This window comes from Pedobacter sp. B4-66 (assembly GCF_018492665.1).
In the GTDB taxonomy this organism is placed as follows: domain Bacteria; phylum Bacteroidota; class Bacteroidia; order Sphingobacteriales; family Sphingobacteriaceae; genus Pedobacter.
On sequence record NZ_JAFVME010000010.1, the window covers coordinates 1 to 57,671 of the forward strand.

Below are 57,671 nucleotides of genomic sequence, written 5' to 3' on the forward strand. Positions count from 1 at the left end.
ACCAACCTCCAAACCCTTTCTCATTATTATTTCATGAAATCTGCTAACTCATTAAAAGCTAGGCAGAAAATTAAATTAGACCCTGATACCTGCGCGATTTACCTTAGGTTGGCCTGAGGTGAGCCTGAGAGATCCCCCCAGAAAAGCCTCATTATTCCCGAGCCGGCACCAAGCCGGTATACCGCCGGTACCCAATGGATACGGCCGTTTTTTATCTTAAGCTATTAGGCGTATTTATTACCAGTGTCTATTGCGGGATACCGACCTTGAAAAAGCTACGAAGCAAATTGGCATAACCAAGAGATCTCCCCTATCGTCGAGATGACCGTGTGCGCTATAGTATGATGTCATTGCCGCTTTTTTTTCATTTTTCCCAATGTTAGGCTCTCAGCATGATGATCGATCAAATAAGGACGACTTGCCCTTTTGGACACCCTCCTCAAAAAAGAACACCCAATACTTAAATCCAGACTTACACCATTATATATAGACTATTATATATACCCCTTTATTTATACATCTATATATAGTTATATATACACCTTATATATAAAGGACAGAATTTCTACAGAACCACGACAACTTCCTGTTTTCTAAAGGAACTAACAAAAGCATAGTCACAGAACAAAAACTTAAAACCTCAACCTGCTAAACATAAAAATGGATTATATTTATATACTGATATAATGCAATAACTCAATATGGATCATAACGACAAATCGTTGTCTGCATTCCTCCAGGGGAAATCACCTCACGCGCTTGAACTTTTCAATCACTTTGTTTCCTGCTACCAACAAATTGGCGATATAAAATTTCATGCTACCAAAACAATGATCGCCTTTTCCTCCAGAATCAATTTTGCCTACATTATACAGTTTGGCAAAAACTTCATTGATGTTGTTTTCCCCCTTAAACAACCATACGAAGACAACATGTGTTTCCAAAAAATTAAGCTTGTTCCGGGAAGTAACGATTACAATCACCACCTCCGCATATATTATAAAGAAGACATAAATGACGAGGTATTAATGTATATGAGTATGGCTTATAAAAATGGAAACGTTAAATTATGTTAAGCACTTGATAGGATGAATGCCTTTACATAGCTTAGCGTCCTATTATTTTTAATTGACGGTATCGTATTATTAACTTATCTTTGCAGAATGTTTAAAATTAAACACGTATTACTATTAAGTTTCACCATTATAGCCCTTACTATTGCAGGTTGTAAAAGTCAGTTTGAGAAAATCAGACTGAGCAACGACGTAGCTAAAAAGTATCAGGAGGCTATGAAGCTATACAACAAAAAGAATTATTCTAAGGCATTGATCTTATTTGAAGACTTGTCTCAAAAATACAGAGGAAGAGCTGAAGCAGAAGAATTGAACTATTATTACGCTTTAACTCTTTACAAACTAAGAGATTACACCACTGCAAGATATCAATTTAAATCATTTGCCGATAGTTATCCAACTAGTAAATACGCCGAAGAATGTAGATATATGAGCGCTTATTGCTATTATCTGGATTCTCCAAGACCTAGTTTAGATCAGGAAAATACTTATAAAGCGATTGATGCATTACAACTTTTCATCAACTTTTATCCGAAAAGTGAACGTGCTGTTGAGGCCGCAAAATACATTGGTATTCTACGTACAAAACTTGAAGATAAAGCTTACGCTAATGCTAAAATGTATTACGAAATAGGTGGTAATGGTGGTGAAGCATCTAACTACAGAGCGGCTGTTATCGCATTAAAAAATGCGCAAATCGATTATCCAGATATTAAATATGCTGAGGAAATGGATTTGTTAATGATAAAATCGCAATATGCTTTTGCAAAAAACAGCATTGAGGATCGTCAGGAAGACCGTTACAATGAAGCTATTACCTACGCTAATGAATTTGTAGAAGCTCATCCTGAAAGTAAACTCTTAAAGGAAGTAAACGGCTTAAAGAAAGACAGTGAATCCGGAATAGAAAGTGCTAAACGCTTTATAGCTGAACGCCTTGCTAATTACGAAAAATATAAATCTCAAGTAACAAAAGAAGCTAAAAGAGATAGTACTGCAACTAATACAATTAAAACCCCCAACAGATAATGAATACGAATAAACCCGCAATACCAAATACTACGGTTACTAGAAATGTTAATGATCTGGATCAAAAAACCGGAAACATCTATGAGTCTTTAGTAATTATTTCTAAAAGGGCTAATCAGATTTCTAATAACATGAAAGAAGAGCTTCACGGCAAATTAGCTGAGTTTGCATCTTCTAACGATAATCTTGAAGAGATTTTTGAGAACAGGGAGCAAATTGAAATCAGCAAGCACTATGAGCGTTTACCAAAACCTTCATTAATTGCTATTGACGAATTCCTGAACGATAAAATTTATCACAGAAATCCTGCTAAAGAGCAACAATAATATCACGCATAGGTATTAACCATGCTAAAAGATAAAAACATCATTCTAGGCGTTTGCGGCAGCATTGCGGCATACAAATCAGCAACACTGGTAAGATTACTTGTAAAAGCTGGCGCAAACGTCAAAGTAATTCTTACTGCAGACGCGGCAAATTTCATTACTCCGCTAACTCTTGCAACTTTATCAAAACATCCTGTATACACTCAATACTTCGAAGAAGAAACCGGAGTTTGGAGTAATCATGTAGAGTTAGGCCTTTGGGCCGACTATATGCTGGTTGCCCCTGCTAGTGCAAATACATTAGCCAAAATGGCTACAGGACTGTGCGACAATTTACTTACCGCAGTCTACCTTTCTGCAAAATGCCCCGTATTGGTTGCTCCGGCAATGGATCTGGACATGTGGAAACATGAAACCACCCAAACCAATATAGAAAAGCTTCTATCCTATGGCAACCTCCTTATTGCCCCAGGCAAAGGAGAACTAGCTAGTGGTTTGTATGGCGAAGGTAGAATGGCTGAGCCTGAAGAGATTGTTTCATTTCTATCAGAAACAATCCGCAAAGACCTTCCCCTATTAGGAAAAAAGGTATTGGTAACAGCCGGCCCTACTTACGAGGCTATAGATCCTGTACGCTTTATAGGCAATCATTCGTCAGGTAAAATGGGCTTTGCCATTGCAGATCGGTTTGCTAGCCTAGGAGCTGATGTAACATTAATTACCGGACCAACGGCTGAAAAAAGCACACAACAACTCAACAGAATTGATGTAGTAAGTGCTGCACAAATGCTTGCCGCTTGCGAAAAAGCTTTCTCCGATGTGCAAATCACGGTAATGAGTGCAGCGGTGGCTGATTATACTCCCGTTACCACAGCAAGTCAAAAAATAAAGAAAACAAGCAGTGAATTTAGTCTGGAGTTAAAAAAAACTGAAGATATCCTTGCTACTTTAGGTAAGTTAAAAACCAAAAATCAACTACTTGTTGGTTTTGCTTTAGAGACTGAAAATGAGGAGGAACACGCTAAAGGAAAGCTTACCAGGAAAAACCTCGATCTCATTATTCTTAACTCCTTAAATGATAAAGGTGCCGGTTTTAAAATAGATACCAATAAAATAACTATCTTTAATAAAGCATTTGAGAAAACAGTTTTTGAAATGAAATCTAAAACTGAGGTCGCCAAAGACATTTGCAGTGAAATTTTAAAGCTTATCTAAGCATGATAAAACGCTACTTACTTATTTTATTTTCCCTTTTTACTTGTCAAACCTTTGTTAATGCGCAAGAACTAAATGCAAGAGTTCAAGTTCAGGCCCCTACTGTTCCTAATATGGACAGGAGAAATCTGGAAGTACTTGAAACCACATTAAGGGAATTTTTGAACAACAATAAGTGGAGTAACGAAACCTATACACCTCAGGAACGTATTGAGTGTAATTTTGTAATCACGATAACTGACTGGGACGGTAGTTCTGCTTACAAAGCAGAAGCTCAACTTCAATCGAGCAGACCTGTTTATGCATCTGCTTACAACAGTACTTTACTTAACTTAAGCGACAAAGATTTCGATTTCAATTATGCTGAAGGGCAGTCTTTAGACTTTTCTGATCAGACCTACATTTCTAACCTTAGCTCTCTGCTAAGTTTTTATGCCTACACCATTATTGGATTAGATAAGGATAGCTTTAGCAGCCTTGGTGGCACTCCGTATTATAAAAAGGCAGCTACTATTCTAAACAATGCGCAAGTATCTCCAAATAAAGGCTGGAAAGCTTTTGATGGATTGCGAAACCGCTACTGGCTAAATGAAAACCTGTTAAATAAGTCGTTTGAAGATCTTAGGGCTTTCATCTATGATTATCATTTCAATGGGCTTGATCGCTTGCAAGACAATACAGGCAGAGGTGTTAAAAAGATGATTACCTTACTAAGCGGATTAAAACAAATGGACAAACAAAAGTTGGGTTCTATTTTCCCTAACTTTTACTTTTCTACTAAGGCCGACGAGGTGGTAAATGTGTTTTCTATCCCTACCGGAGATCCAACAGATCGTATAAAAGCCTACAACCTGCTTGTGCAAATTGATCCGGCTAACATCAATAAATACGAATCGCTTAATCAAGCGGTGGCTCCTCTTAATCAAGGGCTTAAAAAAAATCAGTAAAAAAATGTTAAATATATTTTGTTTATACGAATACATTCGTACATTTGAATACGAAACAATTCGTATAAGCAAAATATGACTACATCCACAAACCTTAAGCCTACAGAAAGCGAATTAGAAATCTTACAGATACTATGGGAAAAAGGTAATTGTACGGTAAGAGACGTTCATGAAATCTTAGAGAAAAGTAAAGATTCTGGTTATACTACTACATTAAAGCTAATGCAGATTATGCACGAAAAAGGATTAGTAGCTCGTGATACCTCTTCTAAAACTCACATCTATACTTCACTGGTAAATCAGCAAAAGACAGAACAACATCTGGTAAATAAAATGATCGATAATGTTTTTAACGGATCGGCGGCGAGATTGGTAATGCAGGCACTTGGAAACCATACTGCAAGCAAGGACGAAATTGATTCGATAAAAAAATATCTTGATGAATTAAGCAAATAATCAACCTTAAGAACCAAACTCAAAGATATGGAAGCAATAGTAAACAGCCTGATTAAAGCTACCGGATGGAGCATCTTCCACTCCTTATGGCAGGGCGCAATCATTTATGGCGTACTTATAGCCATTACAAGTGCATTTCCTAAAGTAAATGCAAGAATTAAGCACAACCTTGCTTATGGGGCATTATGCCTTATATTTCTAGGGTTCTGTATCACCTTCTTTTCAATATTTAAGCTTCCTACAAATAGCGTTGTCATTGCAACAAATCAAGCAACCAACATTGCACAGAACGAATACCTGATCCATTTACCACAGAATATGAGTAGCATAACGGAAAACTTTTTCCCTTATCTGGTAAGCATATATAGCATAGGGCTATTATTTCAACTGTTTCTTTTAGGTGTTGGCTATAAAAAACTAATTGATTTAAAATGGGCCGAACGTAATCCAGTACCTGCTGCATGGCTTCCTGTTTTTGAATCAATGGTAGCTAAACTAAATCTTCGTCAGAATATTGAATTCTATTTGTCTTCAAGAGTGAATGTCCCCTTGGTTATCGGCTACTTGAAACCTGTAGTACTGTTTCCGGTTGCCCTGGCCTCACAGCTTGATATAAAACAGGTTGAAGCAATATTAATACATGAGCTTTCGCACATACGCAGAAACGACTACCTATTAAATCTTATAAAAACCGGCATTGAAACAATATTATTCTTTAACCCATTTGTATGGTTAGGTGGCCGACTAATAAATATAGAGCGCGAACACGCCTGCGATGATCTTGTGCTAAAGTTCACCGGCAATCCGTTAACCTATGCACACGCGCTTTTAAAGCTTGAAATATTAAAAAACAAAACCACTCCCGCCCTATCTATGGCGGCAACAGGGGATAATCAACATTTGTATCAACGAATTAAAAGAATAACAGATATGAAAACGAATTATATGAATGCCAAACAACAGATTTTGGCAATAACACTAACAATAGCAACCATAATATCATTGGCTTGGATTAGTCCTGCTAAAAAAGCACCTATTGTAAATAAGGAGCGCAAAATCAGCAAAAAAATTGAAGTTGAAGGAATAGCTATAAAATCCAAAATACAAATCTTGCCAGTGGCTGTACATCCTAAAGATTGTGATGGAAATTTAGCCAAAACGGATACCACAAAGAAAAAAAACAAGTTTAAAATTGTTACGGTTGACGCTAAGGGGAATAAAGTAGAATACAATTCTCTTAAAGAAATGCCTGACAGCTTAAAACAGGAAGTAGTAAATGAGTCCTTTATAAATGATTTCAAGTTTGACTTTAAATTTGATATGGACTCAATAACAAATGCAAGTATGGCATTTATAAAATCCCCTGAGTTTAAACAACAACTAAAAGATGTGCAAAAGAATGCAGCTGAAATGGCTAAACACTTCAATTCCGCTGAATGGAAAAAACAACAAGCTGAAATTCAAAAGAATGCATCTGAAATGGCGATGAAAGTTGCTCAGGATATACGCAAACAATTTAATTCTCCTGAATGGAAAAAACAGCAGGCCGAAATTCAAAAGAATGCTTTAGAAATGAGCAAAAAAATCAACTCTGATGAGTGGAAAAAACAACAAGCTGATATCAAAAAAAGCATGGAGGACTTACATTCAAAAATGAACTCACCTGAGTTTAAAAAAGAAATGGAAGAAATAAAAGAACTAAAAAACTCAGATGAATACAAAGAGCTAAAAAGCAAATTTGAAAAAGGAGTTGATAGCATTAAAAAGAAAAAAGGGATCAAATCAGATATGCAGGTGAATTAATTGCACTTAAATATCAAGGATATTGTATCCTAATAAGCATTAAACCACACAATAAAATTAGATTGAGGGCAGAAGAGAAATCTTCTGCTTTTTTGTTTGCAAGAATAAACTACCATTGGTTAAGTTTTCATAATTTAGCAGAGTAATATGCTACAAAAACTTTCTATTCGTAACTATGCTTTAATAGATAGTGTTGATTTGGAACTTAATAAAGGTCTAAACATCATCACTGGTGAAACAGGTGCAGGTAAGTCAATCATGCTTGGTGCACTATCTCTAATATTAGGTCAACGTGCTGAAACCAAATACTTCTTTAATCAGGCTAAGAAGTGTATTATCGAAGGTCAGTTTCTGCTTAACGATACTGCACTGCAATCTATTTTTGAAGAAAACGACCTCGATTTTTACAAGGAGAATATTTTAAGAAGGGAGATATCAACAGACGGTAAGTCGAGGGCTTTTATAAACGACACCCCCGTTACACTTACCGTAATGAAACAGGTTGGTGAAAAACTCATCGACATACATTCCCAGCATGCTACATTAGAAGTAAATGATCCGGGTTTTCAGTTACTCGTTGTAGATACGTTAGCAAATCATCAACCACTGTTAGCACAATATCGCGAACAGTATAAAGTTTACAAAAAGGCACAACAACAGCTTACCGTTTTACAAGAAGCTGCTGCAGATGCACGCAGTCGCCAGGACTACGAGCAATTCCTCTTTAATGAGCTTGAAACCGCTGCTTTAAAAATTGATGAGCAGGAACAACTTGAAACGGAATTGCAAATGTTAAGCAACGCAGAAAACATTAAAAGAGGCCTCTTAACTAGTTACAACCTATTAAGTGAGCAGGAAACCGCAGTACTACCTTTATTGAAAGAAGCTATCAATCAACTTCAAAGCATTGAGAAGTTTAATGCAGACTATGCCTCTTTAAATGAGCGTTTACGTTCATCGTTGATAGAGATTAAGGATATAGCTCAGGAAGCCATCGCTTTTGAAGAAGCAATAATCTTTAACCCCTCAAGGATTGAGGATATAAATTCACGTTTGGATAGTATTTATAGTCTTCAGCAAAAACACAGGGTAAATACTATTGAAGAGCTTTTGGCTATTGAAGAACAGTTATCTAAAAACTTAAGTGAGATATTGAGTGGCGATGAGGAGATTGAGCGCCTTGCAAAAGAGATTGGCTTGATGAAGGAAGATCTGGAGAAGAAAGCCATTGAACTGTCTTCTAACCGCAGCAAATCTATAAGTAGTGCAGAAGATCAGGTAGCTAAAGTTCTTACCCAGGTTGGTATGCCCAATGCTAAAATCAAAATTGAACAAGATATACTTCCTGAATTAAATAAAGACGGAAAAGATAGTATTACATTACTATTCTCTGCCAATAGCGGGCAAGCCCCCGCGCCTGTTGGCAAGGTTGCTTCTGGAGGTGAACTTTCCAGACTAATGCTGGCCATTAAATCTATCATGGCTAAACACACTTCGCTACCTACCTTAATATTCGACGAAATAGACACCGGAATTTCAGGTGAAACAGCTGTTCGTGTTGGTAATGTTATTGGAGATTTGGAACAGAATATGCAGGTAATCTGTATCACCCACCTTCCACAGATTGCAGCAAAAGGTGAAGCGCATTATTTTGTTTATAAAAACGAAGAAACTGATCGGACTACTACAGGTATTAGAAAATTAAAAACTGAAGACCGAATAAAGGCCATTGCTGAAATGCTTAGTGGTAAGGATCCGGGAGCCTCGGCACTTAAAAATGCGCAGGAGTTACTCGGCATCAGTTAATTTATAACTGCCCCCGCATATCTTTCATATTTTTATTACTTTCGATAAATCATAAGAAGAATCAAAAATAAAAGATATGTATAATTTACTAAAAGGTAAACGCGGTATCATCACTGGAGCATTAGATCAAAACTCAATTGCATGGAAAGTTGCAGAGAAAGCGCATGAAGAAGGTGCTCAATTTGTTTTAACCAACGCTCCTATTGCAATGAGAATGGGCGAGATTAATGGTCTGGCTGAAAAAACAGGTTCTCAAATCGTTCCTGCCGATGCTACCAATGTTGATGATCTTACCAACCTATTTACACAATCGCAAGAAATACTAGGCGGTAAAATAGACTTCGTATTACATTCTATTGGTATGAGTGTAAACATCCGCAAGAAAATTCCATACACAGAATTAAACTACGATTATTATCAGAAAGGGATAGATGTGTCTGCTTTTTCATTCCATAAAATGCTTGCCGTTGCCAAAAAACTTGATGCAATAAGTGAAGGTGGTAGTGTTGTAGCACTAACCTATATGGCGGCTCAACGCACCTATCCGTTCTATACTGATATGGCCGACATTAAAGCAATGCTTGAATCTATTGCCCGTAGCTTTGGATATCATTATGGCTTGGAGAAAAAAGTACGTATCAATACCGTTTCTCAATCTCCAACTAAAACCACAGCAGGATCAGGTATTAAAGGTTTTGGTGATTTCTACGACTATGCAAATGCAATTGCACCATTAGGAAATGCCGATGCTGAATCATGTGCAGATTACTGTATCACCCTTTTCTCAGATTTAACTCGTATGGTAACAATGCAAAACCTTTTCCATGATGGAGGATATTCTTCAACCGGGGTAAGCGACATTGTTATGCAAAAAATGGGATTAGAAGAATAACTAGTTAGCTTTATATCCATGATCCGTCAATTATTATTAACCATTTCTCTGATATGTTTTTCTTTTAGTATTTACGCACAAAATTCATATTCAATTAGTGGAGTTGTTAGAGATCAGAAAGAAACTTTGCCCGGTGCGGGCATTTATATAAGTGGATATAAAATAGCTACAGCAGCAGATAATAACGGAAATTTTAAGATCAACAATCTTCAGCCAGGAAATTACGACCTCCTGGTTCAGATGGTAGGCTATCTACCCTATTCTAAAAATGTTGTTATATCTGATAAGTCTGTAGAGGTGGTATTAACTTTAAAGGAAAACACCGTACAATTAAATGAGGTTGTAATCCGCTCGGACCCTAACCGTGCCAAATACATTGAGCAGTTTAAAGAGTTCTTTATAGGGAAATCCCTGAATGCTGCTCAATGTAAAATACTAAACCCACAGGTTCTAAATATAGATTACGACCCAACCAAGAGCCTACTCACAGTAAAAACAGATGAGTTTTTGGTTATAGAGAACAAAGCTTTGGGTTATCGACTAAAATATATGCTCGATAATTTTGAGTACAATTCCCGAACTCATATAATTTATTATTCCGGACACCCATTTTTTGAAGAATTAAAAGCTTCTTCGGCCAGAAGAAAAAAGTACATCGCAAAGCGAGAAATTGCATATTACGGATCCTCTCAGCATTTCTTTAAGGCACTTTTTCAAAACAAGACCAAAGAAGAAGGCTTCATCATTAACAAAATGGTTAAAGTTCCTAATCCAAGCCGCTACCCCGACAAAGTAATAAACGATAAATTAGCCAAACTGAGAACCATACCTCCAAGAACCGGCATCTTTAAAACTGACGCTAAAATAGATACAGCCCAAGTTAGCTTTTGGTTAAAGCAACAGGATATGCCAAAATATTTGGAGAAAATGGATCGCGCAGAGGTAATTCCTGATACCTTGGTTCATTATTATAATCAAAATTTAAAGTATCTGGATTATACAGATGCACTATGCATCGTATACACAAAAGAAAGGGAGTCATTAGCTTATTCTAAAAGTGGCTTTTGGATTTTTCGTCCGCTGGATATGCCCGATCACGAAATTTCTGTGGCCAATTTAATAGGTGGGCCAATCAGATTTTATGAAAATGGAGGAATCCACGACTCAAGATCCTTTTTATATGAAGGTTTCTGGGCTTACGAAAAAATTGCAGATATGGTGCCCATGGATTACATCCCACTCAAATAGCCTAATAATATGACTAAATCGCTTCTCATAACCATATCCTTATTACTTATTGCTCTTTTTGCCAGTAGTCAAAATTCAGTCTCCATATCTGGAACTGTTAAAGATGTTAAAGGAGAAATCTTACCGGGAGCAGGCATCTATTTAAGTGGTTATAAGATTGCAGCAGTTTCAGACAATAGTGGGAAATTCACATTAGCTAATCTGAAGCCGGGCAACTACGATGTACTTATTCAAATGATGGGTTATTTACCCTTCTCAAAAAATGTGATCATCTCTGATAAGTCTGTTGTCCTTGAAGCTACCTTACATGAAAGTGTTACCCAGCTCAAAGAGGTGGTTATTAACATCGATCCTAACAGGCAAAAGTATATTGAACTATTTAAGGATCGTTTTATTGGAAAAACACCTAATGCAGAAAAATGCAAAATTCTAAACCCGGAAGTCTTAATAACAGAGTATGATAAAGCCCGAAGGATTTTAAAGGTTACTGCCGATGAATTTCTAATTGTCGAAAACCAAGCATTAGGCTATCGGATTAAATATCTGTTAAAGTACTTTGAGAATGATTTCAATTCAAACATCATATTCTTCTCAGGGCTTCCACATTTCGAAGAGCTTGATGGCTCAAAATCTAAAAAGAAAAAGTGGCTAAAAAATAGGGAGATCGCATATGCAGGTTCTACTCAGCACTTTTTTAAATCACTTTACAATAATAAAACAAAAGAAGAAGGTTTTATAATTTATAAACTTAGAGAAGTAGAGAATAAAAACAGATTAGCTGATAAGCTCATAGACTATAAGATAAAGCTTTTTACATCTCAATCCAGAACCGCATTCTTAACAGATTCAAGTAATGATTCTCTTATTTACTGGCAAAGAAAAAAGAATGAGCCAAAAACTGTTCAAGTATTAAACAGGACAGAAGTATTAACCGACACTTTGGTGAAAACAATTTACAAGGACCTAAAAACGATAAATTACAATGATGCCTTGTATATCATGTTTACAAAAGAAAGGGAAACTAAACTATATACGTCTACATCAGGTCATACTGTAGGTAGACCCGTTGACATTCCCAATTACCAGATATCCGTTATGACGATGATAGACGGCCCGGCTAACTTCTATGAAGTTGGCGCTGTACAAGATCCAAAATCATTATTGTACTCTGGATTTTGGGGATACGAAAAGGTTGCTGATATGGTCCCATTAGATTTCATCCCATCTCAAAAAAGTGAATAACTTCTTTTTAAAATTACTAATATTTTTAGTAATTTTAACTAATGATATTAGACAAAGAAACACCGGACAGTTACCACAAAGGTAGAGGGGCTCAATTTAATCCTCATAATCGCTTTGCTAAAAATGATTATGTAAAAGAGCATGATGAAGGAATTGATGAATGGGAAGAAGAAGATCATAAAACCACTTTCATTTTAGGCAAGTCAAAATCTATTGTTAATAAGGTCGACAGTCCCGATGTGGGTATGCTTTATTCTCTTAATCCCTACCAAGGATGTGAGCATGGCTGTACCTACTGCTATGCCAGAAATGCACACGAATATTGGGGTTTCAGTGCAGGTCTGGATTTTGAGCGCAAAATAATTGTAAAAACAGATGCGCCCATTCTGTTTAAGAAGTTTCTTGAACGCAAAGGCTGGGGTGCTTCTACCATTTCCTTATCCGGCAATACAGATTGCTACCAACCTGCAGAACGGAAATTCAAAATAACCCGACAACTTCTGGAAATTGCCCTGGCTTATAAGCAACCCATAGGCATGATCACCAAAAATGCCTTAATTCTTCGCGACATAGACATCTTACAAGAAATGGCTAAGCTCAACTTGGTTTTCGTTTATGTTTCTATTAATAGCTTAAATGAAAAGCTCCGTTCAAAAATGGAACCGAGAACAACAACAGCCAAACAACGCTTAAAAATAGTAGAAGACCTTAGTAAAGCGGGAATACCCATGGGAGTTATGGTTGCTCCCCTTGTCCCAGGATTAAGTGATCACGAAATACCGACTATCCTTAAAACAATTGCAGGGTGCGGCGCAATATCAGCAGGGTATACAGTTGTACGACTTAACGGAGCAATAGGAGGTATATTTGAAGATTGGCTACGTAAAAACTATCCGGACCGTTTCGAAAAAGTATGGCACATGATTCAGTCCTGCCATGGAGGTAATGTAAACGATAGTAGATTTGGAGATAGAATGAGGGGCGACGGCAATATTGCCAAATTAATAAGAGATAGCTTTAAACTTCACTGCCGCTTAAACCATCTTAACGAGAAAAAAATGGAGTTGAACTCAGGTCTTTTTAAAATTCCCCAAGCTCAACTCGATCTATTTTAAAATTAAGAAAGGAAATTATCCTCTTCTCTGTATGCTTGTATTACACGAAGTTCACCTTCTTTACCGGATTTAGAATTGCCATGTTCCATACCCATAACACCTTTGTATCCTTTTTCATGAAGATGCTTAAATAAGTTCTTATAGTTAATTTCTCCAGTTGTAGGCTCATTTCTACCTGGGTTATCACCAATTTGAACGTATGCAATCTCATCCCAGCATCTATCAATGTTAACAATCAGCTGGCCTTCTGTTTTTTGCATATGATAAATATCATAAAGGATTTTGCAAGACGGACTCTTTACCGCTTTACAAACCGCATAAGTTTCATGAGTTTGTTGTAAAAACAACTCAGGAGTATCACTTAAAGTTTCAAGCACCATGATTAAACCATGTGGTTCAAAAACCTCAGCTCCCGCTCTCATGGCATCAACAACATTAGCGAATTGATTTCCATAAGGTAGGTGACGCTCATAAAATCCAGGAACTACTGTAAGCCATTTTGCATTACATCTTTTAGCCGCCTCTACAGATTTTTTACAGGTTTCTACAAACTTATCTTTGAACTCTTTTTTACCTGTTGTTAAAGATGTTTTCCAGTTGTCACCGCCATCAACAACAAAAACGCCCATTCTCATGCCCAATTTGGCAAGCAAATCTCCAATCTTCGTTTGTTCATCAACAGATCTTCCTAAAAAGCCATTGTCCTCAATAGAACGAAAGCCCTGATCATGCATAAATTTAATCTGATCCAGAAAACTGTTACCAGCACTGTTCTTAAACATTCCCTCATGAGGTGCATAATCAAGATTAAAAGTTTTACCAGCCAAAGCTGAGCCTTGCCCTACAGAAGCTTTATCTGCAGCAATTCCATTTAATGAAGATCCAGCTACAAGCGCACCAGTGGCTACAAAGCTGTTTCTTAAAAATTCTATTCTGTTCATATTTTTGGTATTTGGTTAGGTACTTATTTTAATGATGGATTACTCTATTATCATCTTTTTAAACCCGGCAGTAAGTGTATCGGCTACGCTCCCATCCTTACGGCGATAAATAATATAAGCTTCCATGTTTTTTTTAGCTGATATAAACTCAAGCGCTTCATTAACATTCATGGCCATTACAGGACTATCATATCCATCGGCAGTAATAGCATCCTTAGCATAAATAGTTACACTAATCAATGCATTATCTAAAGGATAACCTGTTTTAGGATCTATCAGATGGGCTACCTTTTTAGCGCCCTTCTGTAAAAACTTCCGGTAATTGCCTGCAGTGGTTATTGCCCCTTCATTAATAGCTATTACATGTCGCACTACAGGTTCAGCATTTGGAGAATCGGCTGGCCCTTCAATACCTATATGCATTGCGGTACCATCAGGTTTTGGCCCTTTCATTCTTAACTCGCCGCCTATTTCTACTACAAAAGACGTAATTCCTTTCTTTATTAAATAGTCGGCAACTACATCGACGCTGTACCCCTGGGCAATTCCATTAAGATCTACGTTTACACATGACTTCTTCTTTTTAAGAAAATTACCCTTTAGGCTCAGGTTCTGCATCCCAACGCACTTAAGCAATTCCTTAATCTTAGCACTATCAGGAAACTTGTCTATTGGTTTTGCCCCAAAGCCCCATGCTTGTACCAATGGTTCTACTGTTACATCAAACTTGCCCTTTGTAGCTTTATATACCTCAAAAGATTTTGCCATTACTTTAGCAAAATGAGGATCTACAACAAAACCTTCCTTAGAAGCATTAAATTTATTGATTAAGGAATATGATTTATACAGCGACATAGACGAGTCTATAACCATCAGAATACTATCAACATTCCCTTTGGTTACAATGCTATCTCTCGCAAAATATTTGATAGAATAGTCAGTACCCTGAGCATATCCATGAATAGCATACTGTCGCAGATCTTCCTTCTTAAACAGAAGAAAAATTTGCGACAGCAGCAATAAAATAAAAGCTTTATTTATAGAAAACATTACGTTAGTAACGTTTAGATCACCTTAGTTTGTCCTGGTGTAGGAATTGGATACAATCCATTAGCATCAGGTAATAGCTTTGGTTTTGCAGTCCAGCTCAACTCATCAGGGAATAAACTGTTGTCTGCTTTTAAAGCATCATCCCATTTAATGGTCTTTCCAGAATAAGTTGCATAACGGCCAATAATTGCTGTCATACAGCTTTTAGCACCACGTTCTGCATCCCAGAATTTGTACTCTCCTTTAGCAATTGCCGCAAAAAGCTCATCATGCTCAGTTTGGTACGGATTAGGATTTACTTTTGAACTATAGTTATAGATCAATTTATTTTTTGAGTCGTATAATCTTCCCTCATTACCAGCCGATAAGAAAACACGACCTTTAGATCCGTGGAAACTTTCATCAACACGATTATCAATACCTTCAAAGTGACGGCACTGGCTATTAATTACAGATCCATCTGCATAAGTTAATTCAACAGAGTGATTGTCATAAATCTCACCGTAGTCTTTTCCGGTTCTCCATGCGCGACTACCTGTACCTTGAACTGAAACAGGGTAAGCATTTTTAACCCAGTTTGCAATATCAATATTATGTACGTGTTGTTCAACTATATGATCACCACATAACCAGTTAAAATAGTACCAGTTACGCATTTGGTATTCCATTTCAGTTTGGCTCGCCTCACGTGGTTTTACCCAAACGCCACCACTGTTCCAATATACCTGACCTCCAGTGATATCGCCTATAGCTCCATCCTGAATGCGTTTAATAACATCTCTATAGTTATTTTGATATCTACGTTGCAAACCAACAACTACATTTAATTTTTTAGTTTTTGCAATTTCAGCAGCAGCTAAAACTTTACGGATACCCGGTGAGTCAACAGCCACTGGTTTTTCCATAAATACATGTTTGCTCTGGTTAACAGCCTCTTCAAAATGACTCGGTCTGAAACCTGGAGGAGTTGCTAAAATAACAACATCAGCTAATGCAATTGCTTTTTTGTAAGCATCAAAGCCTACAAATCTACGTTCTTTAGGAACATCAACTTTAGCACCAAATTTATCAGAAATCTCTTTGTAAGCACCTTCTACTCTATCGCTAAAAGCATCAGCCATAGCAACAAGTTTAAGGTTTTGCTTAGTACTCAATGCCTGAAAAGCGGCACCGGTACCACGACCGCCGCAACCAATCAATGCAATTTTGATGGTGTCATCAACAGATGAATGTGCTCCGCCGTTAGCAAAAGCAACTCCATTCAACATAACACCTCCGGCAACAAGAGCCGAAGTTTTTAAAAATTCGCGGCGTTTGTCGCGCAGTTCTTCATTGTTCATTGTAATTTAGGTTTATATATGGTTCTTAGTATGTGTGATTGACTGTGTTTAATAATCTTTAATCGGCGCTTTGCTGTAATAAGCTTCTATCTCTTCTTTAGATGGTGGCGTTACAGGTCTAACTAGCCTCATCCCAACAAAAGGAGCTTCAGGGAACCACCAATTACTTTTCGGAATCTGAGGGTCCAACTGTTTCCAGCTTGGGTCTGATGCTAATCTAGATGCTGAACGTGCATCTTTCGCTTCATCATTATATGCGCCACCTCTTACTGCATTTGGATATAATTTCTCCGGAACAGCAACAGGATCATTTGCTTTTTCTCCTTTTACAGAAGCATAGAAATCAGGAATATATTGGTCATAAGTCCATTCTGCTACGTTTCCATACATATCGTATAATCCCCATGCATTTGGTTTTTTCTGACCAACAACATGTGTTTTACCATCACTATTACCATTAAACCAAGCATAATCACCTAGTTTAGAGCCGTCGTTACCAAAAGAATATTCTGTAACAGATCCTGCACGACAAGCGTATTCCCATTCTGCTTCAGTAGGAAGTCTGTAAAAAACTCCAGTTCTGGCATAAAGCCATTTACAATACTGAATAGCGTTGTAATGAGTCATTGCAAGAGCAGGTTGCCCTTCTTTACCCATTCCAAAAGTCATATCCAAATATGGCTTAGTAGGTCTTGTTATTGCATCAACATTTTTTGGAATTGGAGCAGTACTATGCGCTGCTTCATAATCTTTATATAAAAATGGCTCATAATTATCCCAGATCACTTCGTAAGTACTCATCCAAAAAGGAGCAACCTTTACTTTATGAACCGGCTGTTCGTCTGCATTGCCTTTTTTACTTCCCATCATAAATTCACCGCCGGGAATGGCAACCATGTCGAAAGACAACTTCGTCCCTTCCAGTTGTTGTTTATAAGATGCGGGCTTCTCCTGTGCTAAGGTAGTTTGAACTGCAAGGAATGCTAAAGGTACTAACAATGATAATTTCACTTTCATTTATAAAATTTTGATACAACAAATATTTTAACCTAACCTATTGATTCTCTAAAATAGAGTCAATAATTGATAAACCAAAATCTGCGCCCATATAATTTCATAAAATGTGTAAATTAAACACTAAGCCAACCTCAAAAAAATACCATCATAACAAAAAAAACGGCTGTTAGATGATCATCTAACAGCCGTTTCGTATTAACCGGAGGTATTTTATTCTACACTTCCTTCTTCTTTTTTCTTTTTCTTACCCGGACTTCTATTTTCAACAACAATTACGTCTCCTTCTTTGTCGTAATCAATTTCTAAAATATCTCCGTCATGAATCTCACCTTTAAGAATTTCTTCAGCAATCGGATCTTCAAGGTATTTTTGTATTGCACGTTTCAATGGTCTTGCACCAAAGGCCGAATCAAAACCTTTCTCAGCTATAAAATCTTTCGCTCTCTCAGTCAATTTAACTTCATACCCTAAGTTATGAACACGACCAAATAATGATTTCAATTCTATATCAATGATTTTGAAGATCTCTTCTTTACCTAATGAGTTGAAAACAACCACATCATCAACACGGTTAAGGAACTCAGGAGCAAAAGCACGTTTTAAAGCGCTTTCAATAACGCCTCTTGAGTGCGCATCAACCTGATTAACTTTAGCTGAAGTAGAGAAACCCACACCTTGTCCGAAATCTTTTAACTGGCGTGCGCCAATGTTAGAAGTCATGATGATAATCGTATTTCTAAAATCCACTTTACGACCTAAACTATCAGTTAACTGTCCTTCGTCAAGCACCTGCAATAGGATATTGAATACATCAGGGTGAGCTTTTTCAATCTCATCCAAAAGAATTACTGCATAAGGTTTACGTCTAACTTTTTCAGTTAACTGACCACCTTCTTCATAACCTACGTATCCTGGAGGCGCTCCCACTAAACGTGATACCGCAAATTTCTCCATGTACTCACTCATGTCAATTTGAATTAGTGAATCATCACTGTCAAACATAAAACGAGCAAGCTCTTTAGCCAATTCAGTTTTACCAACACCTGTTGGGCCTAAGAAAATAAATGAACCAATTGGTTTTTTAGGATCTTTTAAGCCGGCTCTGGTACGTTGAATAGCTTTTGTAAGTTTTTTAATGGCATCATCCTGACCAATAATTTTCTGTCCAACAGTCTCGTACATATTCAATAGCTTAACGCTATCAGTTTGTCCGACACGTTGTAAAGGAATACCAGTCATCATTGAAACAACCTCAGCTACGTTATCTTCTGTAACAGTATAACGTTTAGTTTTTGTTTCATTTTCCCATTCAGCCTTAGCACGCTCAAGCTCTTCCAAAAGATTCTTTTCAGTATCCCTTAATTTAGCTGCCTCTTCGTATTTCTGACTTTTTACAACTTTATTCTTTTCAAGTTTGATCTCTTCAATCTTGTTTTCAATGTCAATGATGTTTTCCGGAACATGAATATTGGTTAAGTGAACTCTAGAACCAGCTTCATCTAAAGCGTCAATAGCTTTATCCGGTAAAAACCTATCAGTAATGTATCTTGATGTTAAAGCCACACAAGCATGAATTGCTTCATCGGTGTAAGTAACACCATGGTGATCTTCGTATTTTTCTTTGATACGGTTTAATATCTCGATAGTTTCATCTGGTGTAGCAGGCTCAATCATTACCTTTTGGAAACGACGATCCAATGCTCCATCTTTTTCGATATACTGACGGTATTCATCAAGTGTTGTAGCACCAATACATTGAATTTCACCCCTTGCCAAAGCCGGTTTGAACATGTTAGATGCATCTAATGAACCAGAAGCACCACCTGCACCTACAATTGTATGAATCTCATCAATAAATAGGATTACATCAGTTGATTTTTCAAGCTCATTCATCACAGCTTTCATACGCTCTTCAAACTGACCACGGTATTTCGTACCTGCAACTAATGATGCAAGATCTAAAGTAACCACGCGTTTGTTAAAAAGAACTCTTGAAACTTTGCGTTGTACAATCCTTAAAGCCAAACCTTCAGCTATTGCAGATTTACCAACACCAGGCTCTCCAATTAAAATTGGGTTGTTCTTTTTACGACGAGATAAAATCTGAGACACACGCTCAATTTCTTTTTCACGACCAACAATCGGATCTAGTCTACCTTCCTCAGCTGCTTTCGTTAAATCTCTACCAAAATTATCTAAAACCGGAGTTTTAGATTTTATGTCTGAAACTTTTTTAGGGCTACTAAAGCTTTCTTCTTCACGATAATCTTCATCACCACCTGTCGATGCACTATTTTGAGTCTCGTCTTTGAATCCGTTTTTATTCACTTCAACCTCCTGCTTAAAGATTTCGTAATTTACGTTGTATTGTAATAAAATCTGAGACGCAATATTATCATCATCACGAAGGATGGACAACAATAAATGCTCTGTTCCTATCAAATCGCTTTTAAAGATTTTAGCTTCAAGATATGTTATCTTTAAAACCTTTTCAGCCTGCTTGGTTAAAGGAATATTACCCAGATTTACTGTTACACTCGAGGTACCTCTTACAGAATCCTCTATTGAACGGCGAAGTTTTGAAGTATCAACTCCTAATGATTTCAATATCTTAATGGCCATACCATCGCCTTCGCGAATAAGGCCTAACAAAAGATGTTCTGCGCCTATGTAATCGTGACCTAATCTCAGGGCTTCTTCCCTGCTAAAAGAAATCACGTCTTTTACTTGTGGAGAAAATTTAGCTTCCATATATACCTTTCTAAAATCCGGAATGCTCTAAACTATAAAAATTGTCTTAATAAAAAGCATCCCTGATTTTTTTATTTTATCAACAATTACGCCATTGACTATTAATTAGATGTTACGACTGCCGTTATTTCATAAATCTTACTAATCTTTGACTAATTTACTGATATTTGCAAGTTAAGAAGCAATTATGTCAGAAGAAAAAATAATATTTTCAATGGCGGGGGTAAATAAGATTTACCCTCCCCAGAAGCAAGTTTTAAAAAACATATACCTTTCCTTCTTCTATGGTGCCAAAATCGGCGTTATTGGTTTAAATGGATCAGGGAAATCATCGGTTTTAAAAATCATTGCCGGTATCGACAAAGCCTTTCAAGGTGAGGTTGTTTTCTCTCCAGGCTACACTGTAGGTTATCTGGCACAGGAGCCTGAACTAGATGAAAATAAAACAGTTAGAGAAGTTGTTGAAGAAGGTGTAGCTGAAATTACCGCTATCCTTAAAGAATACGAATCTATTAATGAACAGTTTGGCCTGCCAGAGATCTATGAAGATGCTGATGCCATGGATAAACTGATGACTAAACAAGGTGAACTTCAGGATAAAATCGATGCTGTTAATGCCTGGGAGCTAGATAACAAGCTAGAGCGTGCAATGGACGCCCTTCGTTGTCCAGACCCTGATGCAAAAATATCAGTATTATCAGGTGGTGAGAGAAGACGTGTGGCCATGTGCCGTTTACTACTTCAGGAGCCGGATGTTTTATTACTTGATGAGCCTACCAACCACCTTGATGCCGAGAGTATTGACTGGTTAGAGCAGTTCTTAAAAGAATATAAGGGTACTGTAATTGCAGTTACTCACGATAGGTATTTCCTTGATAATGTTGCAGGCTGGATTCTTGAACTAGACAGAGGCGAAGGTATTCCATGGAAAGGTAATTACTCATCATGGTTAGATCAGAAAGCTAAGCGTTTGGCTCAGGAAGAAAAAACTGAAAGCAAACGTCAGAAAACACTTGAAAGAGAGCTTGAATGGGTACGTATGGCACCAAAAGCGCGTCATGCTAAATCTAAAGCGCGTCTATCAAACTATGACAAGCTGGCATCCGAGGATTCAAGAGAGCGAGAAGACAAGTTGGAATTATTTATCCCGGCAGGTCCAAGGTTGGGAAATGTAGTCATCGAAGCAAACAATGTTACCAAAGCTTATGGCGACAAATTGTTATTCGAAAACTTAAGCTTCTCTTTACCTCCAGCAGGTATAGTAGGTATTATTGGCCCCAATGGAGCAGGTAAAACCACATTATTCCGCTTAATTACGCAGCAAGAAACTCCTGACACAGGAACATTCCGTGTTGGTGATACGGTTTCTCTTGGTTATGTTGATCAAATGCACAATGACCTTGATCCAACCAAAACGGTTTATGAAAATATTACTGATGGTTTAGACAATATTCAATTGGGTAACAAAGCGGTAAATGGCCGTGCATATGTTTCTAAGTTTAACTTTAATGGTGGCGATCAGCAGAAAAAAGTTGGTATTTTATCTGGTGGGGAACGTAACCGTGTACACCTGGCCATTACTTTAAAGAAAGGCGCCAACGTATTGCTACTGGATGAGCCAACCAATGATATCGACGTAAATACTTTACGTGCACTAGAGGAAGCCTTAGAAAACTTTGGCGGCTGTGCTGTTGTAATTAGTCACGATCGTTGGTTCTTAGACCGTATCTGTACTCACATTTTGGCTTTCGAAGGAAACTCGCAAGTTTACTTCTTTGAAGGTAATTACAGCGATTACGAAGAAAACCGTAAAAAACGTCTTGGCGATGTAACACCTCATCGCATCAAGTATAAAAAATTAGTATAATACTCAGTAAACAAAACAGGCCGGTAATACCGGCCTGTTTTGTTTACTTATATTGCTTTTGTATTCTTAACAACAGCTCTTTTGTTTTTTTGATTCCTGCATCTTCCGACAAGCCATCACCTTCATATTCAATCCCCACAATGCCTGTCCATTTTGCAGCACTTATAATTTTGAACATACGATCATAGTCAATATCCTTTTCATCACCTTTATCATTGAAATTGAAAGTTTTAGCACTAATTCCTTTTGCAAACGGAACCAGATCTGTTACTCCCTGATACATATCATACACCCTATCCGCACTTACTTTAAAGTTACCAAAATCAGGTAACGTACCACAAAAAGGGCTGTTAACCTGTTTCATTACATCCGACAACCATTTTCCATCAGAAGAATAGCCACCATGATTTTCTACAATAATGTTGATTTTATGTTGTTTACCATATTCAGTTAGCTTACCTAAACCATCAACAACTGCAGTTTTCACATCCTGCTCAGACCCATTACCGGCAGCATTTACACGGATCGTTTTACAGCCCAATGTTTTGGCCGCATCAACCCATTTATAATGATTTTCAACAGCTTTTAAGCGCGCTTTCTCATCCAGGTTACCTAGTTCGCCCTCCCCATCAATCATGATCAGGTGGTTTTGAATCCCCTCGCCTTGAGTTATACTTTTTAACTCCTTAAGATAAGCAGGATCAGTCTCTTTTTTATTAAAAAACGGACTTACGTATTCAACTATATCAATACCAAAATCTCTTTTGGCTTTTACAGGAAACTCAAGGTTTGTTAGCTTACCTCCAAACAATGATTTATGCAAGGACCATTGTGCCAGAGATATACTAAAAAACTCCTTTTTAGGAATTGCCAACGCGTCAAACGGAATTAGAGATGAGAGTCCGGCAGCGGCAGACAACATTCCTAAATCTTTAAGAAAACTTCTACGGTCTTTAGTGTTCATATGTTTTTTATGAGGGGTAAATATTAGGTTCAATGCTTCTAAAATAGGAATAATTTCTTCATATACTAATATAGAAATAGGATTCTTTCTTCCTCCACACGACAAAAAACACCCCACAACACACTGACAATGAATGAAATGAATAAGATACAAACAAAAAATCTCCCCGTATATTAGGTTTAATAGTAGCCATAGGGGGTAAATGAATAACTATACTAAGCTTTCAGATAATGAGCTCATAAATTTATTGAGAGGCTCAGACCATGTCGCGTTTACTGAAATTTACAGTAGATATTACTATTTATTGTTTACCCACGCCTATAAAAAACTTAGAGATGAAGATGAGGCAAAAGATCTGATTCAGGAATTATTTACCTCGCTTTGGCACAAACGTGAAAATGCGATAACAACATATAATCTTGCGGGCTACCTTTACACTGCAGTCAGAAACCGAACGCTTGATTTCTTTTCACATCAGGAAGTTACCTCTAAATACATTACCTCCTTAACCGATTATATAAATGGCGGGCACATTGCAAATACCGACTATTTAATTAGAGAGAAAGAATTTCAGGCTTATATTGATAAGGAAATAGAAGCACTCCCTCCTATGATGAAGCAAATATTTAAACTAAGTAAGGTAGATCATCTTACACACACTGAGATTGCAGAAAAACTGGGAACCAATGAAAACAACGTATCCAAACAACTTACCACCGCAGTAAAGATATTAAAGAATAAGCTTGGCTTAGCCTTTTACATTTACCTCTTCCTTAACTCTTAAACAGACCGTTTATTTTTTTTACAATTCTTACTCTTATTTCAAAGAGATAGCCGTCTTGTTATTAAATCGCCCTACAATATCTATGATGACGAGTAATAACGAGACTAAAGATTTACTAATAAAATATCTGAAAGGAGAATGTAATCCGACTGAACAAGCTTTAATCGAAAGCTGGTACTTACAATTTAATGAACATGAAATAGCCTTATCAGTAAAAAGGATTGAGGATATTAAACATGAAATTTCTAAAGAACTTCCAGATCCTAAAATCAGGAAAATTAATTGGCTATACAAAATTTCTGCTGCAGTTGCCGCTGTAATGATACTGGTTGGTATTGCAACATTATTTCTTACAAAAGGAGATAAACTACCACAAGGCTATGCAAATGATATTAACCCAGGCACCAACAGAGCAACACTAACTTTAACCGATGGCACAACTATAGTACTAAGCAATGCCAAAACCGGCGTTGTTGTTACGGCCAATGAACTAACATACAATGATGGTAGCCAAATAAAAAATTTAAATGCCAACAATAAAGACTTACAAACTGCAGCTACTCCATGCGGAGGGCAATATCAAATAACATTGCCGGATGGCACCAAAGTATGGCTAAACGCCGCTTCTACGTTAAAATTCCCCCAAACATTTTCCGGATTAGTTAATAGAAAAGTTGAGTTAAGCGGCGAAGCCTACTTTGAGGTAACAAAAGATAATGGGCATCCATTTGTAGTAGAGAGTAATAAACAGACAGTAAAAGTATTAGGAACTCAGTTCAATATAAACAGCTATTCTGATGAGCCTAATATAAAAACAACCCTAATAGAAGGAAGTGTTAATGTAAACAACAATACGACACTAAAACCCGATCAACAGTCTATTAATTCAGGAGGAACCATTATTGTCAAAGAAGTGGATACCGACTCAGCTATTGCATGGAAAAACGGGGAATTTGCTTTTAGCAATGAACCTTTAAAATCAATTATGAAGAAAATAGCCCGCTGGTATGACGTTGAAGTAATATATCAAAACGACGAAATAGGCAAAAAATCTTTTGGGGGAAGTATTTCCCGGTTTAAAAAGGTGAGCCAAATACTCTGTATGCTAGAATTAACAGGTAAAGTGAAATTTAAAATCGAAGGAAGGAGGATCACAGTAATGGAGTAAAAAAACTCCAGGAGGCGGAATAAAAAAGGCCAGGAGTGTCGAGACAACTGGCCAAAAGCTTTTCCGTAAATAATTGTACACTATCAACTTAACAAGCTAAACAAATGTATAAAATATTTACCAAACAATTGGTGATACCAAAATGGTATATCCTTAAACTCCTATTGATTATGCGCTTAACCACCGCGATCATTCTCTTAAGCATGCTTCAGGTAAGTGCGGCCAGTTTTGGCCAAAACATTACGTACATTAAGAAGGATGCTACGTTAATACAACTTTTCAAAGAAATAAAATCGCAAACCGGTTATAATGTTGTTTGGTCGGAGGAAAGCATAGACCCAACTACGCGAATAGATGTAAACTTTAGAAATACGCCGCTACAAGAAGCATTAGACAAGAGTTTCAAGAGTCTACCCCTAGCCTATGTCATTAACGACAAGACAATTGTAATAAAGGAGAAGACGCCTTCCTTTCGAGATAAAATCGTTGATTATTTTACTGCCATTGATGTTACTGGTACTGTACACGATGATAAAGGTAATCCGCTCTCCGGAGCGACGGTAAAATTGGAAGGCACCAACATTGTGGTGAGAACTAATGATAAAGGGAGCTTTACATTGAATTCAAAAGCCGATAACGGAGTGCTTATTATATCCTTTTTAGGGTACAAGACTGAAAAGGTAAGTTTTAGTCCTGGGAAGCCAGAGCCTTTCAATATTGTGTTGAAGCAAGAGGAAGGCGGATTGCAAGAAGTTGAAATTGTGAGCACTGGCTATCAGGAAATACCAAAGGAACGCGCAACAGGCAGCTTTGTTCTTGTTAACAATGATTTAATCAACCGAAGCGTTTCCACCAACATCCTTGATAGATTAGATGGGGTTGCGAGCAGTATATCATTTAACAATAAAGATCTGGGAGGGAATGCCTCAAAAATCTCAATTCACGGAAGAAGTACGCTTTTTTCTAATGCGAATCCATTAATAATATTAGATGGATTCCCATACGATAGATCTATTGATCAAATAAACCCATCAGATATTGAAAGTATTAGTGTCTTAAAAGATGCCGCTGCATCTTCAATTTGGGGAAGTAGGTCTGGGAATGGGGTCATCGTTCTAACTACAAAAAAAGGGCAGAAAAATCAAAAAATGTCTATTGAGATTTCATCAACGTTTACTGTAGGTAATAAACCAAATTTATACTACACAAAACAAATGTCTTCCGCAGAATTTATTGATTTAGAACAGTATCTTTTTAACAAGGGATTCTACACTTTTCTCTTTAGCAACCCTTATAATCCTATATCAAGTGCTGTTGATATTTTTGATCAGAAAAAAAATAATAAAATCTCTGCTGCCGACTCATCTCAAAGGATAAATTCTCTAAAAGAATATGATGTTAGATCAGACATATCCAAATATGGTTATAGGACCAAGACACAGGTACAGACACAATTTAATATTAAAGGTGGAACAAATAATCATTGGTATTATATGTCCGGTGGGTATGACAAGAATTTAGATAATAGAGTATCCGATACTTATGAACGTTTAACATTTAGCGCCAGTAATGTAGTTTCTCTTTTGAAAGATAGATTACAGATTTTAGGAGATTTTAATTTCTCGTCAAGCAAAAACGACAACAATTACAGCCCCTATGTACCTTTTAGCCCATACGATAGAATGGCCGATGAAACTGGAGTTTCTCTTCCAGTTGTTATTAATTATGACGGCTACCGTACGTCTTATGTAGATACGGCAGGTAGAGGTAAATTATTAGATTGGCATTACCGTCCTAAAGACGAACTCTATAATTTATATGAGTTTCGTAGTAATCAATACAGGATAAAAGTTGGAGTAAATGTGGATATTATTGATGGGCTTAAAGCTTCGATTAATTTTCAGTCTCTCAAAGAGAATTCAAATGGAAGATCTAATAATGATGTAAATAGCTATTACACTAGAAATCTAATAAATAAGTTTAGTTCTATTACTGATAATAATGTAAATCGAGTTATTCCTATTGGAAACATTTTAAATGAAAATATTGAAGAATTCAAATCAAAAAATTTTCGATCGCAATTGAGTTATAATAAAATTTTTCAAGAAAAACACGAGATAAATGCAATAGTGGGGTATGATGGAGATGACACTAGAATAATAGCTAGTTTGCAAGATTATTATGGATACAATGAAGAAACATTAACAAACAATAATGCTACCATTAATCCTCTCACTGAATATGGTTGGTACTATGAACCATTTGGAGCCAGTAAGATTCGTACCGATCCTATTCAAAATGGCAAAATTAACATTAATCAGTCATACTATGGAAATTTTTCATATGCATATAAAAAACGTTATATTATATCTGGTAGCGCTAGAAGAGACGAATCAAATTTGTTTGGTGTTAAAACTAATCAAAAAGGAGTGCCATTATGGTCTGCTGGGATTGCCTGGAATCTAAATCAAGAGAAATTCTATAAATTAGACTGGCTGTCAGTTCTTAAAATACGTATAAGTTACGGTTATAATGGCAACTTGGATAAAACTGTTTCTGCCTATTTAACTTCAAATGTAGATTCTGATTTAAATTCATGGGGTGGTACCTATTCCAGAATTATAAATCCTCCCAATCCTTCACTTCGATGGGAGAAAGTAAAAACCTGGAATTTTGGTATCGATTATTCCTTATCAGGCAATAATAGGATTTCTGGAAGTATTGATATCTATCAGAAAAATGCCGAAGATCTAATAGGGAATAGCCCCATAGCACCACAATCTGGAATTTCCCAATTTAAAGGAAATGCAGCCAATCTCAAGACTAAAGGCATTGATGTTGTTTTAAATAGCCGCAATATCACTGGAATATTTAACTGGAATACTTTTTTCTTATTGAACTACAACTCTGATAAAGTTACTAGTTACAAGGCAAAGCAAAGCTCAAATTATAGCATTGTCAATGGTAATACTCAAAATCCTTTAGAAGGATATCCTTATTATTCAATTTTTAGTTTTCCATCAACAGGTCTAGATAATAGTGGCGCACCACAAGGATATTTGAATGGAATAGTTAGTAAGGATTATGTAAAAATCATTTCAATTCTTGATCCAAATCAAATCAAATATAACGGTTCTGCTTTACCGAAATATTTTGGCAGCATAATCAATACGTTTACGTATAGAAACTTTGAACTCTCATTGAACATAACCTATAAATTCGATTATTATTTTAGAAGATCTAGAGTATTTGGAGGTACCAACTATGGTTCAGCTGGCGGTGTAATATTTCAGCTTTCGGACTTTGATAAAAGATGGCAGAAGCCTGGTGATGAATTTAAAACTATAATTCCAGCGTTGACCTATCCATCAAATTTTGCTCAAGATGCCTTCTTTCAATATTCTGAAAATTTAGTTCAACGTGCTGACCATATTCGTTTTCAAGACCTTAAGTTTTCCTATAATGTATCAAATGCGAGAAAATTACCATTTAAGAAAGCTAGTCTTTTTTTGTATGCTAGAAATTTGGGCATTTTATGGCGAAGAAATAATTTAAATATTAATCCAGATTATACGGTTGGGATGCCACAACCGATTACAGGTTCATTGGGCATTAATATCACTTTATAATCGACAGTATGAGAAAGATATTTTTTTTAATTATTATCAGTTTTATGTTAAGTTGCAAGAAAAAACTTGATTTAAAACCAGACAGCGGAATAGTTATACCATCAACAGCGAAAGATTTAGAAAACATTTTAGATAATGCTCCTATTTTAAATGTTACGCCAGTATTACCTCATGTTTCTGCTGATGAATACTTTATCCCAACGTTAGCAGATTGGCAAGCACTTTTTCAACCAACATCACGTAATGCATACATATGGAATAAAGAAATTTATGACGGGGAAACGAATATACCTGATTGGAACACCCCTTACAGTGCGATATTCTATTGTAACAACGTACTTGATATTTTGAATAGCCAGAATATCAGTAACGATGAAGAAAAGAAAAAGATTAAAGGATGGGCATTATTTAGCAGAGCATATGCATTTTATTCGCTGGTTAGTACTTTCTCAAAAGCTTATAATAATATTACCGCGAACTCAGACCTAGGCTTGCCATTGAAGCTTACTGCAGGCATTGACACCCATGTACCGAGAAGTTCGGTCGAACAGACATACAATCAAATTATTAGTGATGCTCTAACGGCCGCTGAACTACTGCAGCAAGATATAATTCCAGGAAAAAGAAACAGACCATCAAAGATTGCAGCTTTTGCTCTGCTGGCTCGTGTGTACTTAAGTATGAGAAAATATGATGATGCAGAATTTTATGCCAACAAGACATTATCTCTCCATTCGAGATTAACTGATTTTAATTCACTCAGTAAGACGGTCAATTTCCCATTTACATTTGACACTGAGGAAGTAATTTATTATTCTCAACAAATTTTAACCTATTTTGAACTAACGGTTAGTGCTGTTAGAACAAGCTATGCAGTTTCTCCTGAACTTATAAGACTTTATGATTCGTCAGATTTAAGATTACATTTCTATTTTCAGAAAAACGATTTAGGAAACTACAATCTGAAGCCAATTAATTCCCCTAGTGTTCAGACATTTACAGGGATTGCTACCGACGAAATTTATCTTGTGAAAGCAGAGTGTTTGGCAAGACGAGGTGATATTATCAAATCGATGGATTATTTAAATCAACTGGTTTCTAAACGTTGGAATCCAAACTCAAGCGGATCATTTAAACCATATCAAAATATAACGGCATCAAATCCTGAAATCGCGTTAAACGAGGTTTTAAAGGAACGGAGAAGAGCCTTGGTATGGAGAAGCATAAGATGGACAGATATAAAACGTTTGAATCTCGAAAAAAGAAGCATACACCTAACAAGAAAGTTAGGTGATAAAAATTACACACTGGAGGCAAACAGTGATAGATATGCTTTGCCAATACCTAATGACGAGATTACCTTAAGTGGTATTGAACAAAATCACAGATAATATACCTTAGTATAGCAGGCATTTAAATAGATGTTTTTGGAATTATTTTTTTTAATAAAATCTTATATGAAAAAAAGTTTTTTTTTGTGGGCACTTTCGTTGTTACTTCTATTTTCAAAGGATGTGAATTCGAAATCCCAAAGTATAGTATTGTATGGACGGATTGATCCCAGTCTTACAAATACCTTTGGAACAAAGGTATTAAATATTAAGATTAACGAGACCACAAATCCATATAACCAAGGGGAAATTAAAAAAACACCTATTAATTCTGATGGGACATTTTGTATTAAAATAAATACAATTGATCCATTCATTTATTTATCATTTTGGATGATTAATAATGATAACGGCAGAAGGCCAACTTCTCCATCAAACTTACAGAACCTTAATTCTCATTACGGGACGCTAGAAGAGGTTTACCTTTTTAAGAATGGCGATAGTATTAATGTTTCTGTATATAAAGACGGAAGTTTTAATTTTACAGGAAATGGCAGTGAAAAGCTAAATTGTCAATATAATCTTTATAGCATAACCATTCCAGAAAATATTAAAGCACTCTCATTACAATTGATTAACTCCAACAATTACAAGGAATCTTTTGAATTAAAAGACAAAATAGCACAATTACTAATTAAACTTAAATTATCAGTTTTAGATAGCTATAAAAATAACCTATCTAAAGATCTTTACATGCGGCTGTATTTAGACATATTTGGGTATACAGAATCGGAAATTCAAGAAGAACTTCATTATTACATTACTGAACCTGATTCTTTGTTGTCAGAAAGAAAAAAGGAAATACATAACTATTTTCAAAAAACAAATTTGCAAGATTCTATTTCAGTGGTAAATTCAGAATATCTTGCTGAATCTGCATATTATCCTGAATTAATATTTAACAAAGTACTTAATAAGTATAGTTTATATAACAGTGCCAATAATCATACACAGGGTGACTTCTTTAAAAAAGTATATGAGCACTTGAAAAAAAATTATTCAGGTAAATTAAGAGACAAACTATTGTTAATCTGTTATCAACGATTAAGTCCGAATTATTCTGAAGATGCAAAATCTTTTCTTGATGATGCGTTATCTATTATAATTGAGGGAAAGTATAAAGTTTTATTAGAGGAATGGGGTAGGCGTCAAAATAAAGCATTTCCATTTGAATTGGAAGATGTTAATGGTAAACTTCATAAGTTAGATGATTATTTAGGAAAACTTATTGTTATTGACTTTTGGTTTACCGGTTGTAGTTGGTGTGCTAACTTAAATACTGCTATGCAGACCATAGTTGAAAAATATAAAGACAATAAGGAAATCGTTTTTATTACTGTTTGTACAGATCAACATAAAGATAAATGGATAGAAAGTCTTAAAAACAATAAATATACATCAGCAGGAACGATAAATTTATATACGAATGGTCTGGGTACTGAACATCCATTTTTGAAATTTTATAATCTTATTGGAGCTCCTAGACAATTGATTATTGATAAAAAAGGGAACTTGGTGACCTCTTCTCCCCCTCGCCCTGATGATGGTTTGATTTTTTTACAATATAGTCAAGGTAGCTTACTAATTCCTAATCCTCAATCTACATTATCAAACCCCAGTGCGAAAGCATTTATGGAAATATTAAACAGTAAGCTGAGCAATTAATTCTGATATTCTAAAATTTAGTGGAGAGTTAGACGAACTCTCCACTAAATTTTTTAAGGTCTACCATTTGCAGTTTTGGAAGTAGTACCATAGGTGCCTTCCAAAGTCGGAAGCTGAGAAATGTTGAAGGATGTAATAGTGCCAGGTAGAGTGCTTGGAAATTCAACAGTACATGCATTTGATGAAGACTGAGAACAAATTACTCCTGGATTTGTCCTTGAATAAGTTCCTTCAACTGTTTGATAGAATTTTGTAGTTGCATCGAAGCTTTTTACATTGGTGAATGCACTGGCGCTTAGCGCAACAACTGCAACTGCTAAGCCAAAAAATACTTTTTTCATAAAATTGGTTATTAGGTTTTATGCCATATTTCTTTAACCAGGCTACAGCGTTTGCCTGGTTTACGTACAGTACGTAAAATCTTCTATTCTTTTTTATATAGTACTAAGCCAATGATGGCAAGAATAATAAATCCGATATTAAACCATATGTGTTCTTGCCATGATAGGCTAGACACTACTCCACCACAGCTACAAACTAGCTTAACCCCAGAGACTATCATGTAGATTAAATAGGTTGTAAAAATTGTCATTAATCCTAAAGAGCAGATAAGCCCATTTCTTTTTGTAATAGGCACAATGAGCAATATGCTCATGATGATTTCGCTCGTTGGAACCATCCATGCTACTATTGTGTTATAGTTTCCAATCAAGACCGATCCTTTTAAGGTGCTTTCAAAATTTTTGTAATCCATGACCTTACTTGCAGCTGTATATATAAACAGCCCTACAAATAGGTAAACGATTACATCAACAATAAAACCTCTTGTTTTATCCGACAAATAAAACCTCGACCGTTTATTCATTATAGTTTCCATAGCTCAGTTTTTATTTATTTCTATTCGATTTTAAAGCAATTCCAATCAGTGCGATCACAATAAACACCATATTAAACACCAGATGCGCTCTCCAATCCATCCATTCAAAAACCCCTGCACAGGAACACGGAATATTTTCAGCAAAGTTTAGAATGCCAATAATGTAAATGGTAAATACGCACATCAGCCCTAGAGCCGCATAAAGCCCTGGCAAAACAGTTCTGTTAACAAGCAACATAATAGAGATGACAATTTCCATCAAGGGCACCATCCAGACCAAGACACTAGCAAAATCTGTGATGATGGGAGATTTACTGATCTGAAGTTGGAATCTATCATACTCTATTAACTTGCTTGCCGCTGCATAAAGAAATAACAAAACAAAGAGTCCTGAAATAATAGCTACCACTAACTTCTTACTAACGCTCAAACTGGATGAGAAGAAAGGTGTAGCTTCGATGTGTTTTTCTTTTAAATTCATAATCTGTATTTCTTTACTAAGCATTACAATTGATTCATTAACTCAAAGATATAACCGAAATTAAGGCAGGTGTTACCAACGCATTGGCATTTTTTCTGCCAATATCTTTGCATTTTTTTTGCCAACGCGTTGGCAAAAAAGTACAACACGAATAGCATCTACTACTAAACCGTACTCACAACAATCCTCTCCAATTTCTTAAGTTGATTGGCATACCCATTACGCGTTAGATTTACATGCATCGCCTGCACTTCCTGACTAGTACAATGGATAAAGGACTTATTTTCATCTCTAAATCGCCTAACCCGTTCAAAAGGAGACAAATTCAATAATGTATTGTGTCGGCGGTAATAGGCCTCTTGCCTCGGAATAGATTTTATAGCAATGTTAATATCCTCATACATTTCTATCAGATCAATCATATCACAATACCTAATAGACAACATATCACCCTGTTCCAAAACCTCTATATAATCAGTTCTTGGCAAACCATCAAGCAAACTGCTATCATTAAACACAAACATGCGCTTATGAAAAATCCGGGTTCCACATTTGCGATTCATTTCTTCGTTATAATAATAACTATGGCACATCGCATTGATAGGAAACCATAAAAACCCCTCCGAAGATGGGCCGGGCACTTCAAGAGTTTGATATTTAACTGCGTTAAGCAATCTACAGCGTTTCGCAATTTCTTCAGTCTTTCGCGTATCGGCCGCTACAAATTCACTCATAGTCGGCAATACATATTGAAGCACAAGCATTCTCTTGTAGCTTTCAATATTAGGATCATGCAAAATCATGTTAATGAGATGATTAAGTATAAAAAAAACACCAAAATAGAATGAAAAGAAACACCATTCGGCATTTCTTTGGTATATTTATATACCATTAAATTATTATCACTTTTTGCACTCAGCAGAGCATTAGTAATAAGGCAAGTGTTCTCTGTATTAAAACAGAATTTAGTTGTGGTCGTCATTTAATGTACAATAGGTTGTTAAACAAAAAATAATCCTAGATGATGAAATAAAGGTCGGAAGTAGGAATGAATTTAACCCGTGTCAATAACACGTATACACACCGTGTCAATTTCATAGAGACCTGTCCCACAAATATTTACGTTATTTTAGTATTCAAAAAAGAGTATCCCTATACATAAATTACCTGCTCTAATGAAAAAAAATGATTATGATCTATGGAGAGACCTTGAACTTATAGAAGGACTTCAAAATGAACTACTTTTTGAGTTTATTATTGAAAGTATCACCAACGGAACAATTAAACCAAATGCCCCACTCCCGTCTTACAGAGCCTTAGCAGGCTTTTACGGCATCAACAGAAGCACAGTATCACGTGTCTACTTCAAACTTCAACAACAAGGCTGGTTAGACTCCATTCCAGGGTCAGGAACATTCGTATCCCCCACTTTCCCCGGATACGAAGCAATTTACCCCTTTTCCAGAGTGGTTAATAGCTTACCTATAAAGCTTAAACACACCAACAGCCAGCTTAAACCAATATTAGAAGAACAATTTCAAAATTTCACTACAATTGGTTTTGATACCCCAAGCCCTCAATACTTCCCAGCCTGGCAATACTATATGTTTATGCATCCGCATAGCAAAAGCTATCAAACATGCACCCAAACACAGCAGATGATCGATCTGAAAGGCGACTATCTAAAAGATGCAATTTTAGCCCATCTTAATGGATCAAGAGCTTTTGGAATAAATAGCCATTGTCTTGAGATAATAATGGGAAGAAAAGAAAGTCTGGATAGTGTGCTAAGAAGCTTAATCAGCCCCGGTGACATACTGGTTAATACTTCACCAAAAGATATTCTACTTTGCAATGCCCTAAAACAATGTAAAGCTGAGTATCACAACTTAAGTATGCTCGACACAGAGTTTATCCAAAACCTGGAAGATATTTTGGCCAAAACTGCTATCAAAGCCATATATCTCCGACCACAATGCAGCTACCCCGAAAGTTACTACTTAAGTCCTGCTACCTGTTTACAACTAGTAGAACTTGCAAAGAAACACCGATTTTACATCCTCGAAGAGGATGATTATCATGAGTTTTGGTATGAGAAATATAAGTTTGAGCCCCTTGTGTGTTATGAGCATGAAGGTCATGTTATTTATATGGGAGCATTGAGTCTTATCTCACCGTACATTCAGAACATCAGAACAATTGTTGCCGCAACTGAGTTCATTGAAATACTCAGGTCGGCATCCATAAAAACTTTTCAATTTCGAGATTTGCTTCAGGAAAAAGCCATTGCCGACTTCTTAAACAGTAAGAAATTTTGGTACTTCTCGAAAAGGATGAGGCAGGCAAAGAAAAACCATTGGGAACAGGCTTGGCTAGAATTTGATAACTACCTACGCCAGGGCGTCAAGATTCTTAAACCTTCAAGCGGCCTAAGTTTCTGGTTACAGTTCCAAAGTGCAGAGAGCTTGCAAGAATCAATGGCACTTTTAACAAACATTGGTTTTAAGATACCATATCACCCTGATAGCCAAAAACCCGGCCCCGGAGTATTTAATATACGTTTGGGTTTCGGATCGTGGGATATCAATGAGGCACAAGACCCTGCAAAAATCTTACAAGAGAAATTTAGCTTAGATCGTATCGGTCAAGCATGAGTTCACAATGATTGATAATAATTTCATTTTTTTGAAAAAAATAAAATGCTCAATACGTTGCCTAGGCTAAGATTTTGGCTCATTTTACCTCAAGGGTACGGTACCCACTGGAACTGCCTAAAGTAAATTAATATTCCTTCCTTTATTTTCTAATACGAAAGAACATCAAATAATAATGAATGACATCTGAAATCTTGTCGAAGGACCTAACACCTTAGACTCAACTCAGACTCAGGTCAGACTCACCTTAGACTTCGATTAGACTTTTGTCTGAAAACACGCTCAATTGAGCCTTTTTAAAAACTGTAAAGAAGCTGATGTATTATAATGACTGAAAATAAAAACATAAAACACAAATAATATGGCAAAGATTAAGAAAGGAATTTTAGGACCTGTTTCAGGGCAAATAGGACCAGTAATTGGTAGTAGCTGGAAAGGGATACCATACGTCCGTGGGGAATCGCAAAAGGAACCAAAAGAAAGAACTCAAGGACAGCTAGCTACTCAACAAAAAATGAAATTTATAAACAATACGTTGGTTCCTTTTCACCCCTACATCAATATTGGTTTTGCAAACAATGCATTCCAAAAAACGGAAATCAGTGCTGCATTTTCTTTAAATTACAACACCGCATTTCTGGGTACTTACCCGAATTTAAGCGTTGATTACAGCAAACTGGTTTTAAGTGTTGGCAAACTACCAATGATTGAAAACATTACCATCGAATTGATTGATCCCGAAAATGTAAAGCTCACCTGGTCTCAAAATAATGTTCGACCCGCCTCTTTCGACGATCAGTTAATGCTGATACTGTACTGCGAAGAATTGCATAAAACTGATGGGTTAGTAGGTGGATTTAAGCGTACAGATACGCAATGCACCTTCAAATTTAACCCAAAATTTGCAGGAAAAACCTTGCATGCTTTCGTTAGTATGACTTCAATAGATAGAAAAAAAATAGCTAACAGCGTTTATTTTGGTATGCTTTAAGAAACAACAACCTTAGTTTAATGAGGCTATTTTGAGCTTGTATTACTTTTTAACGAATTGATTATTAAAGAACATCAACTGAAAGCCGATGGCATTTTTCCAGTAATCCCAGTTATGCGATCCTGGTCTGATGGTAAAATCGTGCGGAATATTGTTGTACAACAGCTTTTCGTGCAGTTTTACGTTTACATTGTAAAAGAAATCGTCCGAACCACAATCGATATTTAAAGCCAGTTTGTTGGGTACAAGCAAATAAGTTAAGTCGATAACAGAATTTGCTACCCAGCGCTCTGGATATTTATCTTCAGGTCCAAGGCGTTTTGCGATATCCCAATTTAACGGAAAAGGTTTAATATCAACGCCACCGCTCATACTGCCGGCTGCGCCAAATACATCCTGATGTTTGAAGGCCAAATACAATGCGCCATGACCGCCCATACTTAGGCCTGTAATTGCACGGCCTTTTCTGTCTTTTATGGTTTTGTATTTCTGATCTACCCAATTAACCAGTTCGGTAGCTACATAAGTTTCATATTTCCAGGCAGGGTCTTCCGGACTATCAAAATACCAGCTGGTCACATTTCCATCAGGGCATACAATGATCATCTGAAAATTATCAGCGTAATCTTTAATTGCAGGCACTTTATTTACCCAACCGGAATAAGCATCGCCTGCTCCGTGAAGCAAATAAACCGTCGGGTAGGTTTTGCTTTCGCTGTAACCTTCAGGTGTAATCACAACCGCTTTGATATTTTTCTTCATCGCAGCGCTATAGGTTGATACAGTATCAACCTTAGCTGCAAAAACAGACTCGACACTTAAAAATGCAAAGATGCCGATGAGAAAACCCCATTTTTTCATTTTCTAATTACTTATCCAGGTACATGCAGCACCAACAAGAGCTGCATCTTCCCACATCTCGCTTTGCTTTATTACCACGGTTTTATTAACTAATTTATCTTGCAATTTAGTAATAAAATAATCCCATGTTTTAGCAATGTTTCCACCAATTACTAACACCTGAGGATTTTCATCCGCAATAAAATCATTTAAGAAAGTGGCCAAATTTGTAGAGAACTCTTCAAACAACTGATCTTTTATAGATTCGTCTGCGGTAGCAAGCAATTCTTCTACGTTTTTAGCATCTTTCCCAGTTAACTCTTTATAATGTTTTAAGAACCATCTGGTTGAGATATATTCTTCGGCAATACTGTCTAAGAAAGGAACAAATGCACGATTTACATCAACAACTCTACCATTGCAGTTACTTGTTGAGCCTAATCCTGTACCTAAGGTTACCCCTATTGCTCTTTCAAAATCTGAAGCAGCGCCTGAAGCCAATTCACCTCTTAAAAATGCTTCTGCATCATTTATAAAAACGATATGATCGCCGGGGATACCTAATTTTTCAGATAAAATGGTGCGGATGTTTAATCCATATAATGAATCGTATTTCTGCTGACCTTTCATTAAAGAGATACCTTCCTGATAATCAAAAGGTCCGGGCATAGCAATACCAATTCTTATTGTTTCTTCAGATGATTTTAAAATTAATGAAGAAAGTGCATCAACCCAAGATTGAATAATTACCTCAGCATTTTCGTCCATTGAAGCAACGCGCAAACGCTGCATGGTACTATCAATAACTTTATATGTTGTACAATCTACGTGTGCTGCTGTGATGTGAGATCCGCCAATGTCAACCCCGATGAAGGGAAGTCTAGAGGTTTTAGTGTTCATTTAGTTTAGGTCTATTTGGTTACAATAGAATTGATTTCATTCTATAACCCAAATAAAGGCATTTAAACCGTTTTAGCAAAATTTATTTGCATTTTTTTATTGTTAGTTCCAAAGGAAATAACAAAGCTAATACGATTGGGCTAACCAAAACAAACCATTGCACAAAAATTCTCTTTATGTAATAACAATTGTCATTATTCTAAAGCGCTCGTCATGTCGCAGAAGGCGACAGAATGCATTAATGCATAATGGGGAAAGTCTATTTGAGGGATTATTTACAGACCTGCAAATGAGAATAAGAGAACTATTTTTGTTTTTCTGGTCTTGGTCCACGTTTGTAGATAACCAAGCCATTTAAAAAATTACGAAGAATCTGATCACCACAAGCCTTAAAATTCGGATGATCATCACTCCTAAAAAAAGAGCCTAATTCACTCTTGGTAATTTTAAAGTTTACTAATTCCATGATTTTAATAATATCATCATTAGTCAATTCAAGTGCTACCCGCAACTTTTTAAAAATGTCATTATTGCTCATACTGTTGAGTATTATATGCTAAATTTCCTTAAATATTTTGAATTCAATTACATTGCTACCTCTATCTTAACCTTTTTACCTTTGATCTTCTCATTGGCCAAAGATTTTAAGATTCGGTTAATCATACTACGCTTAACTGCAACATAAGAAGATTGGTCTTTAACCTCAATTAATCCTACATCTTCTTTTTGCAAACCACCCTTTTTTAGCAATAAACCTACAATATCAATTTTATTTACTTTATCCTTTTTGCCAGCAGCAATATATAGTGTCTGCCAGTCACTATCTCCCGGCAATTTAAAATCACCTTTCAGATTTTCAGTTTCAATATCAGATTTTAGAAACGGATACTTTTCATCATCAGCTATAATAAGGTATGCAGTGCCTTTTGCATTCATTCTGGCTGTACGACCATTACGGTGCAAAAATGCATCTTCAGTATAAGGGAGTTGATAATGAATGATACATTGTACCTCAGGAATATCCAAACCTCTGGATGCAAGATCAGTAGTAATAAGAATTTTTATACTTCCATTTCTGAATTTCAATAATGCTCTTTCTCTTTCATCTTGCTCCATTCCTCCATGAAAAATATCGTGAGCCAGATCTTTATCGATCAACAAATCACTAATACGATCAACCGTTTCTCTATGGTTACAAAAGATCAAGGTATTTTTGTTTCCGATCTTACAAATCAACTTTAGTAAAGTATCCAACTTATCTTCAGCAGTAGTCAATACTTTCTTAAGTTTTAAATCAGGAACAACTTTTACATCCTTTAAAAAATTAATTTCAACTGGCTTACTAACACCTGTAAACTCTGGAATCTCTTCCATAGCTGTGGCTGAAGTAAGCATCCGTTGTTTTAAAGAAAGTAGTTTTTTGATGATGTAAGACATATCTTCCTGAAAACCGAATTCTAACGCTTTATCGAATTCATCCAGCACAAGCGTAGTTATGGTAGACTCATCAAAATTCTCATGACGAAGGTGATAAGCTATTCTGCCTGGCGTACCAATAAGTACTGCAGGTGGCTCCTCAAGGTTATTCCGTTCCGTTCTTACTGCATGACCTCCATAACAGCAATTCACCTTAAAACCAGTAGCCATTTGCTTAAAAACGCTTTCAATTTGTAAAGCAAGCTCACGCGAAGGAACAAGCACCAAAGCCTGCACTCCCTTAACTTCAGCCCTTAAATTGTTTAGTATAGGCAATAAAAATCCCACTGTTTTACCAGATCCTGTTGGAGCCAGCAGGACTACATCCCCACCTTTTTTCCACGCAGCAACAGATGCCTGCTGCATTTCATTTAGTGAAGCTATTTTTAAATTCCCCAATACCTTTTCTACCATCATGGCGCAAAGATAGTGGAATTAACGCATTAAAACTTTAGATACTTCTTTCTTAAGTGTTTCAATGAACTATTTAACTTAACATCCAGATTCATTAGCATACGCCCTCTTTCACTAATCCATGTGGTCATCTTCCAATTGGCATCCTTAATAGGGCTATATACTCTTTCATCCAGCATTTCATTATAATCTACAGATGCCCTACTCCGTTGCATCAAATAAAACTCATTTATCAATTCTGTCTTCATAATGATTTCAATCTGATTAATTTATTATTGGTACATTTATATTATACAATCATATTAAGCGCTGTTTTGTTTTAACGAATATTCCATTTACAATAGTATAGCCGGCATATATTAAATACGCGATCCCAAAACAAAACAACACACTAACATGTTGACAACTAAGTAATTGTTAGCAATTAAACAACAAAGAATTAACTTCATTTTAATTTAATCCTCTTATTTTTAAGAAACCTGAATACGGGTTGTTTATGATAACACCAATTAGCGTATGATCTGGAAGAAATTTAGTGGTGAGGTAATCCATTCACCCATATTAGAAGAAGTAGAAAAAGCCATCATCAGAGAAACTGAGAAAGGCTTCCACCTTAAAGTCTGCATTGGTACAGATTCTCAGGTTAAGGGAGCTTTAACCGATTTTGCGACTGTAATAGTCCTGTTAAGAGAACATCATGGAGGTTTTATGTACATCCATCAAGAGAAAACTCCGCAGCGAATGAGCATAAAGGAAAGAATGCTTATTGAAGTCCAAAAATCAATAGAAACAGCTTACTCAATTTGCGATCTTTTAGATCTGTATGATGTAGATCTGGAAGTACATGCTGACATTAACACCAACCCAATGTTTAAGTCAAACAAAGCTTTAAATGAGGCTATGGGTTATATTTTAAGCATGGGCTTTATTTTTAAAGCAAAACCAGAAGCTTTTGCCAGTTCTACCTGTGCAGATAAAATGGTGCATTAAACTGCTACCATGTTGTGGTAGAGACAGCTGCCGGTTTCTTTGCCTCAGGCTTTGGATCCTTTATCGTATTACTCATTATAGTCTTTAACTTTTCCGCAATCTTTCTGGATTCCGCGGCAATAAAAGCCATATTCTTTTCCCATTCGGCTTTATTTAATTTGCCTGGAGATTTTTCAAGGGCTGTACTAACGGTCACTGGAACAAAATTCCCATAACGATCTCGCTCATATGGAGTAACTATAAAATCGGTAAGTATCAATCTATATTTACCGTTTCTAATCTCTAAAGAAATGTTATATCTCGCCTCGCCAGTGGGATGACCTACGCCAACGAGGTTTTTACTTAAAATCATTTTACCCTTTCCATAAAAAGCAGTATCTCCTTCTGTGGGATCTAGCTTAATAGATTTTGAATAGCCCTTAAAAAATCGTTTGGCGTTTGCAGACATCACATCTTTCTTAACAAGAGGAAGCTCTACTACCTCTAAAAAAGTATATTTACCTCGCTCATCCGTAGGCAAGACGCCTGTTTGAGAAAATGCACTAAAACCAAACATTAATAGAAGTAAAGAGGTCATTATTTTTTTCATCGGGCTACACATACTAATTTCTATAGAAGGGAATAAAAAACCGCCAGAGAATAATTTCCGGCGGTTTAAAATTAAAAAATATTTCGCACAAACTCTTAAAATGCGTAAACCGCAGCTAAAGAGAATTGTGAAGCAGTTTTAGACAAGGCACCGCTTGTTTTCACAAACTCCTGAGAAAAATCTTTATCACCATCTAAACGAACCTCAGGGATAAAAGTTAATCCCCCGGCTTTAATATTACCGGATAAAGTAACAGAAGCTACACTTTTATCCGACACATCTCCTGTGCCTTTAATGTTAAAATACTCGCCTCTTAATCCTAATGAAACAGCAGGGGTAAATGCATATTGTGGGTATAAAGCAACACCCGAATAACCACCATTGTCATTAGTAACCGAGTAATCGGCAGCATTTAAACCTAGCTTAAATTTATCAGTCACCTGATAAGCAGTAGTTAAATCAAAGATCGTACCTGTACCTCCAGCACCAGCTGAATAACCAGATAGGAAGTTTAAATATGCGGACCATCCCTCAACCGGAGCAACCATTAATTGAGCACCTACATGAGAAACTCCATTAAGATCCTGATAAACATTCCAGTCATTGAACAAGCCAACCATCAAACTAACTTTTTCAGAAAAAGCATAGGTACCTTTGATACCTGCATTTTGAAAAGGACCTGCACCAAATAGATACGAGGTTGAATAGTTAAAGTTAGCCACTGGCGATATTACCTCATATCCTACAAATGTACCCATGTAACCCGCAGTCATACTAAATTTATCAGTAAACGCGTAATTAACATATAAGTTCTGGATATGAAAAGAATCACCATCTGGTCCATTTGGAATAGACTGAGACTGTCCTCTTGGACCAAAAGACAACTCTCCAACAAATGAAGCCTTACCGGTAGTTTTCTTTAAAGCCAAATCGATCATCCCTATAGAAACCGAGTTTTGCTCATTAGCAAAATAGGTTTTAATATTTGGGGCTTTCGCAAAATCATATTTAAAATACGTATCAACAGATCCCGAAATTTGAAGCGGCGCTTCAGCGGCTTCCTGTGCATATGTAGCCGAAACAATAGATAATAGTGCTATGGTTAATATTGATTTTAATTTCATAATTTTCGGTTTGAGGTTGATAATTTAGACGGTTCGTGGTCGGTTTAAAATGTATTTTCTATTTCTACTCCAGTTGAAGCAACAATCAAAGTACCTTGAGAATATTTCTCATTATGCTGAGAAGCATCCAAGCCTTCTTCTTCTTCTTCCGAAGTAACACGGATTGGTTGTACCAGATTAATTAGTTTGAAGATTATGAATGACATTACAAAACTGAATACCACTACAATCACAACACCTTTTAACTGAGTAATAAAGAAAGATGGGTTTCCATATAATAAACCATCTACACCTGCACCGTTAACGGTTTTAGTAGCAAAAACACCTGTTAGCAACATACCTACTATACCACCAACGCCATGGCATGGGAATACATCTAAGGTATCATCAAGACTGGTTTTTTGTTTCCATGAAACGGCAAGATTAGAAATTACAGCAGCAATAACACCAATAAAGATACTTGAAGGGATACTAACAAATCCAGCACCCGGGGTTATAGCAACCAAGCCAACTACTGCACCTATACAAAAGCCTAGTACAGAAGGTTTTTTTCCTCTTGACACATCAAAGAACATCCATGACAGACCAGCTGCACCAGCTGCAATGTTTGTAGTAAGGAATGCAGAAACAGCTAGGCTATTTGCTCCTAATGCCGAACCAGCATTAAAACCAAACCATCCGAACCATAACAAACCTGTACCTATTAATACATAAGGAATATTTGCTGGTGGAACTTCATTATGCTCAATATGAGATTTTCTACGTTTTAACACTAAAGCCCCAGCCAAAGCAGCCATACCTGCAGAGATGTGAACCACAGTACCACCTGCAAAATCCAACACTCCCATTTTAAACAGAAGGCCTTCTGGATGCCATGTCCAATGTGCTAACGGAGAATAAACAAATAATGAAAACAATACGATGAATAAGATGTAAGAAGTAAAACGAATACGTTCAGCAACCGCACCTACAACAAGTCCTGGTGTGATAATCGCAAACATTAACTGGAAAACAGCAAATAATGAAAGCGGAATAGTTGCAGCAAGACTCCATGAAGGGCTAGAATTTACACCCTGAAAGAAGAAGAAAGTCCTTGGATCACCAATAAAGCCACCAATTGTATCCCCAAATGCCAAGCTAAAGCTAACTACTACCCAAAGAACAGTAATTACTCCTGCAGACACAACACTTTTGATCATCGTAGAAAGAACATTTTTACGATGAACCATTCCTCCGTAAAAAAATGCCAAGCCTGGAGTCATTAAAAATACAAGAGCTGAAGCGATCAATACAAATGCAATATCTGGAGCACTGTATTTTCCCTCATCAAAGTTGGGAAGTAGAGGGATAAATAGAGCTAAAATTGCAATTATTAATAAAACTGCAAACGGGCCCCACTGTTTAAATAAAACTTTTGCCATAACTGTTAGATTTTACTAGTTTATAATTATACTTTATCTGATTTTTTGATAAAACTAGGTATAATTTTCAATTATTCATATTTTAAATCAAACAAAAACACAAAAAACATATTTAAAAACTAAAAAACCAGACAAAAAACATAGAAATTTAACAAAATCACATCTATATTTTTAAATATTTATCACATTCAACACAAAAACACCTTTATTTTTTAACAAAACAACAAAAATTAGCAAAAATTAAAAAACACACATAAAAAAACAACAAACAAAACAAAAACAGACGCAACAAGTCAGAAAAAATCAAATTCAGATATTTAGCGTATCTTTAAATACATTATGAAATCGTATCATTTAATTTTTAAACAGAAACTACCAATATCAATAAGAGAAACATGGGACTTTTTCTCTTCACCAATGAATTTGGCGCAAATAACTCCAAAGGAGGTCGCCTTTAGGGTAACTTCAGCCCCTAGCCACATAGATGAAATGTATCCCGGAATGATCATCACCTATAAGATATCTCCAATAGCAGGAGTCAATCTCAACTGGATGACCGAAATCACTCAAATTAGAAAAGAAAAATATTTTATTGATGAGCAGCGATTTGGCCCATATAAGTTCTGGCATCATCAACACCACTTTAAAACAATAGAAGGCGGAACAGAGATGACAGATATATTAACGTATGCTCTACCAATGGGTATCCTGGGAAGAATAGCCAATAAGATATTTGTTGCTGATAAACTGCAGCAAATATTCAATTTCAGAAAAGAGAAGGTTATTGAATTATTTGGAACTTATCCAGAGATCCTTAAGTGACCTCTGGATAAGGATACTATTAATGAAAGAAAACGGCTGCATCTACACCCTTAATTTAGCTATATATTCTGATCCTTGTACTACACCTCTGCGTTCAATTTCTTTATCAATATAAGTTTGAATAGCAGACTTATTTAAGCCCCAGTTAGGCGCGATTAACAAGTCCCAGTCTGATATCCCGAATAATCGTTGAATCACGATATCCGGCCTCAATAGTGGAATTAACTTGCAAAGTAGGTCGGTATACTCCTCTAATGAGAACAATTTGAATGGTTCCTTTTTATATTTCACTCCCATAATTGAACCTTCTACGATGTGAAGGTGGTGAAATTTCACAAACTTAATTTGTGGGAAACGATTAATTTCATGGATGTAACCTAACATCATCTCTTCAGTTTCCCATGGAAAACCAAAAATAGTATGCACACATAAATCAAGCTTACTATTCTCAAGCAATTTCACTGCTTCAACAAACTCTCCATGGCTACATCCTCTATTGATCTGATTAAGAGTCTCGTCGTATATAGATTCCATACCCATTTCCAAATCTACATCAAAGCGATCAGCGTAGCTTTCAAGTAAAGCCACCTTTTCTGCATCAATACAATCAGGTCGGGTACCTACAGAAAAACCGACAACATCTTCTGTATTTATAGATAATGCCTCATCATACATCATTTTTAGATAATGTACCGGAGCATAGGTATTCGTATTAGGCTGGAAATAAACAATAAATTTATCGGCTTTATAAAAACCTTTACCTCTTTCCATACCCTGCTCCAATTGCTCGCGTATGGTTGGCAGTTTTCTGGAAAGTTCGGGAGTAAAAGAATCTACATTACAATAGGTACAACCACCATAACCTTTACTACCATCACGGTTAGGACAAGTAAACCCACCATCAACTATTACCTTAAACACACGTTGGCCGTTATATTTCTCCTTAAGGTGTGTTCCGTAATTTTTATACCCTTTTATTCCTTGATCCAGTAAAGTTCCCAATTGCTTTTTTCTTGCAAAAATACAGCTTTTAATTTATTTCTAAGAAAGAATGATTGTTAGCCTTTAGAGAGTTACTACTAAAATGGAAATTAAGCGGTTTTTAGTTCCATTACTTTTTTAATTGGCCAAAGTGTAAAAACTACAGACAATGTGCCAGCTAATACACCTAAAAGAATAGAGAGTAAATCTCCATTAAAGCTATAATCTTTAGGAACACTTGCTTGCACAAGCAACATAAATAACAAAATAACAGACGAAGTAATTACACCGTTAGCACCAGCCATCTTAAACATGAATTTATTCTTCGTAAAATTATCAGGCAGCACAAAACCTGCTTTTCCCTCTTCAGAAAGTGCAATCGTTTTTTTCAAAATATCAAAAGTGATGATAAATGGAAGTAACAGCGCCATTGGCAAAAGAAACCTCGCAACACAATTCTCACCCTGGAACAAATGAACTGCATCAAACTTTTTAAAACTAAAATATGGGATAATAGTATTGGCGATAACATTGGGAATGAGATAAAACAGCAGGTTTCTTTGAACAAACTTTCTCAATCTCACATCATCACTTTTTAATTCTTTAAACATAATTCATCATCAACACTTGTTCTACCAATTCAAGCGCTTTATTTTTAATTGCGGCGGCCTCACTTTCAGGCAAAAAAGCATCATTGGAACAGAATGTAAAGTCCATTTCTCCTTTAAAAGTACTTACCACTATAGTATTGGGATTTCTCCAGGGAAACCCCACTGTAGGACTATAAATTGCTTCTACCTCAAAAGAATCATATTTTTCAGGAATCCCCAATTTGCCCATATTCGAAAAGGTTACATCATGTGTCCCATCAGTGGTTAGCAGATACTTCACCATCTTACTTACTGAACCATGAAAATACTCACTCATAACTAGTAGTTCATGAACTCTCATAGCCGCAATTTTTGTATTCAGATCATCCTTTACTTTCTTCGCCTTTTCCCAAAAACCAACAATCTTATCGTCAACTGATAATTCAGCAATAGGTGCAAAAGCAAACATGTTATCCCCCTTTATTTCAGCAACAAATTTCCTCACATCAACCGGGCAAATGGCTTTCCCATGTACTTTATTACCCCTTATCGCCTGAAAAGCACTTAATAAAATAACACACAAGGCGGCATGAACACTTGCACCCGCAGCCTTACATTCAGCAGTAAGCGCAGCAGTTTTACTTGCATCCAACCTCCAGTGCAATAAATAATTTTGTCCTGTTGGTTTCTTATTTTTCGTCGATTTAAAAAGAAAAAATAGTTTAGCAACGACTGAAAAAAACTTCGCTTTTAAAATCTGTCCTTTAGTTGCTTTAAATGACGGTGAAAGTAACCCTTCCATAGAATTAAAAGGCAGATAACTCGACAGTTCCTTTTCAGGCTTATCCAGTAACTCCAACATTTCACTCATCAAAGTCACAAAGGTTGTTCCATCACAAATACAGTGTGGACAAACCAAAATTAAATCAGAAACATCAGTATCCTTTAACCACACCAGCCTAGCCAATGGAGCGCTCTTCTCATTAAAGAGTTTCGCCCACTCAACTTTAGACTGCACCTTCCAATCATTGTCATAAACCCGCTCAGTAATCCTAATGGGAATTTCAGCAAGCTTATTGCTGGAAACAAAATAAGGAACACCTTTGGCATCCTCCTTTATAGTTGCTCGCAATAAAGGATGTTTTTGTTGCATTTTATTTAATGCATTACGTAACCTTTCAAGAGTAAAACTACCACGAATAGTTACTGCAAACACACAATTTAAAGGAGTAGAAGAATCCACGTACATGATTCGCTCTCCCATGATCAGTCTTCTTCTCATAGCTTATTCAGTATTTCCATCATTTTTTCTTTAATGGTCTGCGCCTCAGCATAAGGAATAAAACCTTCACTGGCAATAAATGTAAAGTCCATTTGTCCGAGATAAGTTGAGGTAACAAGTGTTGTTGTATTTCCCAGCGGCCCAATTACAGAAGGACTAAAAATAGTTTCTACCGCAAAGTTTTTATATTGATGAGGAATATCTACCCTCCCCAAATTAGAAAACATGCAATCATTACTCGACTTACCGTACTTTAAAAAATTAGTAAAATTATTTAATGAGAGGTGAGATTCTTCCATCATCATAATTGTTTCATACGGATCTAGTTTTGCTGTTTTCTTATCGATGTCCTCTTGCATTCTTTTAGCATCGGCAAAAAAATCAAGACCTTTGTCTGCAGAAACCACCAGCATCAAACCAAAAGCAAAAATGTTATCTCTTTTTATTTTTGGCGCAAACCGCCGAATATCAACAGGCAAGGAAATTTTATTATGAAACCCCTCTTTGCGGACTTCCTTAAAAGCATTTAATACCGCCACACATAATGCAGTATTAACAGTAACTCCTTCAGATTTACATTTGCGGATTAACCGATCACTGAGTTCTTTTTCAAGCTTCCAGTGAATCATGTAATCTCGCTTTCTTTCAATGAGTTTCTTCTTACTTACTGGAACCAACCACAAGAACAGATTTGCCACACCACCAATTAATTTAGCTTTGATGATCTTTTTCTTACTATTTAGAATGGAAACAGGTATAATATCTTCAATCCTTAATATTGGATCCTCTCTACCAATATCCACCGAACCATCATCAATAAGTAAAAGTAGCTCTGCCAAAATTGCCATAGCAGAACCTCCATCACAAAGACAATGATGAATAACCATGATAAATTCAGAAAACTCCTCACCCTTTATCCATACCAACCTCATTAACGGCCCTGATCTTGTATCAAATACCGTCGTCCACTCCTTCATCGACTCTGTTTTCCAGTCATCATCACTAGTTCGTGTAACAATTCTTAAAGGAATAGGTAATTCAATCTTCTCACTAACGACAAACCATGGCATTGATTTCTCATCATCCTTTACAAAAGCATTCAACAATGGATGTTTGTCCTGAAGCTTTTTTAATGCAAGATGCAAATCCTCAGCCTTAAAATTACCTTTTAACTTTATTGGGATTACAGCATTAAATGGCAAGTCTCCATTTCCATGGAGCATTCTTTCGGCAAATAGGAGTTTTCTTTTCATCAGTATTAATTAACAGTTACCAATACTTGTTCTGCATCTGCAAACTCTTCAAGAAGCTGTACTGCTTTATCATTTCCACCTGCAGCAAGAAATGTCTCTTTAATTCTTAATGAGGCATTTCTGTATACAGGATTTTCGAGCAATTCAAAAACTGCCTTTTTCATGTCCTCAATACGTAACCTCTTATATCGTATTTTAATACCGCAGCCCGCATTCTCAATAAGCTTAGCAGTATGAAAATGATCATAGGCAATTGGAGTGATCAGCATTGGCAAGCCATTAATGAAAGTATCATTAACTGTATTAAAACCACCATGACAGATCACAGCATCCATTTTTGGCATCAACTCAGCCTGTGGCACAAAACCATTTACAATAAAATTATCAGGCCATTGTTCAAAAATATCAGGATTGGTAGCCGCTACAATAGTTACCGGAGCATTCGCAAAAGCTTCAATCAGCTTACCAAAAAACTCTTTTCTAATATCAACCAATAAAGTTCCCAAAGAAACAAACACCTTAGGAGTAGTAGCCTTTTCTAGTCTCTCCCAATCAAAAGCTGTATGATTTGGTCGGCCTTTAACCGGCCCAACAAATTTCATATGTGGCATCCAATTCTGATCCCCTGCAAACTCTTCAGAAGTGAAAACGATGTTCATTTTATGAGAGTGAATTACAATCTCATCACCATATACACCAAACTCCCTCTGCAAGCCTTTAATCAGATTTTCTTGCCATTCAAATATTTTAGGTGCACTGTTAGCTGTGTCACCCATTACATCTGGTGGAACAGGCGTACTGGTAACACAAGGAATCCCTTTAATATGAGCACATAAAGCTCCTGCAAAAGTGATACAGTCGTTTACAATTACATCCGGTTTCCACGCATCCACAAAGTTACCTAAGCCTTTCATCATAATGCGAGCAACCGGAACATAGGTTTCTTCAAGTGCAAGCTTCATTACTTCCGGTCCAGAACAGGCAGGGCCGTCATCCTGACGTTTTAATATATTCTGAAGTTCTTCCTGGTACTCAACCAAGTCACCCTCCGGATAGATGTATTCACCACCCTCAGGGATATGAGAATCCGCAAGAGGCGTGATTCCAAACCATTTTACCTCATGCCCCCTGGCAATTAAACTAGCTCCTATACTTAATGTTGGGCTTATATGACCAAAAAACGGCGGCACAACAAACAAAAACTTTGACATAATTTCTTTTAATTATTTAATACTTCAACATACCTCACCGCACTTAATTGCACTAGCAAATCTGCAGCAGTCTCCGTTCCACCAGCCTCTTCAAAAGAAGCACTCATTTTTTGCGCTGCTTCTTTAAAATCACTATTGTTTAAAATCTCCTCAACAGCTTCTTTTAGATGTCTTGACTTAAATCGATTAAAATTCAACCTCAATCCAGCCCCCACTCTAACCACCCTACCAGCAACATGCGACTGGTCGTATGCAATAGGCACTACCACCATTGGCAAACCATTAATTAAAGTTTCGCAAACAGTATTATGGCCTCCATGACAAACCACTGCATCTAAATGAGGAAGTAATTCTAATTGCGGAACATTACGCTGAACAATAAAATTATCAGGCCATTCCTCAAACAATGAAGGTTCAGAAACCACTACTACAGTTAAAGGTTCGTCGGCAAAGGCTTCAATTACCTTAGCAAAAAAGCTCTTCTTGTGCTCATGATCAAAAGTAGTCCCAATACTGACCAATACTTTTGGCTGCTCACTCTGCTCTAGTTTTTGCCAATCGAAGGCAGTTTGTCCGGCTCTTTTATGGATAACAGGACCAACAAACTGATAGTTAGAGGGCAATTCCATTTCTCCAAAAAATGCTTTCGAAGTCAAAACCATTGTTAACAAATCTGAACAAGCAATAGAATTCTCGCTTTGAATACCCAACTCGTTTTGAAGTGCTACAATCTGATTTACTTCCCATTCATGAATCTTAGGAAGCTCATCCATAACCTTAATCGCAGCAGGTGCCGTAACAGAAGTTGCATAAGGAATGTTTTTATTAGCCGCAGCTATAGCTCCGGCAAACATCTGATGGTCTGTAATTATCAGATCTGGTTTAAACTCATCTAGTAAAGTCAGAATCCCCTCATAGCTATGCCTGTTCAAAGGAATCAACACCTCCTCATAAAGGAATTTTATACTATCGATACCATAAACAATCTTTTTGGTAATGATATCAAGATACTTCTCGCTATCCTGCTTTTGCTGATCACTTTCATCATACTCGATCAGCAGCAGTTGTCCACCTTCAGGGAGACGTAAAGCCAAAGATTTATCCAGACTAATCCAGGCTACTTCATGCCCACGACGCAACAAAACTGCACCGATACTTAATGTAGGATTAATATGCCCTGTTAAAGGCGGAACTATAAAAACGAATTTAGCCATTATTAAAAAATGTTTCCATGATATTACCAACACTTACCGGCTCCTGAATCGGAATATTGTGGTCGCCGTTCACCTCAAGCAAAGCCGCTCCTCTTATCTTTGTTTTCAATTTCTTACCTGCCCCCAAACAATTCGACTGCGAACCATACAGCAATAAAGTGTCCTGCTCGATATCAGAAATCTCAGCCGCACTAAAAAACTCTTTTTCAAGAATCATATCACTCTTTATGCTAGTTTCATGAAAAAGATACTCGTACATGCGATGGTTACGTTCCATTTGTCGTTTACCCATTTTTACCTTCGTAGTATCGGTAAAATTGGTTACATAATGTTCCAGAAACTCTCTGCTATAATCATCGATGATATCCCTTGTTTTATCATCATTAGGATCTGGGGCCTCTATAACAGCAAGCTTTTTCACCTTTTCGGGAAAACGTAATGCCATTTTTAAAGCAATAAGTCCCCCAAAGCTATATCCTGCCAGATGTACTTTAATAATCCCTAAACTATCCATCAAGCTCACAAGATCATCAGTCATGCTGTCAAGGTCGTACCCCTTTGCTATTCTTTCACTCAATCCATGACTTTTAAGATCATACATCACCACATGAAAGTGTTTCGCTAAAATGGGGGCAATATTAAAATAGTAAATAGAAAGGTTACTAAACATCCCATGAACAAGCAGCACCGTTTCCGCAGCTCCCTTATTCAGTTCCTGAATATGCACCCCCCTGTTATTTACCTCTATTACTGGCATTCCTCTATATAATTAACAATCGTACCTAAATTCAGATTGATAAGCTGATCAAGATCCATGTTAGACAACCATCCTGTAAAGTCTATCTGCTCACCAAAATGTGCTTTAATTTTCTCAGAAAAGGATACAATTTCAATACTATCCATCTCAAGATCTTTAGTGAAAGAGCTTTCCATGGTGATATCCATTTCTTCTACAAATTCTTCACCTATCACCTCAGTAATAAATTGTTTCATAAGATCAAAGATCTCGTTGCTATTCAGTTTTGCTGTCGATACTACTGCGTCCATCCGATTATATAATTTTTATGTTTTATAGTTTTTATGAATATGTCGTTAATTCTTAATTCTTCCCCTCTAATCTCCTGTATGGTATATGCTTTCGGATTCCCCATTAATCCCTTTCCAAGATATTTCCCATAAGCCTCCTTTGCTACCCAAAAACGAGTTGACCATTCTGCATTGTCCTTATCAGCCAATAAAGCTTTTTCTTCTTCAGAGAAAACAAGGTCACCAAATCCTACACTTCGTTCCTCAATCCTTTCTATGTCAATACCCACAGAGCGATCATACTGGGCAATACCCACCGCATCAGTTCCCTTATGAGCAATAGAAACATGGATTCCATCTGTCATACTGCCATAAGGATAAGGCTTCCTGAATTCATCAGATTTGATTTCAAAAGCAATTGGATAATATGCTTCCTGTTTGGTCTTGTTTAGCAAATTGCGGACTGCATCTTTTACTGCCACCCTGCTAATCATCCATTCTTTACGCTTATTCGGCAATAAAGAATTATGATGTTTTTTCTCATCCTGATTGAAATAGCGTTTTAAGATGAAATCCCAGGAAACAACCCTGCTATAAGCATTATGGAACATGAATACACCCGGTGCAATCTCTTCAGAAAGTCTGTTGTTTAATGGCGACATGGATACACTCCACAAAGCATCATCAATTTCCAATCTTCTGTTTTGCCAGCCAGTTATTATTGCCCAGACCTTACCATCTCTTTTCATCACAAAATCTGCCGTAGCAAATTCATCATTCAAATCAGTGAGTACACATGTACATTCAAAGCTTCCTCTCTGATCTTTAAAATCATCAAAAAACTCTATCTCCTGTATTTTTACCGGGAAAGCGATGCGATCCTTTGTCAGTGTAAGCTGTAGCCATAAGCCAAAAAGTTGTCCCGCATTATCTAAAAGCGACCCCTTTCCAGCATCACCTTCAATGATACCCGTAATACCCTTTTCGCCAACTGCAATTAATTTCTTTATACCCTGATAGCCAGGACCATGAAACATGTGTCCATCATAAATCTGCTCAGTTGTTCTATCGATATCTAAAAGCTTACCTATATCAAAACTCCTCAAAGGATCATCAGCAAGTTTGCCTGTTAGCAGTACCTCTGCATTTGCAAAACGTTCCAGATTCAGATATACCAGTTGCTGACTTTTCCACTCTCCGACAACCGTTTCTACAAATGGCTTTGCAACATTCATCCATTGAAACACCTTAATATTCAAGATCTTTTGTACCTGTTCTTCAGGCGACTGTTCTGCAGCAATTTCAGCGAACATTTCAAAGATCATTGTCATCGGAATTACCGGATCCATATCATCAACACAATGCCATCCCTTAGGTTGTCTAAGTAATGAGTGGTCTACCAGATATGGGCAATTATCTAAGCTGACATCCAGTTTTTTAGAAAACGGAACTCGCTGTCCAGAAGTTCTCACTATCGGAGCAGGAGCATTTACAGTTTGAGCAGGATGTGTTGTCTGCGCCGAAGAGAAGCCTCCATTACCAGAAACTCCATTTTTAAACAATTGAAGTAATTCAGATTGAATATCAATCATCTCTTCAACATTCTCATTAAATGCTTTCATTAAAGGGTGAGCAGCAACATCCTCTAAAATCACATCTTTGCGATAAGCACTCTTTTCCTGTTTTATTGCCAGTGCTTTAATACCGGCAATGTTATTAATTATAGGTAAACCAAGCTGCAGTACCATCCCCTTTCTAGCGGCAACATTCTTCTTGCCATAGCCCATAAACTGCATTCCCGCTTCTTTGCCTTCTATAAACAATGCCGCAAGTACACGTTGTAACTGTGCAATACCAGAACGTATTGGCACATTTGAAGATACCGAGCTAAAATTTTTACCACGTAAAGTATCATCAATAAAACCAATCAATCCACCAGACCCAATTTGCACAAACATCCTTGCGCCCTCATTATAAAGTCGCTCAGTTAGTTCACGAAAGCGAACCGGTTTTATCAGATGCTCTACACTTAATTGCCTTATTGCTTCAAAACCTTCAGGATAAAGCTCCAGTGTTGTGGCCGACCATAAAGGGAACTTCGTTTTTCTGAACTGCATATCTTTCATGCCGTCCAACATCACATCTAGCTTATCTGCCACAAAAGGCGAGTGAAAACCAGACTGAAAAGGCAATATCTGATGAAAGATCTGCTGATTCCGTAATATTGGAACAAGTTCATCAAGCGCTGCATTAGTTCCACAAAGAATAACCTGTTGCGGACAATTATCATTAGAAAGATATAACTGATCTATGTTTTCAATAATAGGTTGCAGTTTATCAATTCCACATCCAACGGCAATAAATTTGGAATCTTTTAACTCAAATGTTTCCGGATTGAGGTAATTCAACAATTGCATTACCGATGATTCTTCCGCTAATTCAGAAGATCTTGCGGCAAGCCATTCACCTAAACTATGTCCGGCGTTCATATCCGGCAGCACCCCTAACTGTTTAATGGCAGTATCCAGAATACTACTTTTCTCCAGAATCTTCAAAGCCTCATCCAATAAACCACCAGAAACCAAAGCTTCTTTATGTGCTATATTAAAATGCTCAGCAACACTCAAAATTTCTCCTCCGGCTAAGCCATCAAGACCAGGGAATACAAAAGCGACTTTACCACCATTGCTTAAAAGAGGTTCATTGGTATACCATATATCTTGCTTATTTCTCCATGGATTGTCTTTCCCTGCAATTTTAAGCGCTTTCTTTATTCTTTCCGGAGTTGGATCAAACACCGCAATGCGATATTGTCCTTCACCCGGATCTTTATCATTGGCTTCCAAAGCGCTCAGCAAAGCCTGGTGACTATGGCGCGCAATTAATAATACCTCATCAGTTTTAGCATTCGTTGAAACAGAAGTAGGTTCTGGTTTATTAGCTCCATACCCCTCAAGTACCACATGTGCATTTATACCCCCAAAACCAAAGGCATTAACTCCTGCGATTCTTGGCAAACCTGAAGCTTCCCAATCTTGAGCATCTTGAACTGCTTTAAATCTTGTTTCTTTTAATTGTGCCAAAGGCACTTCACAATGTAATGTTGGCGGAATAATACCATGATACAATGCCAATGATGTTTTTATCAACCCGGCAATACCTGAGGCAGGCATCGCGTGGCCAATGTTAGACTTTACCGTTCCTAGACCCGCCTTTGGCAATGAAGCATCATTACCAAAAAACTGCAATAAGGTCTCAATTTCAGTTTTATCACCCAATGGAGTACCGGTACCATGCGCCTCAATATATCCTATATCTTTTAAATCGACACCTGCATTTTCCCAGGCCTGAGTAATCGCTTTAATCTGTCCTTTTACTGAAGGGCTCATTACGCTAGTACCACTGCCATCACTACTAACCCCAATACCTTTTAGTACTGAGTAAATCCTGTCGCCATCAGCAATTGCATCTTCAAGGCGTTTTAATACTACAAACCCGCAGCCTTCTCCAATAAGTAATCCATCAGCCCCCTCATCAAAAGGAGCAATTTTTCCTTTTCTGGATAACGCACCAAGTTGAGTAAAAATACTCCAAAATGCTGCATTCTGACCAACATGAACGCCCCCTGCAATAACCATATTGCAGCGGTTACTATTCAGTTCCTGCACCGCATGATCAATTGCAATAAGAGAACTGGCACAAGCGGCATCCAAAGTATAAGCTACACCGCCAAGATTCAACCTGTTAGCGACTAAAGAAGCCACCAAGTTTGGAATAAGCCCCATTGCAGTATCAGCACCAAAACGGCCTTTACGAACTTGAAACTCTTTCTTTACCTTATCTATTTCTTCATCGCCCAGGTGTGGCAAAAGATCTTTTAACACACTTGCAATCTGCTCTCCTGTTCTAACAATTTCTATTGCACGCGTAGCTCCAGGCCCGGCATAGTTACCTTTACCTATAATAATACCGGTTTTATCAAGAGAAACATTCTTTTCAAATACTCCGGCATCTTCCAATGCTTTTTGCACCAGACTAAGCGTTAGCAAATGATCCGGCTCAGTACCTTCAACAGCGACTGGGAGTATCCCAAAATTTGCAGGCTCAAACTCCACCTCAGGGATAAAACCTCCGCGATTACAATAAAAACGATCTACGCCAGATGAACCCTTTTCAAAATGTACCTGATCAATTCTGTTCGCAGGAACAACCTGCGTAGAATCTACCTTATTAATTATATTTTGCCAGAATGTCTCCACATCACCCGCACCCGGGAAAATGCAAGACATTCCTACTACAGCTACATCCGTTTTTTTCATAACACCCTCTGGCTACCAGTTACTTCCTGCCATGATGAGTACCTGACTCTCATTTCCGTATTTAACTTCATTTACAAAGGTTTCCATACCATCCTGCAATGGTATCATCGAAATACCTCTGCGTTCATATTCTTTTTCAAGTGTTGATGAAACCATTCCGGCGCCTTTCCAGGGGCCCCAGTTTATCGCCATCACCTTGCCTTTTATTTTTGCGTTTAATGCCCAGGCATATCTGTCCATTACACTGTTTGCAGCGGCATAATCTGTTTGTCCACGATTTCCGTAAACAGAAGCGATGCTCGAGAAGAAAATTACAAACTGAGTTTCAGGTCTTAGTTGCTCTGCAAGCACACGTAAAGGCGTTACCTTAGTTTCAAAAACTCGCTTAAATGATTCCACTGTTTTACCATGAAACAATTTATCCTCCAACAAACCGGCACCATGAACTACCCCATCTATCCTTCCGTACGCTGCATAAACATCTCCAATAAATTTGC

50 protein-coding genes (1 of these 50 running past the window's edge) are annotated in these 57,671 nt (G+C 36.9%); 22 read left to right on the plus strand and 28 right to left on the minus strand.

Going from position 1 to position 57,671, the window contains the following annotated elements; genetic code table 11:
- Positions 1 to 701: 701 nt before the first annotated feature.
- From J1905_RS16760 to J1905_RS16815, 12 genes are all read left to right on the plus strand, one after another.
- Positions 702 to 1,076 (plus strand): DUF5655 domain-containing protein, encoded by a 375-nt coding sequence (locus tag J1905_RS16760; protein WP_214228444.1) that lies wholly within the window; start codon positions 702 to 704, stop codon positions 1,074 to 1,076.
- 87 nt (positions 1,077 to 1,163) lie between these two features.
- Positions 1,164 to 2,102 (plus strand): outer membrane protein assembly factor BamD, encoded by a 939-nt coding sequence (locus J1905_RS16765; RefSeq protein ID WP_214228445.1) that lies wholly within the window; start codon positions 1,164 to 1,166, stop codon positions 2,100 to 2,102.
- On the plus strand, positions 2,102 to 2,428 hold the full coding sequence (locus J1905_RS16770; RefSeq protein WP_173090845.1) for a DNA-directed RNA polymerase subunit omega: 327 nt from the start codon (positions 2,102 to 2,104) through the stop codon (positions 2,426 to 2,428). Before J1905_RS16765 ends, J1905_RS16770 begins: the two co-directional genes overlap by 1 nt.
- Before the next feature lie 21 nt (positions 2,429 to 2,449).
- Positions 2,450 to 3,643 carry a bifunctional phosphopantothenoylcysteine decarboxylase/phosphopantothenate--cysteine ligase CoaBC gene (gene coaBC, locus J1905_RS16775; RefSeq protein ID WP_214228446.1) on the plus strand — a complete coding sequence of 398 codons (1,194 nt, stop codon included), beginning with the start codon at positions 2,450 to 2,452 and terminating at the stop codon, positions 3,641 to 3,643.
- Between the two features lie 2 nt (positions 3,644 to 3,645).
- A complete protein-coding gene (gene porD, locus J1905_RS16780) occupies positions 3,646 to 4,590 on the plus strand; it encodes a type IX secretion system protein PorD (RefSeq protein ID WP_214228447.1) in 945 nt (314 codons plus the stop codon).
- A gap of 75 nt (positions 4,591 to 4,665) precedes the next feature.
- Positions 4,666 to 5,046 carry a BlaI/MecI/CopY family transcriptional regulator gene (locus J1905_RS16785; protein WP_214228448.1) on the plus strand — a complete coding sequence of 127 codons (381 nt, stop codon included), beginning with the start codon at positions 4,666 to 4,668 and terminating at the stop codon, positions 5,044 to 5,046.
- A 27-nt stretch (positions 5,047 to 5,073) separates the two neighbouring features.
- Positions 5,074 to 6,849, plus strand: coding sequence for a M56 family metallopeptidase (locus J1905_RS16790; RefSeq protein WP_214228449.1), 1,776 nt, complete (start codon positions 5,074 to 5,076; stop codon positions 6,847 to 6,849).
- A 147-nt stretch (positions 6,850 to 6,996) separates the two neighbouring features.
- The gene (recN, locus tag J1905_RS16795; RefSeq protein ID WP_214228450.1) at positions 6,997 to 8,655 is read left to right on the plus strand and encodes a DNA repair protein RecN; all 1,659 of its coding nucleotides are present in this window, start codon (positions 6,997 to 6,999) and stop codon (positions 8,653 to 8,655) included.
- A 76-nt stretch (positions 8,656 to 8,731) separates the two neighbouring features.
- Complete coding sequence (locus J1905_RS16800) at positions 8,732 to 9,547, plus strand: enoyl-ACP reductase FabI (protein ID WP_214228451.1); 816 nt, start codon at positions 8,732 to 8,734, stop codon at positions 9,545 to 9,547.
- 18 nt (positions 9,548 to 9,565) lie between these two features.
- Entirely contained in the window at positions 9,566 to 10,795 is a 1,230-nt protein-coding gene (locus J1905_RS16805; RefSeq protein ID WP_214228452.1) for a carboxypeptidase-like regulatory domain-containing protein, read from the plus strand.
- Positions 10,796 to 10,804: 9 nt separating this feature from the next.
- Complete coding sequence (locus tag J1905_RS16810) at positions 10,805 to 12,037, plus strand: carboxypeptidase-like regulatory domain-containing protein (RefSeq protein WP_214228453.1); 1,233 nt, start codon at positions 10,805 to 10,807, stop codon at positions 12,035 to 12,037.
- 41 nt (positions 12,038 to 12,078) lie between these two features.
- Complete coding sequence (locus J1905_RS16815) at positions 12,079 to 13,152, plus strand: PA0069 family radical SAM protein (RefSeq protein WP_214228454.1); 1,074 nt, start codon at positions 12,079 to 12,081, stop codon at positions 13,150 to 13,152.
- A 2-nt stretch (positions 13,153 to 13,154) separates the two neighbouring features.
- Here the strand turns inward: J1905_RS16815 and J1905_RS16820 are convergent, their stop codons facing one another.
- The 5 genes from J1905_RS16820 to J1905_RS16840 all read right to left on the minus strand — a co-directional run bounded on the left by J1905_RS16820 (position 13,155) and on the right by J1905_RS16840 (position 20,251).
- Positions 13,155 to 14,093 (minus strand): hydroxypyruvate isomerase family protein, encoded by a 939-nt coding sequence (locus J1905_RS16820; protein WP_214228455.1) that lies wholly within the window; start codon positions 14,091 to 14,093, stop codon positions 13,155 to 13,157.
- Positions 14,094 to 14,132: 39 nt separating this feature from the next.
- On the minus strand, positions 14,133 to 15,143 hold the full coding sequence (locus tag J1905_RS16825; protein WP_214228456.1) for an FAD:protein FMN transferase: 1,011 nt from the start codon (positions 15,141 to 15,143) through the stop codon (positions 14,133 to 14,135).
- Positions 15,144 to 15,157: 14 nt separating this feature from the next.
- Positions 15,158 to 16,483 (minus strand): Gfo/Idh/MocA family protein, encoded by a 1,326-nt coding sequence (locus J1905_RS16830; RefSeq protein WP_214228457.1) that lies wholly within the window; start codon positions 16,481 to 16,483, stop codon positions 15,158 to 15,160.
- Positions 16,484 to 16,531: 48 nt separating this feature from the next.
- The gene (locus J1905_RS16835) at positions 16,532 to 17,500 is read right to left on the minus strand and encodes a formylglycine-generating enzyme family protein (protein ID WP_214228458.1); all 969 of its coding nucleotides are present in this window, start codon (positions 17,498 to 17,500) and stop codon (positions 16,532 to 16,534) included.
- A gap of 210 nt (positions 17,501 to 17,710) precedes the next feature.
- Complete coding sequence (locus tag J1905_RS16840; protein WP_214228459.1) at positions 17,711 to 20,251, minus strand: ATP-dependent Clp protease ATP-binding subunit; 2,541 nt, start codon at positions 20,249 to 20,251, stop codon at positions 17,711 to 17,713.
- Between the two features lie 187 nt (positions 20,252 to 20,438).
- Between J1905_RS16840 and ettA the strand changes: the two genes are divergently transcribed.
- Complete coding sequence (gene ettA, locus J1905_RS16845; RefSeq protein WP_173090860.1) at positions 20,439 to 22,118, plus strand: energy-dependent translational throttle protein EttA; 1,680 nt, start codon at positions 20,439 to 20,441, stop codon at positions 22,116 to 22,118.
- A gap of 43 nt (positions 22,119 to 22,161) precedes the next feature.
- Here the strand turns inward: ettA and J1905_RS16850 are convergent, their stop codons facing one another.
- Positions 22,162 to 23,082: a TIM barrel protein gene (locus J1905_RS16850; RefSeq protein ID WP_214228460.1), complete on the minus strand. Its 921-nt coding sequence runs from the start codon at positions 23,080 to 23,082 to the stop codon at positions 22,162 to 22,164.
- Between the two features lie 202 nt (positions 23,083 to 23,284).
- Between J1905_RS16850 and J1905_RS16855 the strand changes: the two genes are divergently transcribed.
- The 5 genes from J1905_RS16855 (at position 23,285) to J1905_RS16875 (ending at position 31,719) form a co-directional block, all read left to right on the plus strand.
- Positions 23,285 to 23,866: an RNA polymerase sigma factor gene (locus J1905_RS16855; RefSeq protein WP_214228461.1), complete on the plus strand. Its 582-nt coding sequence runs from the start codon at positions 23,285 to 23,287 to the stop codon at positions 23,864 to 23,866.
- 82 nt (positions 23,867 to 23,948) lie between these two features.
- Positions 23,949 to 25,034: a FecR family protein gene (locus J1905_RS16860; protein ID WP_214228462.1), complete on the plus strand. Its 1,086-nt coding sequence runs from the start codon at positions 23,949 to 23,951 to the stop codon at positions 25,032 to 25,034.
- A 170-nt stretch (positions 25,035 to 25,204) separates the two neighbouring features.
- The gene (locus J1905_RS16865) at positions 25,205 to 28,663 is read left to right on the plus strand and encodes a SusC/RagA family TonB-linked outer membrane protein (protein ID WP_214228463.1); all 3,459 of its coding nucleotides are present in this window, start codon (positions 25,205 to 25,207) and stop codon (positions 28,661 to 28,663) included.
- A gap of 8 nt (positions 28,664 to 28,671) precedes the next feature.
- Positions 28,672 to 30,054, plus strand: a complete 1,383-nt coding sequence (locus tag J1905_RS16870; RefSeq protein ID WP_214228464.1) for a RagB/SusD family nutrient uptake outer membrane protein — start codon at positions 28,672 to 28,674, stop codon at positions 30,052 to 30,054.
- A 66-nt stretch (positions 30,055 to 30,120) separates the two neighbouring features.
- Positions 30,121 to 31,719 carry a TlpA family protein disulfide reductase gene (locus tag J1905_RS16875; protein ID WP_214228465.1) on the plus strand — a complete coding sequence of 533 codons (1,599 nt, stop codon included), beginning with the start codon at positions 30,121 to 30,123 and terminating at the stop codon, positions 31,717 to 31,719.
- 53 nt (positions 31,720 to 31,772) lie between these two features.
- Here J1905_RS16875 and J1905_RS16880 read toward each other — a convergent pair whose 3' ends face one another.
- From J1905_RS16880 to J1905_RS16895, 4 genes are all read right to left on the minus strand, one after another.
- The gene (locus J1905_RS16880; RefSeq protein WP_214228466.1) at positions 31,773 to 32,060 is read right to left on the minus strand and encodes a hypothetical protein; all 288 of its coding nucleotides are present in this window, start codon (positions 32,058 to 32,060) and stop codon (positions 31,773 to 31,775) included.
- Positions 32,061 to 32,143: 83 nt separating this feature from the next.
- The gene (locus J1905_RS16885) at positions 32,144 to 32,596 is read right to left on the minus strand and encodes a MauE/DoxX family redox-associated membrane protein (protein ID WP_214228467.1); all 453 of its coding nucleotides are present in this window, start codon (positions 32,594 to 32,596) and stop codon (positions 32,144 to 32,146) included.
- A gap of 10 nt (positions 32,597 to 32,606) precedes the next feature.
- The gene (locus J1905_RS16890; protein ID WP_214228468.1) at positions 32,607 to 33,077 is read right to left on the minus strand and encodes a MauE/DoxX family redox-associated membrane protein; all 471 of its coding nucleotides are present in this window, start codon (positions 33,075 to 33,077) and stop codon (positions 32,607 to 32,609) included.
- A 164-nt stretch (positions 33,078 to 33,241) separates the two neighbouring features.
- A complete protein-coding gene (locus tag J1905_RS16895) occupies positions 33,242 to 33,880 on the minus strand; it encodes a cyclic nucleotide-binding domain-containing protein (protein WP_214228469.1) in 639 nt (212 codons plus the stop codon).
- Positions 33,881 to 34,252: 372 nt separating this feature from the next.
- On the opposite strand from J1905_RS16895, the gene J1905_RS16900 reads away from it, so the two are divergent.
- Complete coding sequence (locus J1905_RS16900; protein ID WP_214228470.1) at positions 34,253 to 35,731, plus strand: GntR family transcriptional regulator; 1,479 nt, start codon at positions 34,253 to 34,255, stop codon at positions 35,729 to 35,731.
- A 361-nt stretch (positions 35,732 to 36,092) separates the two neighbouring features.
- Positions 36,093 to 36,722, plus strand: a complete 630-nt coding sequence (locus J1905_RS16905; RefSeq protein ID WP_214228471.1) for a DUF6266 family protein — start codon at positions 36,093 to 36,095, stop codon at positions 36,720 to 36,722.
- Positions 36,723 to 36,764: 42 nt separating this feature from the next.
- Here J1905_RS16905 and J1905_RS16910 read toward each other — a convergent pair whose 3' ends face one another.
- From J1905_RS16910 to J1905_RS16930, 5 genes are all read right to left on the minus strand, one after another.
- Positions 36,765 to 37,583 carry an alpha/beta hydrolase gene (locus tag J1905_RS16910; protein ID WP_214228472.1) on the minus strand — a complete coding sequence of 273 codons (819 nt, stop codon included), beginning with the start codon at positions 37,581 to 37,583 and terminating at the stop codon, positions 36,765 to 36,767.
- A 3-nt stretch (positions 37,584 to 37,586) separates the two neighbouring features.
- A complete protein-coding gene (locus J1905_RS16915) occupies positions 37,587 to 38,462 on the minus strand; it encodes an ROK family protein (RefSeq protein ID WP_214228473.1) in 876 nt (291 codons plus the stop codon).
- Between the two features lie 304 nt (positions 38,463 to 38,766).
- On the minus strand, positions 38,767 to 39,000 hold the full coding sequence (locus J1905_RS16920; RefSeq protein ID WP_173090868.1) for a DUF1456 family protein: 234 nt from the start codon (positions 38,998 to 39,000) through the stop codon (positions 38,767 to 38,769).
- A gap of 47 nt (positions 39,001 to 39,047) precedes the next feature.
- The gene (locus J1905_RS16925; RefSeq protein WP_214228474.1) at positions 39,048 to 40,355 is read right to left on the minus strand and encodes a DEAD/DEAH box helicase; all 1,308 of its coding nucleotides are present in this window, start codon (positions 40,353 to 40,355) and stop codon (positions 39,048 to 39,050) included.
- A 26-nt stretch (positions 40,356 to 40,381) separates the two neighbouring features.
- A complete protein-coding gene (locus J1905_RS16930; protein WP_214228475.1) occupies positions 40,382 to 40,600 on the minus strand; it encodes a hypothetical protein in 219 nt (72 codons plus the stop codon).
- Positions 40,601 to 40,868: 268 nt separating this feature from the next.
- On the opposite strand from J1905_RS16930, the gene J1905_RS16935 reads away from it, so the two are divergent.
- Positions 40,869 to 41,342, plus strand: coding sequence for a ribonuclease H-like YkuK family protein (locus J1905_RS16935; RefSeq protein ID WP_214228476.1), 474 nt, complete (start codon positions 40,869 to 40,871; stop codon positions 41,340 to 41,342).
- 4 nt (positions 41,343 to 41,346) lie between these two features.
- On the opposite strand, the gene J1905_RS16940 is transcribed toward J1905_RS16935, so the two are convergent.
- From J1905_RS16940 to J1905_RS16950, 3 genes are all read right to left on the minus strand, one after another.
- On the minus strand, positions 41,347 to 41,919 hold the full coding sequence (locus tag J1905_RS16940; protein ID WP_214228477.1) for a DUF4468 domain-containing protein: 573 nt from the start codon (positions 41,917 to 41,919) through the stop codon (positions 41,347 to 41,349).
- 107 nt (positions 41,920 to 42,026) lie between these two features.
- Positions 42,027 to 43,055, minus strand: coding sequence for a porin (locus J1905_RS16945; RefSeq protein ID WP_214228478.1), 1,029 nt, complete (start codon positions 43,053 to 43,055; stop codon positions 42,027 to 42,029).
- A gap of 44 nt (positions 43,056 to 43,099) precedes the next feature.
- Positions 43,100 to 44,476, minus strand: coding sequence for an ammonium transporter (locus J1905_RS16950; RefSeq protein ID WP_214228479.1), 1,377 nt, complete (start codon positions 44,474 to 44,476; stop codon positions 43,100 to 43,102).
- A gap of 339 nt (positions 44,477 to 44,815) precedes the next feature.
- On the opposite strand from J1905_RS16950, the gene J1905_RS16955 reads away from it, so the two are divergent.
- On the plus strand, positions 44,816 to 45,298 hold the full coding sequence (locus J1905_RS16955; protein ID WP_214228480.1) for an SRPBCC family protein: 483 nt from the start codon (positions 44,816 to 44,818) through the stop codon (positions 45,296 to 45,298).
- 42 nt (positions 45,299 to 45,340) lie between these two features.
- On the opposite strand, the gene mnmL is transcribed toward J1905_RS16955, so the two are convergent.
- From mnmL to J1905_RS17005, 10 genes are all read right to left on the minus strand, one after another.
- On the minus strand, positions 45,341 to 46,300 hold the full coding sequence (gene mnmL / locus J1905_RS16960; protein ID WP_214228481.1) for a tRNA modification radical SAM protein MnmL/YtqA: 960 nt from the start codon (positions 46,298 to 46,300) through the stop codon (positions 45,341 to 45,343).
- An 89-nt stretch (positions 46,301 to 46,389) separates the two neighbouring features.
- Positions 46,390 to 46,890 carry a hypothetical protein gene (locus J1905_RS16965; RefSeq protein ID WP_214228482.1) on the minus strand — a complete coding sequence of 167 codons (501 nt, stop codon included), beginning with the start codon at positions 46,888 to 46,890 and terminating at the stop codon, positions 46,390 to 46,392.
- Positions 46,883 to 48,151, minus strand: coding sequence for a condensation domain-containing protein (locus tag J1905_RS16970; RefSeq protein ID WP_214228483.1), 1,269 nt, complete (start codon positions 48,149 to 48,151; stop codon positions 46,883 to 46,885). Before J1905_RS16970 ends, J1905_RS16965 begins: the two co-directional genes overlap by 8 nt.
- Entirely contained in the window at positions 48,148 to 49,404 is a 1,257-nt protein-coding gene (locus tag J1905_RS16975; RefSeq protein ID WP_214228484.1) for a condensation domain-containing protein, read from the minus strand. Before J1905_RS16975 ends, J1905_RS16970 begins: the two co-directional genes overlap by 4 nt.
- 5 nt (positions 49,405 to 49,409) lie before the next feature.
- On the minus strand, positions 49,410 to 50,615 hold the full coding sequence (locus tag J1905_RS16980) for a glycosyltransferase (RefSeq protein WP_214228485.1): 1,206 nt from the start codon (positions 50,613 to 50,615) through the stop codon (positions 49,410 to 49,412).
- An 8-nt stretch (positions 50,616 to 50,623) separates the two neighbouring features.
- On the minus strand, positions 50,624 to 51,829 hold the full coding sequence (locus tag J1905_RS16985; RefSeq protein WP_214228486.1) for a glycosyltransferase: 1,206 nt from the start codon (positions 51,827 to 51,829) through the stop codon (positions 50,624 to 50,626).
- Positions 51,822 to 52,586, minus strand: coding sequence for an alpha/beta fold hydrolase (locus tag J1905_RS16990; RefSeq protein WP_214228487.1), 765 nt, complete (start codon positions 52,584 to 52,586; stop codon positions 51,822 to 51,824). The genes J1905_RS16985 and J1905_RS16990 overlap by 8 nt, the downstream gene beginning before the upstream one ends.
- Positions 52,577 to 52,876, minus strand: coding sequence for an acyl carrier protein (locus J1905_RS16995; RefSeq protein ID WP_048907178.1), 300 nt, complete (start codon positions 52,874 to 52,876; stop codon positions 52,577 to 52,579). The genes J1905_RS16990 and J1905_RS16995 overlap by 10 nt, the downstream gene beginning before the upstream one ends.
- The gene (locus J1905_RS17000; protein ID WP_214228488.1) at positions 52,864 to 57,174 is read right to left on the minus strand and encodes a type I polyketide synthase; all 4,311 of its coding nucleotides are present in this window, start codon (positions 57,172 to 57,174) and stop codon (positions 52,864 to 52,866) included. The genes J1905_RS16995 and J1905_RS17000 overlap by 13 nt, the downstream gene beginning before the upstream one ends.
- 12 nt (positions 57,175 to 57,186) lie before the next feature.
- Positions 57,187 to 57,671 carry the end of a type I polyketide synthase gene (locus J1905_RS17005; RefSeq protein ID WP_214228489.1) on the minus strand. It continues 6,550 nt past the right edge of the window, so the window shows 485 of its 7,035 coding nt (coding positions 6,551-7,035); its start codon lies off the right edge, out of view; the stop codon is at positions 57,187 to 57,189.

Excerpts from the sequence above, each read along its gene's own strand:
- J1905_RS16955 (WP_214228480.1), top strand. The coding sequence starts at position 44,816 with ATGAAATCGTATCATTTAATTTTTAAACAGAAACTACCAATATCAATA.
- J1905_RS16985 (WP_214228486.1), bottom strand. The coding sequence starts at position 51,829 with ATGGCTAAATTCGTTTTTATAGTTCCGCCTTTAACAGGGCATATTAAT.
- J1905_RS16835 (WP_214228458.1), bottom strand. The coding sequence starts at position 17,500 with ATGAAAGTGAAATTATCATTGTTAGTACCTTTAGCATTCCTTGCAGTT.
- J1905_RS16980 (WP_214228485.1), bottom strand. The coding sequence starts at position 50,615 with ATGTCAAAGTTTTTGTTTGTTGTGCCGCCGTTTTTTGGTCATATAAGC.
- J1905_RS16820 (WP_214228455.1), bottom strand. The coding sequence starts at position 14,093 with ATGAACAGAATAGAATTTTTAAGAAACAGCTTTGTAGCCACTGGTGCG.
- J1905_RS16770 (WP_173090845.1), top strand. The coding sequence starts at position 2,102 with ATGAATACGAATAAACCCGCAATACCAAATACTACGGTTACTAGAAAT.
- J1905_RS16815 (WP_214228454.1), top strand. The coding sequence starts at position 12,079 with ATGATATTAGACAAAGAAACACCGGACAGTTACCACAAAGGTAGAGGG.
- ettA (WP_173090860.1), top strand. The coding sequence starts at position 20,439 with ATGTCAGAAGAAAAAATAATATTTTCAATGGCGGGGGTAAATAAGATT.
- J1905_RS16905 (WP_214228471.1), top strand. The coding sequence starts at position 36,093 with ATGGCAAAGATTAAGAAAGGAATTTTAGGACCTGTTTCAGGGCAAATA.
- J1905_RS16950 (WP_214228479.1), bottom strand. The coding sequence starts at position 44,476 with ATGGCAAAAGTTTTATTTAAACAGTGGGGCCCGTTTGCAGTTTTATTA.
- J1905_RS17000 (WP_214228488.1), bottom strand. The coding sequence starts at position 57,174 with ATGAAAAAAACGGATGTAGCTGTAGTAGGAATGTCTTGCATTTTCCCG.
- J1905_RS16935 (WP_214228476.1), top strand. The coding sequence starts at position 40,869 with ATGATCTGGAAGAAATTTAGTGGTGAGGTAATCCATTCACCCATATTA.
- J1905_RS16930 (WP_214228475.1), bottom strand. The coding sequence starts at position 40,600 with ATGAAGACAGAATTGATAAATGAGTTTTATTTGATGCAACGGAGTAGG.
- J1905_RS16785 (WP_214228448.1), top strand. The coding sequence starts at position 4,666 with ATGACTACATCCACAAACCTTAAGCCTACAGAAAGCGAATTAGAAATC.
- J1905_RS16995 (WP_048907178.1), bottom strand. The coding sequence starts at position 52,876 with ATGGACGCAGTAGTATCGACAGCAAAACTGAATAGCAACGAGATCTTT.
- J1905_RS16990 (WP_214228487.1), bottom strand. The coding sequence starts at position 52,586 with ATGCCAGTAATAGAGGTAAATAACAGGGGGGTGCATATTCAGGAACTG.
- recN (WP_214228450.1), top strand. The coding sequence starts at position 6,997 with ATGCTACAAAAACTTTCTATTCGTAACTATGCTTTAATAGATAGTGTT.
- J1905_RS16925 (WP_214228474.1), bottom strand. The coding sequence starts at position 40,355 with ATGATGGTAGAAAAGGTATTGGGGAATTTAAAAATAGCTTCACTAAAT.
- J1905_RS16875 (WP_214228465.1), top strand. The coding sequence starts at position 30,121 with ATGAAAAAAAGTTTTTTTTTGTGGGCACTTTCGTTGTTACTTCTATTT.
- J1905_RS16975 (WP_214228484.1), bottom strand. The coding sequence starts at position 49,404 with ATGAAAAGAAAACTCCTATTTGCCGAAAGAATGCTCCATGGAAATGGA.
- J1905_RS16895 (WP_214228469.1), bottom strand. The coding sequence starts at position 33,880 with ATGATTTTGCATGATCCTAATATTGAAAGCTACAAGAGAATGCTTGTG.
- J1905_RS16810 (WP_214228453.1), top strand. The coding sequence starts at position 10,805 with ATGACTAAATCGCTTCTCATAACCATATCCTTATTACTTATTGCTCTT.
- J1905_RS16830 (WP_214228457.1), bottom strand. The coding sequence starts at position 16,483 with ATGAACAATGAAGAACTGCGCGACAAACGCCGCGAATTTTTAAAAACT.
- J1905_RS16870 (WP_214228464.1), top strand. The coding sequence starts at position 28,672 with ATGAGAAAGATATTTTTTTTAATTATTATCAGTTTTATGTTAAGTTGC.
- J1905_RS16945 (WP_214228478.1), bottom strand. The coding sequence starts at position 43,055 with ATGAAATTAAAATCAATATTAACCATAGCACTATTATCTATTGTTTCG.
- J1905_RS16915 (WP_214228473.1), bottom strand. The coding sequence starts at position 38,462 with ATGAACACTAAAACCTCTAGACTTCCCTTCATCGGGGTTGACATTGGC.
- J1905_RS16970 (WP_214228483.1), bottom strand. The coding sequence starts at position 48,151 with ATGAGAAGAAGACTGATCATGGGAGAGCGAATCATGTACGTGGATTCT.
- J1905_RS16850 (WP_214228460.1), bottom strand. The coding sequence starts at position 23,082 with ATGAACACTAAAGACCGTAGAAGTTTTCTTAAAGATTTAGGAATGTTG.
- J1905_RS16880 (WP_214228466.1), bottom strand. The coding sequence starts at position 32,060 with ATGAAAAAAGTATTTTTTGGCTTAGCAGTTGCAGTTGTTGCGCTAAGC.
- J1905_RS16790 (WP_214228449.1), top strand. The coding sequence starts at position 5,074 with ATGGAAGCAATAGTAAACAGCCTGATTAAAGCTACCGGATGGAGCATC.
- J1905_RS16840 (WP_214228459.1), bottom strand. The coding sequence starts at position 20,251 with ATGGAAGCTAAATTTTCTCCACAAGTAAAAGACGTGATTTCTTTTAGC.
- J1905_RS16885 (WP_214228467.1), bottom strand. The coding sequence starts at position 32,596 with ATGGAAACTATAATGAATAAACGGTCGAGGTTTTATTTGTCGGATAAA.
- porD (WP_214228447.1), top strand. The coding sequence starts at position 3,646 with ATGATAAAACGCTACTTACTTATTTTATTTTCCCTTTTTACTTGTCAA.
- J1905_RS16920 (WP_173090868.1), bottom strand. The coding sequence starts at position 39,000 with ATGAGCAATAATGACATTTTTAAAAAGTTGCGGGTAGCACTTGAATTG.
- J1905_RS16940 (WP_214228477.1), bottom strand. The coding sequence starts at position 41,919 with ATGACCTCTTTACTTCTATTAATGTTTGGTTTTAGTGCATTTTCTCAA.
- J1905_RS16760 (WP_214228444.1), top strand. The coding sequence starts at position 702 with ATGGATCATAACGACAAATCGTTGTCTGCATTCCTCCAGGGGAAATCA.
- coaBC (WP_214228446.1), top strand. The coding sequence starts at position 2,450 with ATGCTAAAAGATAAAAACATCATTCTAGGCGTTTGCGGCAGCATTGCG.
- J1905_RS16765 (WP_214228445.1), top strand. The coding sequence starts at position 1,164 with ATGTTTAAAATTAAACACGTATTACTATTAAGTTTCACCATTATAGCC.
- J1905_RS16800 (WP_214228451.1), top strand. The coding sequence starts at position 8,732 with ATGTATAATTTACTAAAAGGTAAACGCGGTATCATCACTGGAGCATTA.
- J1905_RS16890 (WP_214228468.1), bottom strand. The coding sequence starts at position 33,077 with ATGAATTTAAAAGAAAAACACATCGAAGCTACACCTTTCTTCTCATCC.
- J1905_RS16825 (WP_214228456.1), bottom strand. The coding sequence starts at position 15,143 with ATGTTTTCTATAAATAAAGCTTTTATTTTATTGCTGCTGTCGCAAATT.
- J1905_RS16860 (WP_214228462.1), top strand. The coding sequence starts at position 23,949 with ATGATGACGAGTAATAACGAGACTAAAGATTTACTAATAAAATATCTG.
- J1905_RS16865 (WP_214228463.1), top strand. The coding sequence starts at position 25,205 with ATGCGCTTAACCACCGCGATCATTCTCTTAAGCATGCTTCAGGTAAGT.
- J1905_RS16965 (WP_214228482.1), bottom strand. The coding sequence starts at position 46,890 with ATGTTTAAAGAATTAAAAAGTGATGATGTGAGATTGAGAAAGTTTGTT.
- J1905_RS16805 (WP_214228452.1), top strand. The coding sequence starts at position 9,566 with ATGATCCGTCAATTATTATTAACCATTTCTCTGATATGTTTTTCTTTT.
- J1905_RS16855 (WP_214228461.1), top strand. The coding sequence starts at position 23,285 with ATGAATAACTATACTAAGCTTTCAGATAATGAGCTCATAAATTTATTG.
- J1905_RS16900 (WP_214228470.1), top strand. The coding sequence starts at position 34,253 with ATGAAAAAAAATGATTATGATCTATGGAGAGACCTTGAACTTATAGAA.
- J1905_RS16910 (WP_214228472.1), bottom strand. The coding sequence starts at position 37,583 with ATGAAAAAATGGGGTTTTCTCATCGGCATCTTTGCATTTTTAAGTGTC.